We start from the raw sequence: 55,808 nt of genomic DNA on the forward strand, positions 1-55,808 counted from the left end.
TTCGCGCGCTTCCGCGCTTCGCGCGCTTCCGCGCTTCGCGCGCTTCCGCGCTTCGCGCGCTTCCGCGCTTCGCGCGCTTCCGCGCTTCGCGCGCTTCCGCGCTTCGCGCGCTTCCGCGCTTCGCGCGCTTCCGCGCTTCGCGCGCTTCCGCGCTTCGCGCGCTTCCGCGCTTCGCGCGCTTCCGCGCTTCGCGCGCTTCCGCGCTTCGCGCGCTTCCGCGCTTCGCGCGAGCCAGGGCAGGCACGACGGGCCAACTCGGCAGCGAGCGAGAAGCGCAGTTCAGCGTTCGACTGGGCGTCGCAGCGAATACGTGACCGCGTGGAGGCGGTGGGGCTGGCCGATGATCATCGCGGCGCGGTCGTACGCCTGCCAGCCCTCCGCGCCGGCGCGGTTGAGGTGGCGCAGGTCGTTGAACCGCTCGTCCGTGCCCCAGCGTTGGACCCCGCCGGGGTGGTGGAACACGGCGTCCCAGTCCTCGAACTTGTCCGTGCCCAGCGTGCCCGCCGCACGATACTCCAGTCGCGCATATTCCCATTGCGTCACGCGGTACATCATGCCCGACATCGAGCAACTCCACCGTCACGGATCCACGTGAAGTACCGTCGGAGGGTGGAGGCGGACAGGGATCGCGACGCGGCCGGAAAGGCCCGCAGCGCTCGGCCGCGCGACGAGCTCGGCCGGCCGCTGCCCCGCGGGGCGGCCGGTGTGCCGACGATGCCCGACGACCTCGTCGTGACGCCCGCCGAGGCGCTCGAGCGGGCGCAACGGCTGCTCGATGACGGGCGGCCGTTCCATGCGCACGAGGTGCTCGAAGCGGCCTGGAAGGCGGCGCCCGAAGCGGAGCGGGAGCTGTGGCGCGGGCTCGCGCAGCTCGCCGTCGGGCTCACGCATGCGCGGCGCGGGAACGCCGCCGGCGCCGCCCGGCTGCTCGATCGGGCGGCGCTGCGAATCGGGGCATACCGGGACGATCCGCCCCACGGGGTCGACGTGGCCGGGCTCGTCGCGTTCGTTGCGGCGGGCGGCGACGGCGTGCCCCGGCTCAAAAGAGGCTGAGCGCCGCGGGCGGCGACGGCGTGCCGCGGCTCAAAAGAGGCTGAGCGCCGCGGGCGGAGACGGCCTGCCGCGCCAAAAGAGGGTGGCGCCGAGGCTCAAAGGCGGCTGGACAGGGTGAGCGCGACCTTGCCCTTCGTCTGGCCCGCCCGCATGTACGCGATCGCCTCCGCCGCCTGCTCCAGCGGGAACGTGCGGTCCACCACCGGGCTGACCCGGCCGTCGTCGAGCATCGCGCGCAGGGTCTCGAGGGGCTCTGGCGCGACCCGGGACAGCAGGCCGGCCATGCGCCGGCGGCCGAACCGGCCGAGCAGGCCCGCCCGCAGCTGACGGTCGCTGCCCTGCAGCCACCGGCCGCCGCCCTCGGCGCCGACGATGACGAGCGTGCCGGTCGGGGTGAGCAGGCGGCGCAGGGCCGTCAGCGTGCGGGCGCCGCCGGTGTCGAGGACCAGGTCCCATTGGCCGGCCGGCTCGCCGCGGGTGTAGTCGAGCACCGAAGCGGCGCCGAGCGAGCGGACCAGGTCGGTCTTCGCCGTTGAGCACACGCCGGTGACCTCGGCGCCGAGCGCCACCGCGATCTGCACCGCGAACGTGCCGACGCCGCCGGCGGCGCCGAGGACCAGGACGCGCCGGCCGGGTTGCAGGCGGCCGGCGTCGCGCAGGCCCTGCAGGGCGGCCACGCCGGACGAGGCGACGACGGCGGCCTGCGCGAAGGAGAGCCGGGCCGGCTTGCGGGCCAGGCGGCGCTCGTCGGACGCTGCCAGCTGAGCGAACGAGCCGTCGGCGGCGCCGAACACCTCGTCGCCGACCGCCAGGCCGCGCACCTGCGGGCCGACCGCGGCGACCACGCCGGCGACGTCGAGGCCGGGGACCGGGCGCTTCGGCCGGCGCACCCCGAACCCAGCCAGGCGCACCGCGTACGGCAGGCCCTCGACCACGTGCCACACGCCCTGGTCGACGCCGGCCGCCCGCACCTCGACCAGCACGCCGGCCGGTCCGACGCCGGGGTCGGGCAGCTCGCGCGCCTGGAGCGGCGCGCCGTACCGCTCGCGCACCATCGCCTTCATGCCGCCACCGCCGCCCGCGTCGCGGCCGGAGTGACGGTGCGGATGCGGCCGGCGAGCAGCCACAGCACCAGCGAGATCTCGCCGATCGCCGCCAGGGCCAGCAGGACCGGCGACGCCGGGGTGCGCAGCAGGTCGCCGACGTAGCCGGCGCTGCCGATGATCGCCAGGACGCCGAGCGCCCTGGGCATCATCCCGGAGCGGTACACGACCAGGCCCAGCGGCAGCAGCCACAGGCCGAAGAAGATCTGGCCGATGAGGTACCCCTGCGCGAACACGTCCATGTAGAAGCCGGCGAGCCGGTCGTCGAACCCGCGCGTGGCGGCGACGAGCGCGGCGTAGTGGTTGAGCAGGTTGGCCGCCATCACCGCGACGGAGACGGCGTTGCACACCAGCGCCGACGTCGCGAGCCATCGCGAGACCGGGGACAACAGGGCGTACAACACCAGCGCCACGGCAAGGAAGCACGTGATGTTGACGAGGTCGCTGATCATCCCGAGGCGCCACAGCGCCGCCGATTCCCTGATGTGCGCCGCGGTGGCGGCGGCGTCGCCGTGCACCACGAGCTTCTCGCGCACGAACAACTGGCTGTGGCCGCCGCAGACGGCGACGATGAGATACAACACCCCGGCGGTCCGGGCCAGGCCCCGCTGCGTCATGCGTGCTCCTCCGGATATTGAAAGACTTCCTCGAGTGGTACGGCGAACACGCGCGCGATCAGGAAGGCCGTCTCGAGGGTGGGGGAGTACCGCCGCTGCTCGATCGCGATGACCGTCTGCCGCGTGACGCCGATGCGCTCCGCGAGCTCCTGCTGGGTCATCTCCCCGTGCGCGAAGCGCAGCGCCCGGATCGAGTTGGTGACTCGGGTCGGCTTGCCCACGGGCCTAGAACCCCCGCCGGTACGCGACGATCTTCACGACCGACGACACGAGCGCCGCCAGCGAGAACCCCAGGTAGAGCGAGTTGGCGATCCAGAAGTACGGCGCCTCGCGCATCGCCAGCACCAGTGGCACGATGGCGGCGATGCTGAAGACGTAGAAGGCGACGTACTCCCCGAGCCGATCGATCGCCCGGTCCCGCTCGTCGCGCGGCTCGGCCTTGCGCGGCCCCCACATCGCCGCCACGATCCCGGCCACGATGTTGAGAACGATCGCGCCCACGACGGCCGCGACCATCGGCCCGGCGTAGTGACTGGCGGCGATGCCGCCGGCGGGCGCCCGCACGAGCAGCGCCACCGCGTATGCGACGGGCACGACCAGGGCCACGACGGCGTAGATCCAGGCCCGCTTCTCAAGATTTGACATTCCAGCGCTCCATGTAAAGCATCTTTGACATGCTCGAAGGTAAAGCTGAGCAGACATCATGTCAAGAATGCCTTACATGTCAGGAGGATGCGCCGACCTTAACCGGATATGTCGGGCGCGCCAGCGCCCGACATATCCGACATATCGCATTTGCGCGTTTCTAGCGCTCGTCGAGCTTCGCCGGCCCGCTTCGCGCGAGCCAGGGGAGGCATCTAGCGCTCGTCGCGCACGCCGCCGGCCCGCTTCCGCGCTGCCAGCTCCCGCGCTTCGCGCGAGCCAGGGGAGGCGGTGCTCGGCGCGCGTTCCTAGCGCTCGTCGCGCTCACCACCGGCCCGCTTCCGCGCTTCGCGCGAGCCATGCACGCGGGCAGTGCTCGACGAGCGCTGCTAGCGCTCGTCGAGCACGCGCCGCATCTTGCCGGCCGAGCGTTCCACCGAGCCCGGGTCGAGGACCTCGACGCGGATGGTCACGCCGATCGAGCCCTTCGCCGCGCGCTCCAGGGACTCCGCGGCGGCCGCGGCGGACACCGGGCCGGCGTCGGGGCGGCGCTCGGCGCGCACCGTGAGCACGTCGAGGCGGTCGCTGCGGGTCAGCACGCACTGGAAATGCGGTGACAGGGCGGGCTCGCGCAGCAGCAGCTCCTCGAGCTGGGTCGGGAAGACGTTGACGCCGCGCACGATCATCATGTCGTCGCTGCGGCCGGTGATCTTCTCGAGGCGGCGCATGGTGCGGGCGGTGCCGGGCAGCAGGCGGGTCAGGTCGCGGGTGCGGTACCGCACCACCGGCATCGCCTCCTTGGTCAGCGACGTGATGACCAGCTCGCCGCGCTCGCCGTCGGGGAGCACGGCGCCGGTGGCCGGGTCGACGATCTCCGGGTAGAAGTGGTCCTCCCAGATCGTGAGGCCGTCCTTGGTCTCGGCGCACTCGTTGGCGACGCCGGGGCCCATGACCTCCGACAGGCCGTAGACGTCGACGGCGTGCATGTCGAGGCGCCGCTCGATCTCGGTGCGCATGTCCTCGGTCCACGGCTCGGCGCCGAGGATGCCGATCTGCAGCGACGTCTCGCGCGGGTCGAGGCCCTGGCGCTCCATCTCGTCGACGATCGCGAGCAGGTACGACGGGGTGACCATGATGACGTCCGGGCGGAAGTCGCGGATGAGGGTCACCTGGCGCTCGGTCATGCCGCCGGAGACGGGCACGACCGTGCAGCCGAGGCGCTCGGCGCCGTAGTGCGCGCCGAGGCCGCCGGTGAACAGCCCGTATCCGTAGGCGATGTGCACGATGTCGCCGGGGCGGCCGCCCGACGCGCGGATCGAGCGCGCCATCAGGCCCGCCCAGGTTTCGATGTCCCCCGAGGTGTACCCCACGACCGTGGGCCTGCCCGTGGTACCGGACGAGGCGTGAATGCGGGAAATGCGCTCCCGCGGCACCGCGAACATCCCGAACGGATAGTTGGCGCGCAGGTCGTCCTTCGTGGTCATCGGGAACCGCGCGATGTCGGCCAGGTCGGTCAGGTCGTCGGGGTGCGCGCTCGCCGCCTCGAACGCGGCGCGGTAGTGCGGCACGTTGTCGTAGGCGTGGCGCAGGGTCGCCCGCAGGCGGGCCAGCTGCAGGGCGGCCAGCTCGTCGCGGGAGGCGGTCTCGATCGGCTCCAGGATGCCCGGGGGCGGGGTGACGTCGCGCACATCCACATCCTGCACCCGCAGCTCAGGTCCCGCGTGGTCGCGATCACGGCGTATTTGCCAGAGATGATCTTTCTGAATCGATACAGTAATCCTAGAAGTCCTCCTGCGATTGGAGATCCCACGATGGAGACAGCCACCCGCCGGATGCGCGCCGCGGTCGAGGCCCGACGGGCTCGCCGGCGCCTGGCGAGGGAGATCGCGGCGTACCGGACACCGGCCGAACGCCTCGAGCTCGACCTGATCCTCGGCCGGCACACCGAGGACGAGATCGCCGAGATCGACGCGATCCTGCGCGAGCAGGCCGCCGCGTAATCTCGAGGTCTGTACCTACTAGTATGTACGGCATGGATGCCATGCAGTACGAGCTCACCCTGCCCACGGACTACGACATGGGGACCATCCGCGAGCGCGTGCGCCGCAATGGCCACGCGCTCGACGAGCGGGCCGGGCTGGGCCTCAAGGCGTACCTGATCCGCACCGCGGGCGTCGACGGCTCGCCGGTCAACCAGTACGCGCCCTTCTACCTGTGGAACTCCGCCGCCGCGATGACCGGGTTCCTCATCGGCGGCGGAGGATTCCAGAACATCGTGCGCGACTTCGGCCGCCCGCCGGTGCGGCACTGGACCGCGGTCGCCACGCTCGCCGGCCCGGCGCGCGACGAGGCGCCCGTCGCCGCGACCCGGCTCGTCGCGCCGCTCGCCTGGGGCGAGGAACTGCCGGAGCTCGCCGAGCGGCCCGGGCTGCACACGGCGGCGGTGGCCTTCGACATGTACCACTGGCAGCTCGTCCGCTTCGCGCTGTGGAGCACGCCGGACCCGCACGACCCCGGCGCCACCGAGCGCTACGAGGTGCTGCACGTCTCGGCGCCCGAGCCCCTGTCATAGCGCGGCGGCGGCCGCCTCCACGGTCTCGTACATCGCGAAGACCTTGTCCAGCCCGGTGATCCGGAAGACCCGGCGGACCCGCTCGTCCGTGCACACCACCGCGAGCGCTCCGCCGGTTTCACGGGCGCGGTTGTACGCCCCGATGAGCACGCCCAGCGTCACCGAGTCCAGGAACGTCACCGCGGAAAGGTCCACGACGAGCCGCTGATGCTGGTCGAGGGCGGCGCCGACCGCCTCGCGCAGCTGCGGCGCGTTGCCGACGTCGAGCTCGCCCTCGGCCCGCACGATCCCGTGCCCGCCGACCGTGTCGATCGTGAACGCCACGCCTAGACGGTAGCGGTCATCAGCGCCGCCGGCGGGGCGGGGTGGGGCGGGCGCGATACTGTGGGGCCAGCCTGTGTCGGGAGGGGCACGATGAGCAGCGAGCCGGCGGTACCGATAGAGATCCTTCTGGTCGAGGACGACCCCGGCGACGTGCTCATCACCCGCGAGGCCTTCGCCGAGCACAAGGTCCGCAACCGTCTCACCGTCTGCGCCGACGGCGCCGAGGCGCTGCGCCTGCTGCGCCGCGTGGGCCGCTACGCCGCCGCCCCGCGCCCGGACATCATCCTGCTGGACCTGAACCTGCCCGGCGTCGACGGCCGCACGGTCCTGGAGGCGGTGCACGCCGACCCGGACCTGAGCCGGATCCCGGTCGTGGTCCTGACGTCCTCGACGGCGGAGGAGGACTTCCTGCGCAGCAGCGAGCTCCAGGTCGACACGTACATCGCCAAGCCCGTCGACTTCGCCGGCCTGATGCACGTGGTGCGGCGCATCGAGGCCTTCCACATCAGCGTGGAGCGCTCGGTCCCTCGCCCCTGATCACACGTCGATCGCGTTGCCGGCGATCGCCTCGGAGTACCAGCGGCCGCTCGCCTTCACCGTGCGCTGCAGCGTCGCGTAGTCCACGTGGATCAGGCCGAAGCGGCGGCTGAAGCCGAACGCCCACTCGAAGTTGTCCAGCAGCGACCACACGAAGTACCCGCGCAGGTCCACGCCCGCCGCGATCGCCTCGTGCACCGCGGCCAGGTGCGCGCGCAGGTAGTCGATGCGCTCCGGGTCTTCGATGCCGCCGTCGGGGCCGACCCGGTCGTCGTAGGCGGCGCCGTTCTCGGTGACGTATACGGGCACGTCGCCGTAGTCGCGGCGGATGCGCACCAGGAGGTCGCGCAGGCCCGTCGGGTCGACGGACCAGCCCATGTGGGTGACCGGGCCCGGCGTGGGGTGGAAGCGGACGGCCTGCGCGGTCGGGTACGGCGTGTTGTGGTCCAGCTCGCCCGCCGGCGCCGCGCTGACCAGGTCGGGCTGGTAGTAGTTCACGCACACCGCGTCGATCGGCGCCGAGATCGTGGCCAGGTCGGACGGGCGCACGAAGTGCCAGTCGGTCAGGTCCTTCGTGTCCTCGATCGTGTCGGACGGGTACACCCCGCGCAAGATCGGGTCGAAGAAGATGCGGTTCAGCAGGCCGTCGATGCGGCGGGCCGCGTCGGCGTCGGCCGGTGCGGGCGTGAGCGGGCGCACGGCGCCGGCGTTCAGGGCCACCGAGACCTGGCCGGTCACGCCGGCGGCGCGCAGGGCCGCGACGCCCAGGCCGTGCGCGAGCAGCAGGTGGTGGGTGGCGGTGAGCGCGCCGACGTGCCCGCGCCGGCCGGGCGCGTGCCCGCCGGTGCCGTAGCCGAGGAAAGCCGAGCACCACGGCTCGTTGAGCGTGTTCCACATCGCCACCCGGTCGCCGAGGCGCGTCGCGACCGCGGCCGCGTACTCGCCGAAGCGCAGCGCCGTGTCGCGGCTCGTCCAGCCGCCGGTGTCCTCGAGCTCCTGCGGCAGGTCCCAGTGGTAGAGGGTGGCGACCGGTCGCACGCCCGCGGCCAGCAGCTCGTCGACGAGCCGGTCGTAGAAGTCCAGGCCGGCCTCGTTCCAGCCGGCGCCGCCGGCCCGGCGGACCCGCGGCCACGCGACCGAGAACCGGTATGCCGACAGGCCGAGCTCGGCCATCAGCTTCACGTCTTCGCGGTACCGCAGATAGTGCGCGGTCGACGTCGCGCCCGTGTCGCCGCCGTCGATGCGGCCCGGCTGCGAGGCGAAGGTGTCCCAGATCGACGGGGTGCGGCCGTCGGCGGACACCGAGCCCTCGATCTGGTACGCCGCCGTGGCGGCCCCCCACCAGAAGGTCGAGGGGAAGGTCAGCCGGCCCTGCGTGGCCTGCACCGCCGTCGTGCTCACACGTATCACCCCGTGTCGAAGTCGTCACCCTGTGGGAAGGGCTTGGAGAGCGCTCTCCAAGCCGTGTGACCAGACTGCGACGTGCCGTGGCCGGGTGTCAAGGTCGGCTGTGATGCCGATTCCGGCGTACCGCAGCAAATGGGGTTGCCCTGACATCGAAGACACTTGACACGGCCGAAACCGCGGGGCAACACTGCCAACCACTGGAGAGCGCTCTCCAAACCGCCACCGGCGCTCTCCCACACCCCTGTAGCAAGGAGCCTCTCGTGCATCCGGCGCACACGTCCGCCCCCGCATGGCGGAAACTGCTCAGCTCGCGATGGCGCATCGCCCTTGTGGTCGCTGTCGTCGCCGCCGTCGCCGTCGTGGTCGCGCCGTTCGCGCGCGCCGCCGACGGCCTGATCTCGCAAGGCAAACCGGTCACGGCCTCGTCGGTGCAGTCCGACGACCTGGCGCCCAGCTTCGTCAACGACGGCAACGACGGGACCCGCTGGGGCAGCCAGTGGAGCGACCCGCAGTGGATCCGCATCGACCTCGGCGCGACCGCCACGATCAGCCAGGTCACGCTGCAGTGGGAGGGCGCCTACGGCAAGGCCTTCCAGATCCAGACGTCGGCAGACGACCAGAACTGGACCGACATCTACTCGACCACGACCGGCACCGGCGGCAACCAGACGCTGGCCGTGAACGGCACCGGCCGGTACGTGCGCATGTACGGCACCGCGCGCCCGGGCGGCTACGGCTACTCGCTGTACGAGTTCAAGGTCTACGGCTCGTTCACCGGCACCAACCCGACCTCGGGCGCGTGCAACACGGCGAGCAATGTCGCGCAGGGCAAGACCGCCAGCGCCTCCTCGTCGGAGGGCGCCGGCAACGGCCCGCAGTACGCCTTCGACGGCGACGCCGGCACCCGCTGGAGCAGCCAGTTCAGCGACCCGCAGTGGATCCAGGTGGACCTGGGCTCGACCCAGTCGATCTGCCAGGTGGTCCTGCAGTGGGAGGCCGCCTACGGTAAGGCGTTCCAGATCCAGACGTCGGCCAACGGCACCGCGTGGACCGACGTGTACTCCACCAGCACCGGCACCGGCGGCACGCAGACCATCCCGGTGACCGGCAGCGGCCGCTACGTGCGCATGTACGGCACCGCGCGCCCGGGCGGGTACGGCTACTCGCTGTGGGAGTTCAAGGTGTACGCCGGCGGCAGCACCCCGCCGACCTCGCCGAGCTCGACGCCGAGCACCTCGACGTCGCCCACGCAGGACCCCGGCTGGACCACGGTCTGGCAGGACACCTTCGACGGCGCCGCCAACACCTCGCCCTCGGCGGCGAACTGGCTCATGCGCACCGGCACGCAGTTCCCCGGCGGCGCGGCCAACTGGGGCACCGGTGAGGTCGAGACCGCGAGCACCAGCACCGCCAACGTGTACCTCGACGGCGCCGGCAAGCTCAACATCAAGGCCATCCGCGACGGCGCCGGCAACTGGACCTCGGGCCGCCTGGAGACCCAGCGCACCGACTTCCAGGCCGCGCCGGGCGAGCAGGTGAAGTTCACCGCGCTGGTCAAGCAGCCCGACGTGGCCAACGCCGCCGGCTACTGGCCGGGCTTCCGCGCCACCGGCGCGGCGTACCGCGGCAACTTCAACAACTGGCCGGGCGTTGGCGAGACCGACATCATGACCGACGTCAACGGCCGCAGCCAGCTGTCGCAGACCCTGCACTGCGGCACCGCCCCCGACGGGCCCTGCGGCGAGTACAACGGCCGCACCTCGGGCCTGGCCACGTGCGCCGGCTGCCAGACCGGCTACCACGAGTACACCCAGGTCATCGACCGGACCAAGACGGACGAGGAGATCCGCTTCTACCTCGACGGCAAGCAGTCCTGGGTCGTGCGGGAGAGCCAGGTCGGCGTGACCGCGTGGAACGCCGCCGTGCACCACGGCTTCTACCTGCGCTTCGACCTGTCCGTCGGCGGATCGCTGCCCAACGCGGTCGCCGGCATCACCACCCCGACGCCGAACACGACCTCCGGCGGCGTGCTGTCCGTCGACTCGGTCACGGTCGCCAAGGCGACCGGCACCGTGCCCGCCGCGATGACCGACCCGGCGACGCCGGGCGGCCCGAGCGTGGTCAAGGTGACCGGCAGCCAGGGCAACTGGCAGCTGCAGGTCGGCGGCCAGCCGTGGGAGGTGCGCGGCCTGACCTACGGCCCGCCGCAGGGCGCGGCCGACGGGTACATGCGCGACCTGCACAACATGGGCGTCAACACGGTGCGCACCTGGGGCGTCGACGACGCGCAGACCCCGGAGCTGCTCAACCGCGCCGCCCAGCAGGGCATCAAGGTGATCGTCGGGCACTGGCTCAACCAGGGCGCCGACTACGTCAACGACACCACCTACAAGAACAACACCAAGACCGAGATCATCAACCGGGTCAACGCCCTCAAGAACTACCCGGGCGTGCTCATGTGGGACGTCGGCAACGAGGTCATCCTCACCATGCAGGACCACGGCCTGTCCGCCGCCGACGTGGAGGCGCGCCGCGTCGCCTACGCCAAGTACGTCGACGAGCTCGCCGTGGCCATCCACGCCGCCGACCCGAACCACCCGGTCACCTCGACCGACGCCTACACCGGCGCCTGGCCCTACTACAAGGCGAACTCGCCGCACCTGGACCTGCTGGCCGTGAACTCCTACGGCGCGATCGGCAACGTCAAGCAGGACTGGATCAACGGCGGGTACACCAAGCCGTACGTCGTCACCGAGGCCGGCCCGTCCGGCGAGTGGGAGGTCCCCAACGACGTCAACGGCGTGCCGAACGAGCCCACCGACCTGCAGAAGCGCGACGGGTACACCGCGAGCTGGAACGCCATCAAGTCCCACCCGGGCGTGGCCCTGGGCGCGACGGAGTTCCACTACGGCCTCGAGAACGACTTCGGCGGCGTGTGGCTCAACACGTACGGCGGCGGCTGGCGGCGCCTGGGCTACGGCGCGCTGAAGCAGGCCTACACCGGTACACCGCTGGCCAACACGGCGCCGCAGATCACCTCGATGACGGTCAGCAACCAGACCGCGGTCCCGGCGGGCAGCCAGTTCACGGTGAACGTCGCCGCGAGCGACCCCAACGGCGACACGATCCGCTACAACATGATGGCCAGCGACAAGTACATCACCGGCGGCACCGGCTTCCGCAACGTGAACTTCACGGAGAACGGCAGCACGTTCACGGTGACCGCGCCCGAGACGATGGGCGTGTGGAAGATCTACGTGTACGCGTTCGACGGCCAGGGCAACGTCGGCATCGAGACCCGCTCCTTCAAGGTCGTGGCGCCGTCGATCCCGGGCACGAACATCGCGCTGAACAAGACGGTGACGGCCTCCAGCTACCAGCCGACCGGCACCAACGGCCCGCAGCTGCCCTCCTACGCCACGGACGGCAACTACGGCACCCGCTGGGCCAGCGAGTGGGTCGACACCGCCTGGTGCACCGTCGACCTCGGCAGCAAGCAGGCCTTCAACAAGGTGTTCCTGGCCTGGGAGGCGGCGTACGCGAAGACCTACCAGATCCAGGTGTCCGACGACAACGCCAACTGGACGACGATCTACTCGACGGCGGCCGGTGACGGCGGCTTCGACGACATCAACGTCAGCGGCAACGCGCGGTACGTGCGCATGAACGGGCAGGTCCGCGCCACCACGTACGGATATTCCCTCTGGGAGTTCGGCGTCTACAGGTAACCATTTCGATGCGAAAGCGCTCTCCGGGGATTTGCCCCGGAGAGCGCTTTCCGTCGTCGTGCTATAAAAGCGCGTGATGAGCGAAAAACGGCGACCGACCCTGGAGGATGTCGCGGAGGCCGCGGGGGTTTCCCGGGCCACCGTCTCGCGGGTCATCAACGGCGTGCGCAACGTCGACCCGAAGCTGCACGAGATCGTGTGGCAGGCCGTCGACGCGACCGGCTACGTGCCGAACCGGGCCGCCAGGTCGCTCGTCACGCGGCGCAGCGGCACCGTCGCGCTGGTCGTCTCCGACGCCGTGTCGCACGACGACGACCCGTTCATGCGCCGCTTCTTCGCCGACCCGTTCTTCGGCCGCATCGTCGGCGGCGTGATGAGCGTGCTGCGCCCCAAAGGGATTCAGCTGGCGCTGCAGATCGTCGGCACGCAGGAGGCCCGCACGCGGCTCGTCGGCGACCTCGGCCAGGGCCAGGCCGACGGCGCCGTGGTCCTGTCCCTGCACCCCGACGACACCCTGCCGCAGCAGCTGTGCGACGCCGGCATCGCTGCCGCCCTCGTCGGCCGCCCCGCCCAGCCGGTCCCGATCTCCTACGTCGACCTCGCCAACGACGCCGGCGGCGCCCTGGCCGCCGAGCACCTGCTCGACCGCGGCTGCGGCCGCCTCGGCATGATCACCGGCCCCGCGCACGTGCCCGCCTCGCAGGACCGCCTCACCGGCTTCCGCCAGACCCTCGCCCGCCACGGCCACGCCTGGTTCCCCACCGTCGAGGGCGGCTTCACCTACGAGTCCGGCGAGGCCGCGATGCTCGAGCTGATCTCCCGCCACCCCACCGTCGACGGCGTGTTCGTGGCCAACGACCTCATGGCGCAGGGCGCCCTGATGGCCCTGCGCACGCGCGACGTGCGGGTGCCGGACGACGTCGCCGTGATCGGCTTCGACGACAGCAGCGCGGCCCTGGACGCCCGCCCGCAGCTGACCACGGTGCGCCATCCCCTCGAGGACATGGCGGCCGAGACGACCCGCCTGGTCCTGGCCCGCATCGACGAGCCGGACCTGCGCGTCGAGTCGGTCATCTTCGACCCGAAGCTCGTCGTGCGCCAGTCGGCGTGATCGCGTTGGACGCCGACGTTTTCATAGATGCCGATCTGGTACGCCATGTGCTTGACCAACAGCACCCGGACCTCGCCGGCGAGCTGACCCTCGTCGCCTCCGGCTGGGACAACGCCATCTACCGCCTCGGCGACGACCTCGCGGTGCGCCTGCCGCGCCGGCGCATCGCCGCCGACCTCGTGCGCAACGAGCAGCGCTGGCTGCCGCTGCTGGCCTCGACGCTGCCGGTGGCGGTGCCCGCGCCCGTGCGCGCGGGCGTGCCGTCAGACGGCTTCCCGTGGCCGTGGAGCGTCACGCCCTGGCTCACCGGCACCGTCGTCGCGGGCGTGCCGGTCGCCGCACGTCGTGGTCTGGCCGAGCCCCTGGCCGCCTTCCTCAACGCCCTGCACGTCCCCGCCCCCTCGGACGCGCCCGCCAACCCGGTCCGCGGTGTGCCGCTGTCCACCCGCTCGGCGGCGATGGCCGAGCGGTTCGCCACCGGTCGCGTGCCGCTGCACCTGCGCCCGTTGTGGGACGAGCTCGTCGCGGTGCCCGGCTGGTCCGGGCCGCCGCTGTGGGTGCACGGCGACCCGCACCCCGGCAACCTCCTCGCCGGTCCCGACGGTGGCCTCGCCGCGGTACTGGACTTCGGCGACCTCACCGCCGGCGACCCCGCCACCGACCTGGCCGCGGCGTGGCTCGTCTTCGACGCGCCGGCGCGGGCCGCGTTCCGGGCCGCCCTGGGCCCGCGCGTCGACGCGGACACCTGGCAGCGGGCCCGGGGCTGGGCCCTGAACATCGGCGCGGCCCTGGCCGCCGACGCCACCGGCACTCCCGAGATGACCGCGATCGCCGTGCACACACTCGACGCGGTGCGGGAGAGCGCTCTCCCATGATCTGTCAGTGGTTGACAGCGACACGGCCGGGCGGGAGACTTTCATGGTGTGGAGAGCGCTCTCCAATGGGTCGGGTGCCGGCGGAGCGCGCTGTCCAGGACGGCCGGTGCAGCGGGTCAGCAGGCTCGACGGGGGCTGACTGCGTCGCCGGGCCGGTTGCGTCTTAGCGGGTAACGGTCGTTCGTGTCAGTCATCCAGGCGGGGGCTGCCCGAAGCGACGCCGGTGTCTCCGGGCGGGGACATCGCCCACGCGCGCGCCGGCCGGGCGCGAGCCGTCCGCGACGGTGACCGGGTTGGGGTCTCCGCCGCCGGGCCGCGGCGGTCCGTCGAGGGCTCTGGGCGCCCTGGGGGACCGCCGCGACCGCACTCATCGGTTTCCTTGTCCTTTCGGAAGGGTTCTCACCGCCATGAGACCGCTACCGCTCCTGCTCGCTGCACTGCTGCTGGCCGGCGGCTGCTCCGCGCCGGCCGCGCCCGCCGCGCCTAGCCCGCCGCAGGCGCAGGCCGCTGCCGCCGCCGAGTTCGGCGGCACGGACCTGGCCTGGGTGGAGCTCATGATCCCGATGGACGAGCAGCTGCTGCCGCTGCTGGACCTCGTGCGCGACCGGGCCGCCGACCCGGCCCTGGTCTCCCTGGCCGGGGACCTGCGCGGGGTCTACGACGGCGAGCTGCCCCGGCTGCGTGCGCTCTCCGACCAGGCGGGCCTGCCCAAGGACAACCCGCACAAGGGCCACAAGATGCCGGGCCTGGTCGACGCCGACACGTTGTCCGCGCTGCGGTCGGACTCGGGTGCGGGGTTCGAGCAGCGGGCGGTCGCCTGCCTGCGTGAGCACCTCGCCCAGCTGGCGAACCTGGCCACGTCGGAGATCGCCAACGGCACCAGCCCGACGGTGAAGTCCCTGGCCGGCCAGGTGCAGCAGACCCGAACCGCCGCGACGTCCCGCCTGCCGGTTTTCACGGATATGTCCGCCACTCCGTGACGGACATATCCGACATTTCGGTTATGCGTGGGTTTTCGGTCGCAGGAGCGGGCGGCTGACGGCGATCGCCAGGGCCACGATCGCCGCGGCGAAGCCGAGCAACGCCACCGGGGCGCTGACCAGCTGCGTCAGCACGCCGAGGCCGAGGACGGGGACGGCCAGGCCGAGGTACCCGCCGAGGAACAGCCCGGACAGAGCCTCACCGCGCACCGCGGGCGGGGCCAGGTCCACCACCGTGGAGATCGCGCCCTTGAGCAGCGCACCCGCGCCCGCACCGGCCAGGACGCCGCCGGCGAGGAACGCCGGGAGCGACTCGGCCCACACCGCGGCGGTGAGCGTCACCAGGCCGAGCACGATCAGCGCCAGGCCGGCGGCGAGCTGGTCGCGGGTGGAGCGGCGGCGCAGGAGTACCTGCGCGACGGCCCCACTGCCGAAGACCATCGACGCCACCGCGCCGGCGAGGGCCCGCGACGGGTGGTGCAGCGTGCCGGCCACGAACGCCGGCGCCAGCGAGGTGAACAGCCCGAGCACCGACAGCGACGCGAACGCCCCGGTCGCCGCGGCGAAGTAGCGCGGCCGCGCCGCGACCGGCACGTTCACCTGCTGCGGGCGGTAGCGGCGCGTGCGCGTGGAGACGGTCTCCGGTACCGACGCGACGGCCAGCGCGGCGATCAGCAGCAGCCCGAGGAAGACGAGGTAGGGCGTGCGTAATGGCCCGGACACGTACTGTGCCAGCAGCCCCGACGTGACCGGCCCGATCGCGAACCCGCCGAGGTTGGCAACGGTGGCGACGAGGTCACCGCGGGCCCGCCCGGCGCCGGGCCGGGCGGCGGCGTGCAGCTCGGACAGGTGTGCGGTGGCCGTGGCCGTGATCATGCCGATCCCGAGCCCGGACAGCACCCGCGCGACAATGACGACGCCCAGCCCGGTGGAGGTGAGGAACAGCGTCGCGGAGAGCGCTTCGAGCAGCACCGCGGGGAGCAGCACCCGCCGCCGCCCGAGCCAGTCGGACACGTGCCCGGCCAGGAAGAGGCTGATGATGACGCCGAACGCGTACGCCGCGAACGCGATCGTCACGGCGATCGTCGAGTAGTTGTCGTGGCGCTGGTACAACGCCCAGAGCGGCGTCGGCACCACGGTGAACGCCAGCGACACGGCGAACGCGAACGCGATCGCCCAGAACCCCTGCTCGTGGCTGAGCCGGCGACCGCGAACGGCCCGGCGCACTTCCGGGCGGGACAGGACGGTGGTCATGCGGCCACTCTGCATCGCGCTAACCAGCACCGCCAACGAATGTTCGTGCTGACCACGATCACGGATAATGCTGGTTGTGGAGCTGCGTCATCTCGTGTACTTCGTGACCGTCGCCGAGGAACGAAACTTCACGAGGGCGGCCCAGCGCCTGCGCGTGGTCCAGTCGGGCGTCTCGGCCGCCGTCCGCGCCCTGGAGCGCGACCTGGGCGCAAGCTTGTTCGTGCGCAACTCCCAGCGCGTGACCTTGACGGACGCCGGCGCCGCCCTCCTCCCGGCCGCCCGCGCCACGATCGACGCCGCCCAGTCGGCCCGCGACGCCGTAGCCGAGGTCCACGGCGGCCTGCGCGGCACGCTGCGCATCGGCACCCTGATCTCGGTGGGCTTCGTCGACCTGCCCGGCCTGCTGGGCCGCTTCCGCGCCGAGCACCCCGCGGTCGACCTGCGCCTGCGCGCCGCCCCGACGGGTTCGGCCGGCCTGGCCGAGGACCTGCTGGACGGCGGCCTGGACGTCGCGTTCCTGTCCTTGTCGGGCCGGACTCCGGCGGGCCTGTCGGTCCGCACGCTGGCGGCCGAGCCGATCGTCGCCGTGCTCCCGTCGGCCCACCCGCTGGCCACCCGCGACCGCCTGTCGCTGTCCGACCTGGCCGACGAGCCGTTCGTGGACTCCCCACCGGGCTACGGCAACCGCACCGAGGTCGACCGCGGTTTCGCCGCCGCCGGCCTGCGCCGCCGCGTCGCCTTGGAGGTGGCCGACATCGCCACGGTCCGCGAGTACGTCCGCCAGGGCCTCGGCGTCGCCTTGATCCCACGCTTCTCGGTCCCGGACGAGCCCGGTTTGCGCATCCTCCCCGTCGAGGCCCGCCTGCGCTGGACGTTCGCCGTGGCGACGGCCGCCACCCGAACCCCGAGCGCCGCCCTGCGGGCCCTGCTCGCCCTGGTTGACGCCTTCCGCCGTTAGTGCCGTGACCACAAACGTGGCCTGGCATCCGGTCTGCTCAGCGGCCGGGGATGCGTTCGGTGACTTCCTGCAACAGGAAGCCGTTGCCGTCCGGATCGCTGAACGACGCGAACGAGCCGTACGAGCGCCGGCCCGGGTACAGCCCGGGCGCCCGCTTCTCGGTGCCCGCGTGGTGGAACACGCCGCCCTCGTCGTGGAAGATTTCGCTCACCTCGACGCCGTTGCCGACCAACTCGGCCCGCGCCTGCTCGATGTCGCTCACGATGAGGTGCAGGTTCTGCACCGAGCCCGGCTCCGCCGTGCTGATCCCGCTGCCGACGATGATCGAGCACTGCGAGCCCGGCGGGGTGAAGTGCACGACCCGGAAGTTCTCGCCGTCGACGTAGTCGAGGTCCTCCCGGAAGCCGATCCGCTTGTAGAAGTCCTTGGCCCGGTCGACGTCCGTCACCGGTAGCACGATGACCTCGAGCTTGTACTCCATGACTGCCACTCCTCTGCGGTTCGTGGATGCCGTCCGGCGTCCCGTATTCACGATCGCGCCGGCCGCGCCGTCGCCGCCCCAGGGAAGGACCCTGGCGACCACCCTGGCGGCCCCGGCGAACTCCGGGGCCGCCGCCTTGTGCGGATGGGGTCAGGCGTTGACGCAGTGGTAGTTCGCGGCCGAGGCCGGGTCGCCGTGGCCGGTGTAGCGGGCCACCATCGGGTACCGGCAGATGTCGCGGGTGACACTGCCGTCAGCGGTCGCAGCGGCGAGGGTGGCCGGGGCCTTGCCCTTCTCCACCCAGTTGACAAGCGCACCCAGGTCGTCCGTGGGCTGCGGGCCGGTACCGCCTCCGCAGTGGTTCACGCCCGGGAGCAGGAACAGGCGGTAGAAGTCGTCGACCTTCTTGTCGCCGCCGAGGGTACGGGCGACCCGCTCGCGATAGTCGACGGTGCCCTGGGTGGGTACCAGCTCGTCGGTCTGCCCGTGCCAGCTGAGCAGCTTGCCGCCGGCCTTGGCGAACGCGGACAGGTTCGGGTCGTCGGTACCGATGATGCCGTTGAACTCCCGCTGCGAGGCGCGGAAGAGCTGGTCGAATGACCGGTAGGTGAGCTTCGTGGTGTCGAACGACGGGTCCTGCGTCACGAAGTACTTCACCCAACTGTCTGCCACGAAGAACGGCGCGCCGGGAGTGGCCAGGGCGGCGAGGCTCGCGCCCTTGTTCGGCCCGTACCAGAGTTGCTTGCCGTCCGGCGAGACCGGCCCGGCCCAGACCTTGTTCACCGCGTCCGCGGTCGCCTGGGAGATCGCGATCTCCTTGCCCTCGCAGACGACCTTGGTACCGACCAGCCGCCGGGCGTCCCAGTGGCAGTCTTGCGGGTTGTCGATGATGCCGTCTTTGACCCCATCGAGGGTGTCACAGGCCTGGACCGCGGCCGTGGTGAACGCCTGCAGCTCGCACTGGGTGGGCGCGACCTGCTCCTCGTTGAAGACGGCCTGCGACCAGAGGGTCGCGACCGCGAACCGGTCCCAGTTGATCGCCGGCGCCTTGGCCAGGATCCCGTCGAAGTCCGTCGGGTAGTCCTGGGCCTCCTCGTAGCCCTGGCGGCCGCCGGTCGAGCAGCCGTTCCAGTACGAGTAGGTCACCGGGTTGCCGTAGTACCTCCGGGCCACGTCCTTGCCGACGACGGCCATGTCGTGCAGCGAGCGGGAGGCGAAGTCCTGCAGCAGCGGGGTGTTGATCGTGCCGGCCGAGGTGAGCGCCCAGCCACTGACGTCGAGCGGGTTCGCACCGACACCGGCGTCGGTGGCCGCGGCGACGTAGCCGGCCTTCATCGCGGCGACCAGCGGCGAACCGAAGTCGCCGGCGAGATAGGCGCTGCCGCCGGTGGCCTGGAACCGGCCGGTCCAGTTCTTCCGGTCCTGGGGCAGCGCGACCTTGATCGTGACGTGGTCGTTCGCTCCGGAGTGGGTCACCGTGACCGTGACGTCACACCAGGCCGGCACGTCGGTGAGCGTCTCCTCCTGGGGGTGCAGCGGGGGAGCGGCCGGGAACGTCACGGTCCCGCCGGCGTGGGCGACCGCCGTCACGGCTTCGACAGCGGTGCCGGCGGGCGCGGAGACGGCAACGGCGGCACAGCTCGTGGCGGCAACCGGCTTTCCGTCGCGGAAAGCGGCATTGGCGGCCATCGGCACCAATGCCGCTGCGACCGGTACCGCCGCCGCCATCAGGATGATCAGTGGTCGTTTCATGCCGACCAGACTCACCGGCGACACCCGGGCGGCACCCCAGGGCAGCACCCTGGGTCGTACCCGGGGCGCTCCCGCGGGTCACCGGTCGCGCAGGGCGGAGGCCAGCTCGCGGCGGGAGCTGATGCCCAGCTTGGTGAAGATCTTGCGCAGGTGCCATTCGACGGTACGCGGACTGAGGAACAGCACCGCGCCGATCTCCGGATTGGTACGCCCCGCCACCGCCAGCCGCGCGATCTGCGCCTCCTGCGAGGTGAGCTCCTCGCGTACCCCAAGGGTCCGCTTGCGTACTGTCTCGCCGGTGGCCGCGAGCTCCCGCCCGGCGCGCTCGGCGAATCCCTCGGCCCCCATGGTGGTGAACGCTTGGTGCGCGGCGCGCAACTGGTCCCGCGCGTCTGCGCGCCGGCCCTCGCGGCGCAGCCATTCGCCGTAGAGCAGGCGAGCACGCGCCGTTTGCAGGCTGAGCCGGGTCGCGCCGAACTGCTCGACCGCCGTGCGGTAGTGCTCCTCGACCGAGCCGGCCGGACCGGTCAGCGCGTCCGCGAGTGCCTGTGCGCCGCGCGCCCAGGCCGTGTCGACGACAGACGTACGGGCGGCGAGCCGGTCCCGCGCCCCGGCCGCGACGCTGTCCGCGCCGGCGCGTACCGCAGCCTCGACCAGCTCCCCGAGCGCCCACTGCACGACAGCGAGGTCTTCGTACCGGGCCGCCTCCAACGCCGCCTCCAGCGCCGCCGGGTACTGGCCGAGCCCGTTGAACAGCACCGCTCTGCTGTATCCGGCGACGGCGAGGTTCCACCCCAGGCCATCCGACTCGGCGTACCGCACAAGAGCCTCGATGAGTTCCAGCGCCGGCTCCTCGTGCCCGCGATGCGCGGCCAGAATGACCGTGCTGGCCGGATGGGGCGACGCGCCGGTGACGTTCCCGAGGGCCTCGGCCTCGGCGAGCAGCTCCGCCGCGTCAGCGAAGCGGCCGGTGTGGATCAGCGCGGTGGCACGGAAGGTCAGCGCGGCCTGCAGGAGGGACAGCGTGCCGCTCGTACGGGCGTAGCTGACGACCTGTTCGGTCCTGGTGAGAAATGCCGCGTCGTCCCATACCTCGTGCGCCACGGCCCCGCTCAGCCAGGCCAGATCCAGGTCGTTCTCGACCGCGACCGCTGCCAGGGCACGGGTGAACAGCGGCACTGCCGCCGCATGCCCCTGTAGGACCCACGCCGTCAGAGCCGCGAGCAGCAGACCAGACGGATCCCCGCCCGGCGTGACGTCGCGGGCGGCCGTCGCCGCCCGACGCAGGTCGTCGCCGCCGAGTCGCCCCGCGTTCACGGCCGCGCCGATCGCCGCCAGGTAGGTTTCCCGAGCCGAGACGGGATCCAGCGCCTCCAAGCGGCGTGCGGCCGCCAGCAGTGGCGGTCCCGCTGCCCGTCCGGCGTTGAGCGCGAACGCGGCCTTGGCGCGCAGCCGCTCCGCTCCGGCCTGCTGCACCGGGTCGAGCGGACCGAGTTCGGCGGCGGCCAGCAGATCCGACACGTCGGCGAGGGCCCCGGCGGCGAACCGGGCCTCGGCGGCGGACAGGATGCGCCCGGTGCGCTTGGCCTGATCCGGGGTGAGCTCGGCCGCGCGGGTGAGGAAGGCGGCGGCCGCGGCCCGGCCGCCACGGGCCATCGCCCGGTCGGCCGACTGCTCCAGCTCGGCGGCGACCTCTTCGTCCGGTCCCAGCGCGGCGTGCGCCCGGTGCCAGGCGCGCCGGTCGGGGTCCTGCTGGGGGTCGGTCACCTCGGCGAGCGCCCGGTGTACGGCGCGCAGCTCGGTGGGCTCGGCGGAGCGCCGGCTGGCCGAGCGGACCAGCGGGTGCCGGAACCGGACCCTGGTACCGATCTCGATCAGGCCCGCGGCCTCCGCCGGTGCGGCGGCGTCCAACCCGATGCCGAGCCGCTCGGCCGCGCGCCACAGCAGCGGCACATCGCCGACCGGCTCGACGGCGGCGGTGAGCAGCAGCGTGCGGGTATCCGCCGGCAGCGCGGCGATGCGTCGCTGGAAGCCCTCCTCCACCCGGCTCACCAGCGGCGTCGTGCTCCGTCCGCCGAACCCGAAGGCCAGCTCCGCCGGCGTGAGACCGCGTGGCAGCTCGAGCAGGGCGAGCGGGTTGCCGCGCGTCTCCGCGACAATCCGATCGCGTACCCGGGCATCCACCGGCCCGGGGAGCACCAAGTCCAGCAACTCCCGCGCGTCCGCGTCCGACAGCCCCTCGACGCGCAGCTCCGGCAGCCCGTCGAGGATTTCTTCGTCACCGGGGCTGCGCGCGCCGAAGACCAGGGCGACCGACTCGGCATCCAGCCGCCGGGCGACGAAGGTGAGGATCACTTCGGACATCCGGTCCAGCCACTGCACGTCGTCCACGACACAGACCAGCGGCTGCTCCGATGCGGCCTCGGCGAGCAGCCCCAGCACGGCCAGCCCGACGAGCAGCGCCTCCGGTGGCTCGCCGGCGCTCAGCCCGAAGGCGGTGGCAAGCGCGACACGCTGCGGCTCGGCGAGCCGGTCGAGGTGGCCGAGCAGCGGCGCGCAGAGCTGCTGCAGGGCGGCGTAGGCGATCTCGGACTCCGGCTCCACCCCGGCCGCTCGGATCACGCGTCCGGCCGTAGCCTGCTCGTGCAGGTAGTCGAGCAGGGCCGTCTTGCCCGCTCCGGCCTCGCCGCGCAGGACGAGCACCCGGCTCTGCCCGGCGCGGACGTCCCGCATCAGCCGGTCGAGCGCCTCCTGCTCGCGTCGACGCCCTCGCAGCGCAGAAGTCTCGGTGTTGACGGGCACGTCACCCAGCGCTCCTGATCCCGGCGAGTCGACAACTGGCCCGACCATGCCGCCCGGACCTCACGGCCGCCGGTCATTGTCGCTGCTCACACGGGCTGGCAGTAAGCCAGTATGACGGGGCACACAGAACCGGGTTTACCTCGCGGGACCGGCGCCTCGCCGGCGGCGCTGACGATGTAACCGTCGGACACGATTGACCTCGCAGCGTGAGGACCCGGCCGGCGCGGCGCGCTCGGCGGGAGGAAGAGGGGGATGAAGTGTGCCGGAGCGCAGCGGGTCAACGACTTGCGCGCAGCGACGCCTTGTTGCGGGCCTCGATGGCCTTGACCGTGCTGGCCAGCGCCTTCGCCAGGACCCCCTTGGCCACCGTGCGGAACAGGAACCCGAATACCCGTCCCTTGGCGTTCTTACCGTCTCGCACCACCACGGCGTCGATGCTGGTCGTCCCGTCGGCGTTGCGGGTGATGGTGTAGACGTGTCCTGACGCACCGCCCCACAGGTTCGAGTCGATCGTCTTCATGACCACTCGCCGGGGATCCGACCAGTCGTACCGCAGCCGCTCCCAGGCCTGGCTGGTGCCCTCGGTGACATCCGCGAATGTCGGTCCCTGCTCGTGCACCTTCAGGAATTCATCCGAGTCGGCACCGAACAGCTCGGATCGGCCGGGCCCGAAGTCGATCAACGCCGCCAGGACCTGCTCGGGAGTGGCGGTGGTGGTCTGGTGAAGGCGAATGGTTGCCATGTCTGCTCCTTGGCGTCAGGGGTCCTCGCTGGGGACGACCCCTCGGATGCCTCAAGCCTGCCGAGAAGCGCCGGCGCTCGCCCCCGGGTGGGCCACTGGCGTACCCCCGGGCCGGTGCCCTGGCCGCCCCGGGGGACCCCGCAAACCCGACCATGGTGTGACAGCGGAGCGTCACGAGGCGTTACCGTGCGCAGGATGCGCCGGTCAAGGCCAGGTGGCGAGGGCGTGGGTCGGGGCGGTGGCGGGCGTACACGGCGTTCACCGTGGCTATCGCCCAGCGCATGCGGGCCACCGCCACCTCCGGGTGGTCGCCGAACTCGCCGGCCACGCAGGCGGCGCAGCCGCGGCTGCCGAGGCGGGCGAAGGCGTCCGCGATCGCGCGGCGGACCACGCCGTCGGGCGGCGTCTCTGACGATTGGACACTCGATACGAATAGCGCCTCGGCGCGCGCCGCCGCCAACACGTCGGGCATTTCGCACCTCCCTGGAAACGTTCGACCTGAGCATCACCGTACGAACGCGGTGTGCTCAGGCACATCCGGGCCGTACCCGGGGCGGCCCCTGAGCCGGGACCCTGAGGGCAGCAAGGACTCACCAAAAGCCGCCGAGAATGGGATCCACACTCAGTAGAGCACCGTGGCCAGGGCGGAATACACCGGGGCCCGAAAGTTGCCGAGGGGATCTGGCCGTCCGTCGTCGGCGGTGCGGGTGACGTCGGGGGAGCAGGCGCGTGAAGCCGGCGTCGTTGCCAGATCGTCCACAGTGGACTGTTGGTGACGTCCAAGCGCGCTGGTGTGCGCGCAACCCGGAGCCGTCGCCGCGCCCGCGTGAGGGTGAGGCCGGACACAAAGCCGCGTCAGGAATAGCGGATGCGGTACCCAATGTTTTTAGACTGACTGGTCAGTTCAAACTTGGGAGGCTGCCATGGCCGATGAGGTGCTCGTCGCCGAGAACCTGGGCGCACGCACGCGGCGCGGGTGGGTGTTCCGCAACGTCGACCTCGCCGTGGCGGAGGGTGAGGTCGTGACCCTGTCGGGGGCGGCGGGCAGCGGGCGTACCTCGCTGCTGCTCGCCCTCGCCGGGCACTTCAAGACCAGCGAGGGCACGGTCCGCCGCTCCACGCGCGGGGCGCTCGCCTACGTCGCCGGGGTCAACGAGCCCGAGCCGGGCCTCACCGTCGCCGAGCACGTCGAGGAGCGCCTCATGCTGCTCGGGCGCGCATCCTGGTCGCCGCCGAAGCGACGACGGCAGGCCGTCGAGCTGCTTCAGGGGGTACCACTGAAGCCCGAAACCCTCGGCAGGGACCTGGATCCGCTCGGCGCGCACCTGCTGTGCCTCGCCCTCGCGCAGGTCAACGAGCCCGGCATCATCTTCGCCGACGACGTCGACAGTGGACTGTCCGAAGTGGAGCGGCAGACCCTGGTCGGCGCCCTCAAGGACAGCGGCGCCGCGGTCGTCGTCACCGCGCGCGAGGAGGTGGCGGCGTGAACCTGTTCGAGCTGCGGCGCTTCCTGCGCGCCCCGATCACCGTCGCCGCGCTGGTGGTGCTGGCGCTGATCCCGCTGCTGTACGGCGCGCTGTACCTCTGGGCGTTCTGGGACCCGTACGGCAACATGCGCCACATCCCGGTCGCCATCGTCAACGCCGACCGCCCCGCGCGCGCCGCCGACGGCAGCACCCTCAACGCCGGCAAGGACCTCGCCGACGAGCTGCAGCACCGCGACGTGTTCGGCTGGCAGCCCGCCACCGCCGAGCAGGCGCGCAAGGGCCTCGAGGACGGCCGGTACCAGCTGGTGTTCCAGATCCCGGCCGACTTCTCGGCCTCGCTGGTCACCCCGCCCGACCCCGCGAAGTCGCCCGAGCGCGGCCGCCTGCTCGTCGTCAACGACGACGCCACCAACTACCTGTCCGGCCAGCTCTCCCGCAGCGTGTTCACCGAGGTGCGGGCCGGCGCGTCGGGCACTGCGGCGCGGCGGTACTTCGACCGCATGCTCATCGGGTTCACCGACCTCAAGACGCAGACCCAGCAGGCCGCGGACGGCGCCGCTCAACTCGCCGGCGGCGCCGCCGACGCCCGCAACGGCGCCGGCGACCTGGCCTCGGGCGCCGACCGGGCCCAGTCCGGCGCCGCCCAGCTCGACCAGGGCCTGGCCCGTTCAACTGCGGGCTCGCAGCAGTTGTACGACGGCCTGGTCGCCCTCGACGCCGGCGCCGCACAGCTGGCCGACGGCACCGCACAGGCCGCGGCCGGCGGCCGCCTGCTCGCCGGCAAGGTCGACGCCGCCGCCGACAAGGCCGAGCCTGCCCTGCGCGACAACGCCGAGCTCATCGCCACCGCCGCGACCGCCATCGCCGACGGCGCCGACCTCATCGCCCAGCACCTGGACGCGCTGCCCGCCCTGGCCCGCACCGCGGCGCAGCAGACGGCGAAGACGAGGTCCGACCTGGAGGCTTTGGGTCAGCGGTACCCGCAGATCACCGACAGCACCGAGTACCGGACGGCGCTCTCGGCCGCCGACGCCGCGGCCAAGGCGGCGCAGCAGCTCCAGACCCGCCTCGACACCGGCGACCTCAACGCCCTGCGCGCCCAGATGGCCGAGGTGGCCGCGACCGCACGCAAGGTCGCGGCGGCCGCACCGCACCTGGCCGACGACGTCGCCGCCGCCCGCGCCCAGGTCGACGCCCTGGCCGACGGCCTGGAGGCCCTGGCCGGCGGCGCCGAGCGCCTCCACACCGGCACCGGCACCGCGGTAACGGGCGCCCGCGACCTCAACGGCGGCCTGTTCCGCCTGTCCACCGGCGCCCGCCAGCTCGACGACGGCCTCGGCACGTTGTCCGACGGCAGCCACCGCCTGGCGTCCGGCCTTGCCGGCCTGGGCGACGGCGCCACCCGCCTCGCCGACGGCCTGTCCGACGGCGCCGCGAAGATCCCCGGGTACGACCCCGACACCCGCGCCGACCGCGCCGGCGTCCTCGGCGACCCGGTGTCGTTGCAGCGCGACACCGAGCACCCCGCAGCCACGTACGGCGCCGGCTTCGCCCCGTACTTCCTGGCCCTGGCCCTGTGGGTCGGCGCGATGATCAGCTACATGGTGCTGCGTCCCCTGACCCGCCGCCACCTGGTCTCCGGCGCCCGCCCGTACCGCGCCGCGCTGGCCGGCTGGCTCCCCGCGTTGCTCATCGGCGTCGTCCAGGCCGGGGCGCTCTTCCTGGTCGTGCGGTTCGCCCTGGGCCTGCACCCCGCGCACCCGCTCGGCATGTTCGCCTTCCTGTGCCTGACCGCGGTCGCCTTCACAGCGCTCGTCCAGTGGTTCGGCGCCCGCCTGGGCCCCGCGGGCCGCCTGGTCGCCCTGGCCGTTCTGATGCTGCAGCTGACGTCGTCGGGCGGCACGTACCCGATCGAGACAACGCCGGCGTTCCTGCAGGCAGTCCACCCGTTCCTGCCGATGACGTACGTGGTCTCGGGCCTGCGCCACCTGGTCAACGGCGGCCCCGGCGGCACGGTCCTGACCGGCGCGATCGTCCTGTTCGGCTTCGCGGCGGCGGCATTCGCGCTGACGACCTTGGCCGCCTGGCGGGGCCGCAAGCTCACCCCGTCGAAGCTGCACCCGGACCTCGTGATGTAGCCCCGCCTTTGCGCGCACTTCTGGGGCACGCCGGCATTTTGTCTCCACGATCCTGCGTTTTCGACCCTCCGACGGGCCCGTTTTTCATGATCGTGGAGAGAAAGTGTCGGCCTGAGTACGTTATGTCTCCACGTTGATGCAAAACCGGCGTCCAGCAGCCCGAAAAACGCGTGATCGTGGAGAGAAAACGCCGGCCGACCGGCGGCTGCCGCCGGCCGCGGGCCGCGACTGCGGGGTCGGCCGCGCGCGAGGGGCCACGCCAGCCGGCTGATGCGGCCGCGGGCCGGGCGTGCGGGGTGACCGTGCGCGACAGGCCACGCCGAGCCGGCCGCCGGGCGGCGCGCGCTGGGTCGACCGTAAGCGAGGGCCACGTCGACGGTGCGCGACGGGCCACGTCGACCGTGCGCTACGGGCCACGTCGAGCCGGCTGAAGCGGCCGCGGCCATAGCGGCGGGCGGCGGGTGCGAGGATTCCAGTCATGCCGCCCCGCCGACGTGAGGAGACGCCCGCCGTGCCCGACGGCCGCACCCGCCGACGCGACGACACCAAGCAGCGGCTGTACGAAGCCGCGATGGAGCTCATCGCCGAGCACGGGTTCTCCGCCACCACCGTCGACGACATCGCGGTCGCGGCCGGGGTGGCCAAGGGGACCGTGTACTACAACTTTCCCTCGAAGAATGCGCTCTTCGAGGCGCTGCTGCGGCACGGGGTCGGGCTGCTCACCGCGGACTTCCGGGCCGCCGTCGCGGGGGCGGGGACGCCGCCGGAGCAGGCGGTGGGGTTGATCCGGGCCGAGCTTGCGTACATCCAGCGGCACCGGTCGTTTGCGCAGCTGCTGCTGTCGGAGATGTGGCGGACCAACCGGGAGTGGCATCAGACGTTGCAGCTGCTGCGGGGCGAGGCCATCGGGGTCATTGCCGAAGTGCTGCGGCGCGGGGTTGACGAAGCGTACTTCGACGCTCAGCTTGACGTGCGGATGGCCGCGGCCGCGCTGTTCGGCGTTTGTCTCGTGGTGGCGGTCGACTGGCTGGTGTTCGAGCCGGATCGGACGTTGGAGTCGGTGCAGGAGTCCCTGATCGCCGTCATCCGAGCCCGAGTGGGGATCTAGGAAAGGGCCGCGCGCCCGAGCCTTATCATGCTTGACCCTACACCACGCCGCCAAATTGGCCGGGTGCGTCGCTACCCAGCGTTGCGGGCTATCTGCTCCAAGTGTTCGCGGTGTGCTGCCAGGCGTTGTTCGTCCTGGGACGGGAGGTTGCTGGTCGTGGGGCGCCAGCCCGCGGCGCCGTCGATGAGCTCGCGCAGGATGTCGGCCTGGCCGGTGTGGCGGTCGGTTTCCGAGACGAGGCGGACCAGGACCAGGTGCAGCGTCACCTCGTTGCGGGCAGGGTTCCACCACGGGACGTGGCCCGTCGCGTCCAGGTCCAGGGCGTCGATCGTCGCGTCGGCGTGGGACCAGACCCGTTGGTAGAGGCCGACGATGTCGTCGCGGGACTCGGTGGCCGTCGCCCACATGTCGGCGTCGGGCTCGGCGTCCTCGGACAGCCAGGGCATCGGCTCGGGGAACGGGCGGCCGAACGTGGCGCCCAGGTAGCCGGCCTCCACGCCGGCCAGGTGCTTGATCAGGCCCAGCAGGTTGGTGCCGGTCGGGACCATGGGGCGGCGGATGTCGTACTCCGACAGGCCGTCCAGCTTCCAGACCATGTTCTCCCGGCCGGCCTGGAGGTACTCCTTGAGAACCGCCTTGAGCATGCGAGTCAGGCCACGCGGTAGCGGGCGACGAGGTCGTCCATGACCTTCTCCAGGCGCTCGTCCACGACCTGGCGGGCGGGGTCGGCGTCGAACCAGTCGACGATCTCACGGGCGCCCTGGTGGAAGGGGATCGTGGCGACGTAGTCGGGGACGAGGGCCTTGACCTTGGCGTTGTCGAAGACCATCGAGTGGGCCTTGTCGCCGAGCAGGCCGGCGCCCCACTCCGCGTCGGCGGCGGCGATCGCGTCGGACGGGACGTGGACGATCTTCGCGGTGACGCCCAGGGCGGCGGCCAGGTGCTCGGCGATCTGGTTCCACGTCAGGACGTCGTCGCTGGTGATCTGGAAGACGTCGCCGATCGCGCGGGGGTGGCCGAGCAGCGGCACGAAGGCGCGGGCGAAGTCCTCGTGGTGAGTCAGGGTCCACAGGGAGGTGCCGTCGCCGTGAACGACGATCTCCTTGCCGGCGCGCATACGGGCCGGGACCGTCCAGCCGCCGTCGAAGGGGACGAGGGTGCGGTCGTAGGTGTGCGACGGGCGCACGATCGTGGCGGGGAAGCCCTTGTCGCGGTACACCTTCACGAGGAGGTCCTCGCAGGCGATCTTGTCGCGGCTGTACTGCCAGAAGGGGTTGCGTAGCGGGGAGGACTCCACGACCGGCAGGCGGGCCGGCGGGGTCTGGTAGGCCGACGCGGAGCTGATGAAGACGTACTGGGCGGTGCGGCCGCGGAAGAGCTCGACGTCGGCGTGGACGTGCTCGGTGGTGAAGGCGACCCAGTCGACGACGGCGTCGAAGGTGTGGCCGGCGATCGCCTCGCGCACGGCGGCGGCGTCGCGGATGTCGGCGTGCAGCACCGTTGCGGCCTCGGGCAGCGGGCGCTGGCGGGACTCGCCGCGGTTGAGGACGTAGAGGTCGATGCCGCGCTCGACGGCCAGGCGGGAGCAGGCGGAGCTGATGATGCCGCTGCCGCCGATGAACAAAACCTTCATGCAGTCCTCAACTCAACTCTCGACCCAGCCGTGGCTGCGGGCGAAGCTCACCAGGTGCTGGCGAGCCTGGGCGATCTGGCTACCCGTCAACGAGGGGACGTGCTGGATGAGCAGCTCGGTCACCTCGGCCGTGAACTCGCGGCTGGACAATACGTCACAGAGGCCGTCGTCGTCGGAGCCGGCGGGCGTGGCGGCGGGGGCGAACGGGGAAGCGGTGGCGCGGGAGTGGCGGGACGGCACGTCGAGGATGCGCACGGAGGCGACCTTCAGGCCGCGCTCGCCCTCCTCGACCTCGTACTCCACCCGCATGCCGGGATGGACCAGATGCCGTTGCTCGCCGAAGTCGTTGGCGTGGACGAATACGTCCTCTCCGCCCGCGTTCGGCGCGATGAACCCGTAACCCCGGACCTCGTCGAACCGCAGAATCCTGCCCGTCTCCACCACGAACCACCACCCACAGAAAGTCTGGCCTACAGCATAGGGCCCGCCAGCCGCTTCTTCTGCACCTTGCCCATTGCGTTGCGTGGCAGGACGTCCAGGAAGTGTACGGCACGTGGCCGCTTGTGGACGGACAGGTGCGCGGCGACGAAGTCGATGAGCTCGCGCTCGGCGACGGCCGCTCCGGCGATCACGACGAAGGCGGTCACCGCCTCGCCGAGGTCGGCGTCCGGCACGCCGATGACGGCCGCCTCGCGCACCGCGGGATGCGCCAGGAGCGCGTCCTCGACCTCGCCGGCGCCGATGCGGTACCCGCCGCACTTGATGAGGTCGGTCGATGCGCGCCCGACGATGCGGTGCCAGCCGTCCGGCGCGATCCGGGCGAGGTCGCCGGTGCGGAACCAGCCGTCGGGCGTGCGCGGTTCGCCGGGGATTCCGCGGTACCGCCGCAGCAGCATCGGCCCGTCGACCCACAGCTCGCCGATGGCCTCGCCGTCGCGGGGCGCCTCGGTGCCGTCCTCGGCGACGATCCTCGTGCGCACGCCGGCGACCGGCACGCCGACCTGACCGGGGCGGCGCTCGCCGTCGGCGCGGCTGCTGACGGTGATGAGGGTTTCGGTCATGCCGTAGCGCTCGACGGGGCGGTGTCCGGTGAGGGCGTAGAGGCGCTCGAAGACCGGCGCGGGCAGCGGAGCGCTGCCGGAGACGAGCAGCCGGGCGGGGCGAAGGGCGCGGGCGGCGGCCGGCTCGGCGCAGACCCGCGACCACACGGTCGGCACGCCGAAGTAGAGGGTGCCGCGCGCGGCGGCGTAGGCGGCGGGGTGCGGGCGGCCGGTGTGCGTCAGGGAGCAGCCGTGCCGCAGCGCGCCGAGGACGCCGAGGATCAGCCCGTGGACGTGGAACATCGGCAGGCCGTGCACGAGGCGGTCCTCGGGGGTCCAGTCCCACGCCTCGGCGAGCGCGTCCAGGCCGGCCTCGACGGTGCCGTGCGTGAGCTCGACGCCCTTGGGTGCTCCGGTGGTACCGCTGGTGTACATCACGAGCGCCACCGCCTCGGGCGCCGCGGCGGCGAAGGTCGCGCCGGACGCCCGGGCCACGTCGACGGGCACGGGGGACGCGAACGCCTCGGGGCGGTTGCCGAGCGTGACCTCGGCGCCGCTGTCGCGCAGGATGTGCTCGCGCTCGGCCGTCCCGGCGTCGGCGGGCACCGGCACGACCGCCGCGCCGGACATCAGTGCGCCGGTCACGGCCACCACCGTCTCCAGCGTCGGGGTGGCGTCCACGGCGACGGTCGCGGCGCCGCCGACGTCGCCGGCGACCGCGGATGCGGCGCTGAGTAACCGTTCTGCCGACAGAGAGCGACCGGCGACGGATACTGACGGTGCATGGGCGAGCAGACCCTCCAGCAGGCGCATGGGCCTAATGGTCACACGCGTGTAGGGTGCGCAGAACGGCCAGATCACGATCGGTCTCGTCGTCTTGACACCCCTCTTTGTGAGCGTTAACACTGTGGCGGCAACGCCCCAGCAACAAAGTCAACGCCCCAGCAACAAATTCGAAATCGTGTCGGTGGCAGCGTTAACATCCCGGCTGGCCGCCGGCCGCTGCACGCTGCCCTGAGGGGAGAAGCATGAAGTTTGCACGCATCGCCGCGGCGACGGTCGGCCTCGCGGTCGCCTTCAGCGTGACCGCCTGCGGATCGAGCGAGAAGACCGCCGACAAGGACGCCAACGCGACATCTGCCGCGGGCGCGCTGATCGGCGTCACGATGCCGACCAAGTCGTCGGAGCGCTGGATCGCCGACGGCAACAACGTCAAGGCCGCCCTGGAGAAGCTCGGGTACAAGGTCGACCTGCAGTACGCGGAGAACGACATCCCGACGCAGGTCAACCAGATCGAGAACCAGATCACCAAGGGCGCCAAGGTCCTGATCATCGCCTCGATCGACGGCACCGCCATCACCACCCAGCTGCAGGAGGCGGCGGACAAGCACATCCCGGTCATCGCCTACGACCGGCTGATCCGCAACTCGCCGAACGTGGACTACTACGCCACCTTCGACAACTACAAGGTCGGCGTCCAGCAGGCGACCTCGCTGCTGGTGGGCCTGGGCCTGAAGAAGGAGGACGGCTCGGACGGCACCGCCACCGGACCGTTCAACATCGAGCTGTTCGCCGGTTCGCCGGACGACAACAACGCCACCTTCTTCTTCAACGGCGCGATGGACACCCTCAAGCCGTACATCGACAAGGGCACGCTCGTGGTCAAGAGCGGCCAGACCGACTTCAAGACGGTCGCGATCCTGCGCTGGGACCCGGCGACGGCCCAGAAGCGCATGGAGGACCTCATCACGAAGACGTACAACGGCGGCACCAAGGTCCAGGGCGTCCTCTCGCCGTACGACGGCCTGTCGATCGGCATCCTGTCGGCGCTGAAGAGCTCCGGTTACGGCACCGCCGGCCAGCCCTACCCGATCGTCACCGGGCAGGACGCCGAGGTCGCCTCGGTCAAGTCGATCATCGCCGGTGAGCAGTACGCGACGATCTACAAGGACACCCGCAAGCTGGCCGAGGTCACCGTCAAGATGACCGACGCTGTGCTCAAGGGCGGCAAGCCCGAGGTCAACAACACCAAGGACTACGACAACGGCAAGAAGGTCGTCCCGTCCTACCTGCTCGACCCGGTTGTGGTGTACAAGAGCAACTACAAGTCGATCCTCATCGACGGTGGCTACTACACCGAGGACAAGCTCAAGTAACGGCGCACCGCTGGGGGCTCCCGCGCGCGGGAGCCCCCAGCGGCAACCTTGAGGAAGAGAACGGCATGACCGAGGCGCTCCTGCAGATGCGGGGCATCACCAAGACGTTTCCCGGCGTGAAGGCCCTGGACGACGTCAACCTCACCGTGCGCCGCGGCGAGATCCACGCCATCTGCGGGGAGAACGGCGCCGGCAAGTCGACGCTCATGAAGGTCCTCTCCGGTGTGTACGGGCACGGGACGTACACCGGCGAAATCCTCTTCGAGGGCGAACCCTGCCACTTCGGCGGGATTCGCGACTCCGAGCGGCGCGGGATCGTCATCATCCACCAGGAGCTCGCGCTCATCCCCTACCTGTCGATCGCCGAGAACATCTTCCTCGGCAACGAGCGGGTCGGCCGCGGCCTGATCGACTGGAACCGCACGAACGCCGACGCGGCGGCGCTGCTGGACCGGGTCGGGCTGCACGAGAACCCGGTGACCCCGGCGATGGACATCGGCGTCGGCAAGCAGCAGCTCGTCGAGATCGCCAAGGCGCTGTCCAAGGAGGTGCGCCTGCTGATCCTCGACGAGCCGACCGCGGCGCTCAACGACGAGGACTCCGCGCACCTGCTCGACCTGCTGCGCGGCCTGCGCGACCAGGGCATCACCTGCGTGATCATCTCGCACAAGCTCAACGAGATCGAGGCGATCGCCGACTCGACCACCATCCTGCGCGACGGCCGCACGATCGAGACCCTCGACATGCACGTGCCGGGCGGCGTCAGCGAGGACCGCATCATCGCGGGCATGGTCGGGCGCGACCTCGAGCACCGCTTCCCGCCGCACACCCCGAGCATCGGCGAGGAGGTGCTGCGCATCGAGGACTGGACGGTGCACTCGCCGACCCAGCACGGCCGCCGGGTGGTGTCGGGCGCGTCGCTGACGCTGCGCGCCGGCGAGATCGTGGGCCTGGCCGGGCTGATGGGCGCCGGGCGCACCGAGCTCGCGATGAGCGTGTTCGGGCGCGCCTACGGGGTGGGCATCAGCGGGCAGGTGTACAAGAACGGCAAGCCGATCGCGCTGCGCACCGTCGAGGAGGCGATCGAGCACGGCATCGCCTACGCGACCGAGGACCGCAAGCGCTACGGGCTGAACCTCATCGAGGACATCCAGCGCAACGTCTCCGGCGCGGCGCTGTCGAAGCTGGCCAACCGCGGCTGGGTCGACGACAATCGTGAGTTCCAGGTCGCCGAGAACTTCCGCGGCAGCCTGAACATCAAGGCGCCCGGGGTCGCCACCACCACCGGGACGCTCAGCGGCGGCAACCAGCAGAAGGTCGTCCTGGCCAAGTGGATCTTCACCGACCCGGACGTGCTCATCCTCGACGAGCCGACGCGCGGCATCGACGTCGGCGCCAAGTACGAGATCTACACGATCATCAACCAGCTCGCCGACCAGGGTAAGGCGATCCTCGTCATCTCCTCCGAGCTGCCCGAGCTGCTCGGCATCTGCGACCGGATCTACGCCCTGTCCGCCGGTCGCATCACCGGCTCCGTCGAGCGCGCCGAGTTCTCCCCGGAGCGCCTGATGCACTTCATGACCAGGAACAAGGAGTAACGCCCCCCATGACCACAGTGGTAGAGCCCGCGGTCGAGCCGACCGTCACGCCACCGACGCGGTTCTCGGTGAACCTGCGCCAGAGCGGCATCTACATCGCCTTCGCCGCGATCGTGGTGCTGTTCGAGATCCTGACCGAGGGCTCGCTGCTCGAGCCGCAGAACATCTCGAACATCGTCGTGCAGAACTCGTACATCCTGATCCTCGCGATCGGGATGATCCTGATCATCATCGCCGGGCACATCGACCTGTCGGCCGGCTCGGTCGTCGCCGTCACCGGCGCGATCTCCGCCGTGCTCATGGTCAACCTCGACGTGCCGTGGCCCCTCGCCATCGCGGTGACCCTGGCCGCCGGCGCGGTGATCGGTGCGTGGCAGGGCTTCTGGATCGCGTACTTCGGCATCCCCGCCTTCATCGTGACCCTCGCGGGCATGCTCGTGTTCCGGGCGCTCACCATGACGGTCCTGGGCAACCAGGGCATCGGCCCGTTCCCCGACGACGTGCGCACCCTGGCCAACGGCTTCACGCCCGGCTTCCTCAACAACGTCGGCCTCGGCGCGCTGGGCGGCGCCGACCTGTTCACGCTGCTCGTCGGCCTGGCCGCGGTGGCCGGCATCGTCGTGGTGCAGTGGCGGGCCCGCCGCGGTCGCGTGGGCTACGGCCAGCAGGTCGACACGATGCCCGTCTTCGTCGCCAAGATCGCCGGCGCGGCGCTGGTGCTGATGTTCATCGTCGTGCAGCTCGCCCGGTTCAAGAACCTGCCGTGGGTGCTCGTGCTGCTGGCGGCGCTCGTGCTGACGTACACCCTCATCTCGCAGCGCACCGTCTTCGGCCGGCACATCTACGCCGTCGGCGGCAACCTGCAGGCGGCGAGCCTGTCCGGCGTGAAGGTCAAGCAGGTCACGTTCTGGATCTTCGTGAACATGGGCCTGCTCGCCTCGATCGCCGGCATCATCTTCGCCGGCCGGCTCAACCAGGCCGGCCCGACGGCGGGCAACCAGTTCGAGCTCGACGCGATCGCCGCGGCGTTCATCGGCGGCGCGGCCGTGCAGGGCGGCGTCGGCAAGGTCGTCGGCGCCATCACCGGCGGCCTCATCATGGCCGTCATCAACAACGGCATGTCCCTGATCGGCTCCCCGTCGGAGCGCGTGATGCTGGTCAAGGGCCTGGTCCTGCTGGCCGCCGTCGCGTTCGACGTGTGGGCCAAGCGCCGCGCGGGACGCAGCCGCTAAAGACCTTCCTCGGGTGTCAAGTGGAAAGTGAGGGGGTGGGCCGCCTTCGGGGCGTCGGCGACCCATCCCCTCACCACGTCCAGCAGCCCGTCCGGGTTCTCGATCTGCGGCAGGTGCCCGGTCCTCTCCAGCACCACGAACCGCGCACCCGGGATCGCCTCGGCAAAGGCCCGCCCATAGTCGCTGTCCGCGATCCCGTCGCTGTCTCCCCACACCACAAGAGCCGGATTCGGTACCCCCTGTAGCCGCGCCAGCAGCGTCGGGTCCACCATGGACGGCTCGCCCGCGTACACGGCGAGGGCCGTTCGATTCCCCGCCATCCTCGCCGGGTCGACGGCGAACTTCTGCGGCTCGTAGTAGCTGGCCGCCGCGATCTGCGCCGGCGTCAGGTTGAAGAAGTCGGCGACCGGATGCCCCGGCACCTCGACCCCGACCGCGTCGACGAGCACGATGCGCGCGACCCGGGGCGAGCCGAGCAGCGCGAGCTCCGCCGCGATCCACCCGCCGATCGAGTTCCCGATGACGGTCACGTCCCGGACGCCGAGCTCGTCGAGGTAGTCCCGGTAATGCGCGGCGAGCGCGCGAACGCTGTCGATGTGCGCGGGCCGCTCGGTCCCGTCGAACCCCGGGTGGGTCGGCGCGAGGACGCGCGCGCCCGCCTCGGCGGCGAGCCGCTCGGCGAACGCGGCAACGGACTGCGGCCCGGCGCCGCCGTGCAGGAGAAGATAGGTCTGCGTCATATCAGGAACCTTATATCAGCATAGTGATATCAGCAACCTGATACAGTTCCGTCATGACGAGGGCACTGTCCGAGATCGGCCTGTCGATCAAGCGCCTGCAGATGCGCCACCACCGGGAGGCCAACAGCGCCCTCGCCCCGCTGGGCGTGAGCCTCGTGCAGTGGGACGCCCTGCGCCACCTGCACCGCAACCCGGACGCGTCGCTGCACGACTTGGCCCAGTTGACGTTCCAGACCGACCAGTCCTTCGGCACCCTCGCCGCCCGCATGATCGACCGCGGCCTGATCGAGCGCGTCCCGGGCCCCGGCCGCGCGATCCGCCACCGCCTGACGGACAAGGGCGACGCCCTGCGCGAGGAGGGCCAGCGCGTCGTGGAACAGGTGCTGACGGACTCCTTCGCCGCCCTGAGCGAGGAGCAGCTCGCCGCCCTCGACGAGATCCTCCTGCGGCTGCTGCCCTAGCGGCCCGCGTTGCGTTCGAGGTAGGCGTTCACGGTCGCGTTCTGGGCCGGGGTGGTCTGGCTGCAGTTGACGATCCGCACCAGCCAGACGGTCATCCGCTCGGCCGGCAGCCGGTCTGCGTATGCGATGAGCAGCGCGAGGGCGAGGTCGATGGCCCGGGCCGCCTCGGGGTGCAGGCCCTCGCCCCAGCCGTAGCCGGTGACGGCGCGGACGAGCCGTTCGCACGCCGCCTCGAGGTCGCCGTCCGGGCCGGCCGTGGCCACCCACGCCCGCAACAGGCTGTGGGCCACCGACTCGGCGTCCTGCGGCCCGTGCACGACGAAGCTCGTCAGTGAGGGCTCGGACCAGGCGCGCAGCGGTTCGAGGGCGTGGCACAGCAGGTCCTCGTCGCCGTCGGAGCGCAGGGCGACCGCGACCACCGCACGGTCCGCCGAGGCCGCGCCGTTGAACCCACTGCCGGGGTCCATCGCCCACACGTCCGACCCCGGGCCATAGTGCTGGTTCCAGTAGGCGTCGAAGCCGGCCGGGTCCGGGCCGTCGTCGAGGCGCAGCCGCAGGTCGCGGCGGCCGCTGGCCCGGCCGCGCCCGGCCCGCAGGGCCTCGGCGTGGCGGCCGCCGGCCCAGCCGCGCCGGGCCCGCAGGGCCTCGATCACGCCCAGCCACTGCTCGCGGCCCAGGGCCGACTGCCATCCGTGCGCGGCCCGGCCGAGCCGCTCCGCCGGGTCGTCGTCGCCGGGGAAGAGGTCGGCCGCCGACACCTCGGGCCGGGCGCACGCGGCCAGCAGGACCAGGTTGAGGCCGTAGCGGACCAGCCGGTGACCGGCGGGCTGCGGCACCGGCCGGTACGGGTGGTCGGGCACGTCGAGGCGGGTCGCCGCCAGCCGGAACGCCCGGCACAGCCAGTCGTACGCGGCCGGGTCGAGCAGCGCCGCCGCGAAGCCCAGGATGGTCGCGCCCTGCCCGGTCAGCGGCGCGTGGCCGAGCAACGCGTAGAGCAGGTCGTCGTGCGGTGCCGCCGGGCGCAGCGCCGACGTCCCGGCCGCGTCGCGGGCCAGCGCGTCGGCGACGATCCGCGCGACGAGCCGGGCCGCGAGGAAGTCGCCGAACGTGGCGTGCAGGAACTCGTACGTGTGCCGCTCCCGCTCGTGCACCACGGCCTGGGCGCGGTGCACGAAGAAGAACCGCGCGAGGGCCCGCTCGCCGGCGGTCTGCGCTTCGGTGAACCCGGTGTCCGGCGCGGCCGGGCCGGCAAGGTCGAGCTGCCCGAGGTCGGCGTCGAGCTCGTCGGCCGTGGCCCACTGCCGGTCCCGGTTGAGCATCGCGAAGGCGACGACCGACAGCCGCAGCAGCTCCGCCTCGACGTCGCCGGGTCGCGGTGCGGGGCGCTCCTTGCGCACCTCGCGCTCGGCGAAGCTGCACAGCAGGCGCTCGTACAGCGCCGAGCGGGTCAGGCGGGCGTCGTCGCCGGCCTGCAGGGCGTTGTCCTGGCCGTCGTACAGCGCCAGCATGAACAGCAGCAGCGGCTGGGCGGCCAGCTCCGGCCAGCACAGCACCGTGGCCGGGCCGAGCGGCCGCACGCCGCGCCCGGCGAAGGTCTCGGCATTGGCTCGGTTCCACACGGCCAGCCAAGCCTCGATCTGGGCGTGGTCGAAGGGCTCCAGGCGCACGACCGTCGCGCCGTCGGGCAGCGGCGCCCGGTTGGCCACCGCGACCCGGCTGGTGACCAGCACGGCGAGCGGCCGGCCGAGGGCTGCCTGCTGGCGCTGGAACTGCGCCGCCCGCAGCAGGTAGTCCGAGCGTCCGACGCCGGTGGCCTGCAGCAGCTCGTCGAGGCCGTCGAGCACCACGACCGGCAGCGCGCCCGCGGCCGCGCGGGCCACCTCCGGCCACGCCACGCGCTCACCGGTGGCGAGGCGCACGGCGGCCTCGATCTGGTCCTGGACGTCGGCGTCGGCGGGCACCTCGCGCAGCGGCACCCGGATCGCCATGAAGTCGCCCTCGCCGAGCCGCGCGCCGAGCATCCGGGCCAGCGCCGACTTGCCGGACCCCGGATGCCCGAGCACGAGCATCGGCGCCGCGGCCGCGTCCGGCGTGAGCAGGTGGGCGGCGACGAACCGCAGCAGGTCCTCGCGCGCCGGCAGGCCCTGCCACCACTCCTCGTTCGCCGGGTTGTCGGTGCGGCCGCCCGCGCGGACGAGGAACCGCGGCGTCACGTAGCTGTCGCGCAGCGACGGCACCACGCAGCCGGTCGTGTCCTGCTCATCGCCCGCGACCGGCCGCTCGACGTCGGCGCGGTGCGCGGCCTCGATCAGCCCGCGCAGCGCCGCGCGCTCGCGTTCGGGATCGAGTGCCGACAGGATCTCGCCCAGCGCCGCGTCCTTGGCATCGGCGTCGGCCCGCCAGACCCACATCCCGAACTCGGCAACGTCGGCCGCCAGTCGCAGATAGGCGGCCTCGTAGCACTGCGCGGCCCGGCCGGGCACCACCTCGGTCAGGGCGCGGCGCACCCATCGCCGGCCGGTCTCGTCGAGGGCGTCGGCCAGGCTGAGGCCGAGGAGATGGCCGTGCAGGCGGGCGGCCACGCCGGCGTACCACCGGACGAGGTGTTCGAGGTGCTCGGCGAAGGGCCGGAGCGGCCCGGGTGCGGGGACGTCGGCCTCGAGCAGCGCCGCGAGCCAGCCCTCGCCGCGCGGGCCGCCGGCCAGGGCCGCCTGGTCCTCGCGCGTCAGCTCGATGTCCGCGGCCCGGATCGGCAGGCCCAGCTCGTCGAAGCCGTCGAAGAACGCGGTGACCACGAGGATGGCGTGCGCCGCCTCGAGCCGCCGCGAGCGGTCCAGCCGAGACACGCCGGCCGAGCGGTCCCGGATGCGCGCCGCCGCGGTCTTGGCGATCCGGGTGGCCAGCGACTTCACGTCGAACAGGCTCGGCACGCCGGCGGCGCCGGCGAGGCCGGACACGGCGGTGCCGATCGCGGAGGCGGCGGGGGAGTCGCCGGTGAGCAGTTCGACCGCGTCGGTGTAGCGCAGACCCTTCGCCATGGGTTCGATTGTGCTCGATCACGCCGGCCCGGCGACGACCGTGTGCGCGAAGGCCGCGGCCGCGGCGGTCACCGGACGACGCGGCGGGCGGCGCGGTGCGGGGGAGGTCCGTCCACGGGGGCGAACGGGTCCAGCTCGATCGCGATGCGGGCGCCGCGCAGCGGGCCGCGCTCGATGACCAGGCGGCCGCCGGAGGCCTCGGCGACCCGGCGCACGATGTCCAGGCCCAGGCCGGTGGAGCCGGCGCCGCTCGCGCCGCGGCGCAGCGCCCGGTCCGGGTCGGCGATGCCGGGCCCGGCGTCGTCGACGATGAGGCCCCGCGCGGAGACGTGCACCTCGAACGCCGTGCCCTCGGCGGTGTGCTGGAAGACGTTGCCGAGCAGGCAGTCGACGGCCGAGACGAGGTCGGACTCGGCGACCGGCACCCACACCGGCTCCCGCCCGCCCGTCACCCGCCACGGCCGGTTCTGGTCCTCGGCGAGCACCGACCAGAACGCGAGCCGGTCGGCGACCACCTCGACGAGGTCGTTGCTCTCGGGGCTGCGGTCGGCGGCCGAGCGGCGCGCCGCGGTGATGATCTGCTCGATCTCGTCGTCGAGGGCGTCGAACGCCTGGCGCATCCGCTCGCCGATCGGGCCGGGCGGCATGGCGTCGGCGTCGAGGCGCAGCGCGGTCAGCGGCGTGCGCAGCCGGTGCGAGAGGTCCGCGGCGAGCTCGCGCTCGGCGTCGGCGAAGGCGACCATCTGCTCGGCCATGCGGTTGAAGCTGCGGGCCGCGTCGCGCAGCTCCGGCGGGCCGTCGGGCTCGACCCGGGCGTGCAGGTCGCCGTCGCCGAACGCGCGGGCGCCCTCGGCGAGGCGGCGGGTGGCCCGCACGATCTGCGCGCCGAGCCGGTCGGCGACGAGCGTGGAGCCGGCGACGAGGACCACCGCGAGGCCGGCGAGGGCCAGCCAGGCTGCACCGACGCCGCGGCTGAGGTCGCCGTCGGAGACGTATACCTCCACGACCGCGGTCCGGTCGCCGTCGAGCACGACGGTCTGCAGGTAGGCCACGCCGCCGGGCGCGTTCGCGGTCAGCGAGCGGCGCTGCCGGACGGCCCGGTCGACGTCGGCGGGCACGGCGTGGCTGGTGCCGACGGTCGGCTCGCCGACCAGGTGCACGGCGAGGCGTCCGGACTGCCCGGCCGGCACGGTGGCGACGGCCCGGTCCAGCGAACCGGAGCCGTTGCCTGGCACCGAGGCGAGCGCGGCGACCATGGCGTCGGCCTGGTAGCGGGCCTCGGCCAGGGCGCGGTCGTGCGCGATCTGCTTGGTGACGTACGCCAGGGGCACGAGGAACGCCAGTGCGATCATCGACGTGATCGCGAACGACAGGCGCATCAGGGCGCTCCTCATGGCTGCGCCTGGTCCGGGTCGACGAGCATCACCCCGACGCCGCGGAACGTGCGCAGGTAGCGCGGGGCGGTGGCGCTCTCGCCGAGCTTGCGCCGCAGCCACGACACGTGCACGTCGATGGTCTGGTCCTCGCCGGAGCTGTCCGGGCGCTGCCACACCTCGGTGAGCAGCTCCCGGCGGCTCACCACGCGGCCGGCGCGCTGGGCGAGGTACGACAACAGGTCGAACTCCTTCTTCGTCAGCTGCAGCGGCCGGCCGTTGATCGACGCCGAGCGCTGCTGCGGGTTGACGTACAGGGCGCCGATGGTGACCCCGGCCGGCGGCGCGGCCGGGCCGGGCGTGCCCTGCCCGCGGCGCAGCACCGCGTTGATCCGCGCCGACATCTGGGCACTGGAGAACGGCTTGGTGACGTAGTCGTCGGCGCCGGCGTCGAGCAGACGGATGATGTCGCGCTCGGAGCGGCGGGCGGTCGCCACGATGACCGGCGCGTTGGAGATGCCGCGCAGCATGCGCAGCACGTCGAGGCCGTCCATGTCCGGCAGGCCCAGGTCGAGGATGACCAGGTCCGGCGGGTCGGTGGCGATGACGCGCAGGGCTGACCCGGCGTTGCCGACCGGGCGCACCACGTGCCCGGCGTCGGTCAGCGCCCGCGACAGCGCACCGGAGACGGCGACGTCGTCCTCGACGAGCAGGATGAGCGGCATGGCAACACGCTATCGCCACCGGTCCCGATCGGTGGTTCGGACCCGCACGAGCCGCGTGAGAGGATCGAGGCATGCGGGTTCGTCGAGGTGCGGTGCCGGTGCTGCTGTGGTGCCTGGCCACCGCGGCGAGCATCGGCGTGGCGTCCCTGGCGCTGCGGCCCGTGCTGCGCACCGCCGTGCCCGACGACTCCGTGCCGGCCGCGGTCGACGAGCAGGGCAACCGCGAGGCCGTCACGCAGACGCTGCCGCCGCAGCTGACCGGGCCGCCGCCGGCGCCGACGATCGTCGCCGATCCGTCCTCGGCGTTCTGGCCGCCCTCCAGCGCCGCGCCGACGCACGGCGCGGCCACGCCGAGCACGGCGGCGAAGCCGACCACCGGCACGCCGGCCCGCATGGTCGACGGCTGGACGGTGACGAGCGGCGCCGACGGCGTCGACGTGTACCTGCGCTCGTTTCGCTCCGACGGCGGCGACGCCGTGATCCGCATCCGGGCCGGCGTCGTCTCGCTCGTCACCGCCACGCCCCGCGACGGCTACTCCGTGTCGCAGGCGCAGACCGAGCCGAGCCGGTTCGTCGTGCAGTTCGTCGCGACGGGCGGCGGCGCGGCGTACCTCGTCGACTGCATGTGGTGGCAGGGCGCGCCGCACGGCGAGGTCACGCGGATCGGCACCTGAGCGTCACGACGCCGTCTGCCGCTGCAGCCGCCGCCGGGTCGCCACCCGTGACACCGCGCCGCCGACGCCGAGCACCAGCACGTAGACCACGAAGAGCGGCACCACGATGCGGGCCGCGGTCGCGACGCCGTCCTTCGGGTCGACGTACGCCGCCGGCCACCACCGGATCTCGTCCGCGCCGGCGCGGTACACCTCGACGGTCTCCCCGGCGGAGTGCACGTCGCCCTGCTGGTCGCGCTGCGACAGCCGGTAGGAGACCGGGCGGCCGTCGGGGTCGGTGAATGTGTAGGCGTGCGTGTCGCAGACCCGCCGCCCCGCGTCGAAGTCGTAGTGGTCGTGCGAGCAGTGCTGCTCGGCGACGGTGACGGTCAGGCGGGGCCGCTGCTCGAAGTGGTGGATGCCGGCGAGGTACACCGACGTCGTGAGCGCCCCGATCGCCAGCGGCAGCCCGGCGAGGATCGGCCACGGCCGGCCCGTGAACGCCCCGAGCGTCGCCGTGACGACCACGCCGCCGATGAACGCCGCCCCGAGCGCGATCGACAGCCGCTCGTCGAGCAGCACGAACCCGAGGGCGTAGGAGCCGAGCCCCCACAGCGCCGCGAAGACGAGCACGATCGGGACACGCAGGAGCCGGTTCACATGATCCATTCTCCCTTATATCGCGGTTAAAAGTGTTATTCGCAGATGTCGAAAATCATCGGAACAACTTAATGCGCAGCTAATAGATGTGGTCCCGCGCCGGGCCTTACGGTCGAGGGCGTGAGCAGCGCGACCCCGGGTGGCGAGGAGCACATCAACGGCTCGGCCGTGGCATTGTCGAGCGCACCGCCGGAAACCGAATCGTCACCGGCGGTCGCCGATCCGCCGGCGCCCGAGGAAGAGGAACAGCACAGTCACCTTTGGCGGCGCCTGTTCGCCGTCGCGGTCGTGCTCGTCGCCGCGTTCGCCGTCGTGGTGCTGTGGGCGCGCCCCGCGCACGAGCCCGTCGCGCCGCCGCCGCCCGGCACACCGGATGTCCTGAGCGCGCTCAACCCGACCGACCTCGCGTTCCTGCAGCTCATGATCTCGCTCGACAACAGCGCGCTGCCGCTGTTCGAGCTCGTCAGGGACGATCCCGCGTTGCGCGCCACGGTCGCCGCCGGCGCCGACGGGCACCGCAATGAGCTCGTCGCGCTGCGGGCCGCGCTCACCGCCGGCGGCGGGATCGAGAATCCGACCGAGCACGCCGGGCACGACCTGCCGGGCATGGTGCTGGACGCCGACCTCGCCGTGGTCCGCGACGCACCGGCCGACCAGCGGGCCGCGAAGGCGACCGCCGCGCTGCGCGAGCACCTGACCGGCACCGTGGCGCTGGCCACCTCCGAGGGCAAGGCCGGCTCCGACCCGGCCACGAAGGCCACCGCCGCGCAGATCCTCGAGGCGCACACGAAGCTGCTGGCGTCGCTGCCGACGGTGTGAGCGGGCTCAACAAAAGGGTGGCCCGGGGAGGGATACGACGCCCTACCCGGGCCATCCTTTGCTACCTGGCGTGCCGCAGCGCCCAGTCGAGGGCGTAGTCGGCGACCTGCTCCCAGCCCGGCTCGGCACAGGTCCAGTGCGAGCGGCCCGGGAACTCGTGGAAGTCGGTGACCGTCCCCGGCGCCTTGTAGTGGTTGGCGTTGGACTGGTTCACCGACGGCGGCATGATGTGGTCGGCGCCGCCGGCGATGAACAGCAGCGGCGCCCGCCGCTCGTTGTGGAAGTTCACCCACGTCTCCTGCTTGCCCGGGGTGAAGTTGGCCAGCAGCCCGTAGGCCCAGACCCAGCTGCCCGGCGCCGGGATCGCGTAGCGCTCGTAGGCCGCCCGGGCCTCCGCCTCCGGCAGCGTGTTGGTGAACGCGTAGTGGAACTGCTCCGCGGTGAACCCGGCCGCCTGGTGCCGCTTCGCCGGGTTGTTGAGAATCGGGAACAGCGACTTGATCTGCGACGGCGGCGTGACCCGGATGCCCTCCGGCGGCGCCGAGTCGATGACCACGCCGGCCGCGCCGTGCCCCGGTCCATGAGCAGCTGGGTCAGCGTGCCGCCGAACGAGTGGCCCATGAGGATCGGCGGCTCCGGCAGCGCGGCGATGACCTTCTCCAGGTGCGCGACCGTCTCGGGGACGGTGGCCGTCGCGATCGGCGTCGGGTCGGCCCGCAGCGCCTCGACCTCCACCTCGAAGCCCGGGTAGGCGGGCGTGACGACGGTGTGGCCCTTGGCCTCGAAGTACGGCACCCAGTGCTCCCAGCTGCGCGGGGTCACCCAGAGGCCGTGGATCAACACGATGGTGCTCATGCGTCGAACTCCTTCAGGAACGCGAGCGGGTCGTTGCCGAGCCGCTCTTTGTGGGTGTCGGTGATGCCATGCGGCGCGCCCGCGTACGCGATCAGGCGCGCGCCCTCGACGGGTTGGCCGGCGCCAGGACCTGGTAGCCGTCGCGCAGCAGCGCACAGGCGACGTCGTTCCAGCCGGAGGCGTCGGCGAACGCGCCGTGCATCAGCACGACGGTCGGCTTCGGGCCGCTCGGCCGCGTCTGCGCTGACGCGTCGCTCGCCCCGATGAGGGCCCCGGCGCCGACGGCCGCGGAGCCGGCGATCAGTGTTCGGCGGGTGGTAGGCATCGTCGGTGGTTCCAATCAGCGTGGCTCGTCGATGTGACGCCACCACCCTGCGGGAACCGGACCCGTCCGAGCATCGGTAGGTTGACGGTCGTTGCCGCCTGCGTACTGCCTATCTGGGGTTGCGCAGCGGCAGCCAGTGCAGGCGCTCGCCGAGGCCGTCGGGCGCGGCGGCGAACGCCCGCTCGACCGCCTCGCGGCCCTGCGTGAAGTGCGACCAGCCCTCGTAGTGCACGGGGATGATCGTGCGCGGGCGGACCAGGGCGCACAGCCGCACGGCCTCGGCCGCGGTGAGGCTGTAGTGCAGGCGCCCGGTGAGCGGGAAGCGGACGGCGCCGAGGTGCAGCAACACGGTGTCGACGGTCATCCGGGCCGGCACCTCGCGGACGCCGCCGAAGAGCACGGTATCGCCGGTCATCCAGAACACGCCGTGCTCCTGGGCGTCCCAGCGCAGCGCGAAGCCGACGACCGGGCCGGCGATCGGGCGGCTCAGCGGCGGCCCGTGCCGGCACGGCGTGGCGGTGACCGTGATGGGCCGGCGGTCGGGCGCCTCGAGCGTGGTCTCCTCCCACGGGCGCAGCCCGCGCGCGTTGCCGCCCAGGCGCCGGGCACCGGCCCGTGTCGTCACGACGACGAGCGCCCGGCCCAGCAGCGCCCGGCCGCGATCGTCGAGGTTGTCGGCGTGGTGGTCGTGGCTGAGCAGGACCGCGTCGACCGGCCCGATCTCGTCCGGGTCGAGCGCCGGCCCGGTCCGCTTGCGGGAGCTGGTGCCCCACCCGAACGAGTAGCGCCGCCCCGGCGGGTCGAACGTCGGGTCGGTGAGAATGCGCCACCCGGCCAGCTCGAGCAGCGCGGTGGGTCCGCCGATGTGCGTCACGCGTACGTCCTTCACGCGCCCAGGTTGCACGCCGGGGCCGCCCCGCGCATCAGTACGTTGACTGCGTGCGGCGAGCGCTCAGCCCTTGTACACCTCCAGCGCCGACAGCTGCCCCGCCCCTTGCACGCTGTTCGACGTGAACACCACCCGCACGTACCGCACCGGCCCCGGCGGCAGCGCGACCGTCACCCGTTGCCCCGAGTCGTAAGAAAAGGTGTACGTCGCCGCCGGCACCAACGGCCGGAACTGCTTGTCGTCGGTGCTGCCCTGCACCTCGATCCGCTGCGTGCGCGCCGGCCACGCCGCCGACGGCGGCAGCCGCAGCACGGCCCGCCGCACCTCCATCGCCGACCCGAGATCCACCTGCACCCACTGCGGGAAGTTGGTGCGGCTCTCCCAGTACGTCATCGCGTTGCCGTCGGCGACGTTCCCCGACCCGTACACGTCGGTGTGCCCGCTGTCCCGCGTGGGCCTGCCTTGCGCCAGGTCCACCCCGTCGCCGAGGTTCACCTGCGTCGGGCTCGGCGCACTGCTCGCCGCAGGCGCCCCGGCCGACGCCCCGGCGGCCGGGGCACTCGGCGACCCGGACGCCTGCTTCGCCGAGGCCGACCCCGAGGCCGCCGCGCGCGACGCCGGAGCGGAGCCGCCCGTCCCCGTCGCCGACGCGCCACCCAGCGCCCCCGGCAAGAGCCCAGGTTCGGCGCGCGTCTGCCCCGAGGCCGCGTTGTCGTCGTCGCCACCGCGCGCCCAGGCGACCGCAACCCCGACCCCGAGCAGCACCAGCACCACAACGCACGCCGCGGCCAGCAACAGCCGGACCCTCCGCCGTTGCCGCTTGGGCGCCAGGCTCGTCGCCGCGGGAGCGCCGGCCGTCGCCGGCAGCAGCTCGGCCGCCCGGTACGCCTTCGCCCGCCCCGCCGCCTCCGCCGCATCCCCGGGATGCCGCTCGGCGAGCTCACGCGCGGCCGCCAACCCCCACGGTGTGGCATCCCCGGCGACCCGAATGTCCACAATAGCCGGAATGTCCGTGAGCACGGCCGTGAACAGCGCCGACACGGGCGGCCACAGCAGGTCGTTGATCTCCAGCCCCGCCGTGCCGACGACGACCCGATAGCGCCCGTCAGCGTCGAACGCCGCACCCGATTCGCGCTCCGCAGGCGCCGCACTCGCGGCCGACGGCGCTTCCGCCCTCGTGGCCGACAGCGGTTGCCGGGCCGTGGCCGATAGCGGTTCCAGCGCCGCGGCCGGTGGCGGCTGCTGGGTCGTGGCAGGTGCCGGTTGCGAAGTCATGGCCGGTTGCGGGGCCGCGGCCGGTGGCGGTTGCAGGGTCGTGGCCGGCGGTGGCTGCAGGGTTGTGGCAGGTGGTGGCTGCAAGGTCCTGGCCGAGGGCGGCTCGGGGGTCGTGGCCGATAGCGGTTCCGGGGTCGCGGCGGCGGCCGCGCGGCGCGGCGAGAGGTCGATGGTCAGCTCGACGACCTGCGGCCCGGCGGCCTCGGGGGAGCGCGGCGCCGGCACCTCCGCACGGCCGCGAGCCGGCGGCAGCGGGCCGGACGGCTCCGCCGTGAGCCCGCCGCCGGACAGCCGGACGAGCCAGCCGAGTTCCATCGCGTAGGTCGCGGGGCCGACCGGGCGCAGGGCCGGCTGCGGCGGCGAGGAGGCCAGCACCTCTTCCCGGCCGCCCGGATGGCACAGCAGCAGCCAGGCCGGCTCGGCCCAGACGGGCAGGCCCGCCCCGTCGAGCGCATAAACGACGGCGTCGCCCGACGGTGAGTGCAGCGGCACGCCGTTGACGAGCCGCACGGCCTCGCCGAGCTCGCTCGCGGCGCCGAACGCGGCGGCCCGCCCGGCGCCCTGCCCCGGTGCGAGCGGCACCACCTCGACGGCGATGCGAGCGGCGGGCGGCAGGGCGCGCAGCGCCGCGGCGAGCGCCGTCGCGTTGACGGTTGCGTCGAGCAGCAACCGTGGGCGCTCCGGATCGACCGAAACGGCGTCCGCCAACCGGGGCGCCGACTCGGACTCCGCGCCACCGAGCGGCGAACCGTCCGTTGCCGAGTCGCCGGCCGACAGCAGCCAGCCTGCGGGGATCGGGCGGGCGTTGAGCGGCCACTGCGTGTGTTCCGGCAACAGTGACTGCCAGGCCGGTGCGGGCCAACGCGGGCCGGCCGCAACCCGCCGGCCGCCCGGCGTGTGACGCCACCAGCCGCCGGGAGCGAACAGCATCCCGCCGGGAGCGACCCAGACCGGCCCGTCCGGCGCGAACACGGGCAGACCCACCGCGCCGGCCAGCTCGGCCGCCGCATCGTCGCCGGCCCCGAGCAGCACCAGCCCCTCGAGCCCGTCGAGCCCTGCGTCGAGCCCCTCGCCGTGCCCCGCACGGCCATCGGCCGGGATCGAGTCCAGTTCGGCGCCGCCGGCCGGACGCGGCGGGGCCGGCGGTGCGAGGTCAGCCGGACGTGGCGAGGGCCGCGGCCCGAGGTCAGCCGGAACGGCTGAGGGCGGCGCGGCCAGGTCGGCCGGACGTGGTGAGGGCCGCGGCCCGAGGTCAGCCGGAACGGCTGAGGGCGGCGCGGCCAGGTCGGCCGGACGTGGTGAGGGCCGCGGCCCGAGGTCAGCGGGAACGGCTGAGGGCGGCGCGGCCAGGTCGGCCGGACGTGGTGAGGGCCGCGGCCCGAGGTCAGCCGGAACAGCTGAGGGCGGCGCGGCCAGGTCGGCCGAACGTGGTGAGGACGGCGCGGCCAGGTCAGCCGGACGTGGTGAGTGCGACGGTGCGAGGTCGTCCGGCGGCGACGCCGGGGCCGCGGCCGACGAGAGCGGGCGCGTGTGGGCGCCGATGCGGCGCCGGCCCGGCAGGTCCGGGGGCGGGCGCAGGCCGCGCAGCACGAGCGGCCCCAGCTCGGTGGGCGCCACCGCCGGCGACACCACCACCGCGAGCCAGCCCGCCGGCATCGGCACCGTCGTGGTCGTATCGCCGATCAGCAGACAGCGGTCCACCCGTCGCGGGGTCGGCGCATTCGGCTGCTCGGTCACCCCGGCACCCTACCGCGCACCGCCGACATTTCCGCCGACCCGCCGCCACCGCGTACACGCGCGGTGACGGCGAGTCCACCTACCGTCAACGCACGTAGATGACGGGCTGCTTCGGGGCAGCCATCCCGGAGCCGATGAAGTAGGACGGGTGCGGGGGCTGGTTGTACGCCGTGTTCTGCCACGCGATCGCCTCGCGGTACTGGCAGTCGTGCATCAGGGTGTACAACTTCGTCGTGGTCGGCGTCGTGGTGCTGTAGATGCGCAGCTCCGTGTTGTCGCTCGTCGGCCACACGACCTCCTCGCGCCAGTCGCCGAACAGGTCGGCCGACAGCGACGGCGTGGACTTCGTGCCGTTGTTGGAGTGCACGTTCGACGCGGTGAGCAGGCGCGTGTCGCCGCTCGTGCCGTACTTGTCGATGTGCGTGCCGTCGAGCAGCTCGCGGGTCGTGTCACCGTCCCACCAGACCACGAAGTTCGTCGAGCCGGGCTTGCGCGAGGACACCACCGTGCCGTGCGTGTCGCGCAGGCCGTCCGCCGCCGCCGACCAGCTCTCGGCGCCGGGGCTGCCGGACCAGATGTCGTCGGACACGCCGCGGCCGTTATCGCCGTTGGGGGAGGTGGTCCACAGCACCTGGCCGGTGCGCGCGTCGGCCATCCACGACGAGGGCTTCGAGCCGTCCTCGTCGACCTTGAACTCCTCCAGGCCGGGGCGCGCCGGGTCGAGGTCACCGACGTGCAGAGCGTCGCCGTGGCCGTTGCCGGTGTTCCACAGGCGGCCGCCGTTGTCGTCGACGGTCATCGCGCCGTAGACGATCTCGTCGCGCCCGTCGGCGTCGACGTCGGCGATCGCGAGCTGGTGGTTGCCCTGGCCCGCGTACGAGCTGTTGCCGGAGGCGTTGCTGTCGAACGTCCAGCGCTTCGTCAGCGAACCGCTGCGGAAGTCCCAGGCGGCGATGACGGTGCGGGTGTAGTACCCCCGCGCCATGATCAGGGACGGGCGCTTCCCGTCGAGGTAGGCCGTGCCAGCCAGGAACCGGTCGACGCGGTTGCCGTAGCTGTCGCCCCAGCTGGACACCGTGCCGCGGGGCGGGTCGTAGTTCACCGTCGACATGGCGGCGCCGGTCTGGCCGTTGAACATGGTGAGGTACTCCGGGCCGGACAGGACGTAGCCGGAGGAGTTGCGGTAGTCGGCGTTGGCGTCGCCGATGACCCGTCCGGTGCCGTCGGTGGTGCCGTCGGCGGTCTTCATCGCGATCTCGGCCTTGCCGTCGCCGTCGTAGTCGTACACCTGGAACTGCGTGTAGTGCGCACCGGCCCGGATGTTGCGCCCGAGGTTGATCCGCCACAGCCGCTGCCCGTTCAGGCGGTAGGCGTCGACGTACACGTTGCTGGTCACCCCGGACTGCGAGTTGTCCTTGGAGTCCGACGGGTCCCACTTGAGCACGACCTCGTACTGCCCGTCGCCGTCCAGGTCGCCCACCGACGCGTCGTTCGCGCTGTAGATCGAGCCGGGGGGACTGGATCGGCACGTCGAGGTACGCGCCGCCGGTGAAGCGCAGCGAGGCCGGCGACGCCGCCTGCTCGGCACCGCCGACGACCGCGCGCACCGTGTACGAGGCGTCGGCGGCGGCGCCGCTGTCCAGGTAGTTCGTCGAGTTCGTCACCGTGGCGACGCGGGTGCCCGCGCGGTACACGTTGAAGGACGTGTCGAGGGCCTCCGTGCCCAGCAGCCGCCAGGAGACGAGGTTGCCGCTGCCCGATCGCACCGAGATCAGCCCGCGGTCGAGGTCCTCCATCTGCCGGCCGTTCTCACCACTGGGCGGCGGTGAAGTCGTCGTCGGCGGCGCGGAGGTCGGCGTCGTGCCACCGTTGCACGCCACGCCGTTGAGGGCGAACGCGGTGGGCACGGGATTGGCGGACGTGAAGGATCCGTTGAAGCCGAAGGATACGGTACCGCCCGTCGCGATCGACGCGTTGTAGCCCGCGTCGGCCGCGCGCACCGACGTGCCGCTCTGCGTGACCGTGGCGTTCCACGCCTGCGTCACCGCCTGGCCGCTCGCGAACGTCCACGTCAGCGCCCAGCCCGCGATCGGGTCGCCGAGGTTGGTGACGTCGACGCTCGCGCCGAAGCCGCCCTGCCACTGGTTCGTCACCGTGTACGTCACGCGGCACCCGGCGGCCGCCGCCGAGGCCATGTGCACGGCGTACGTCGCGCCGACGCCCGTCGCCAGGATTGCCGCCGAGGCGGCCACTGCTCTTCGCACGATCCGCTCCTCATCCGCAGGTGCCCGTATCGGGCGGACCGTAGACCCGCGGCGAGGGTTTCGAAAGATGTCGATGCGGCGCGGATACCGGGACCGCTGGCCGCGGTCCCGGCGCCGTTTGAAACTTTCAGGAAAGCGCTTGCACCAGGCGGAACGACTGGGCGCCGGTGCCGTTACAGGTGTACTGCACGAGCTGCACACTGTCCGATGTGGACGCACCCGGGGTGTCGAGGCACTTGCCGCTGGCCCGGTTGACGAGGTGGTAGTAGCCGCCGCTCTCGGCGACCGGCTGCCACTGCTGGTTGGTGCCGCCGCCGTACGCCCACAGCTGGATCGGCGCGTTGTCGGCCGTCGACCGGTTGGTCACGTCGAGCGACTCGGCGGAGTTGCCGCGGTTGTCGACCCGCACGTAGCCGTCGCTGGTCGGCTGGAAGCGGTACTGCTGCGCGTTGGTGTTGTTGCAGGTGTACTGCTGGATGGCGGTGCCGTTCGCGGTGCCGGCCGCCCGCGCGTCGACGCACTTGGCGCTGTTCTTGTTGACCACCGAGTACCACGCCGTGGGCGAGATCGGGCCGCTGGACGTCGGCGGCGCCGAGGACGGCGGCGTCACTGGCGTGGTCGGCGTCGAGGTCTGCCCGGCGAGCCAGAGGATGCCCTGGATGATCCAGCGGTTCTGGTTCGCGCTCTCGAACGTCGAGGACGTGCGGGTGTTCGTGCTGTAGTTCATGCCGTTGTGGCCGAAGTTGGCGTACAGCATCTTGTAGTTGCGGTTGGTCCACAGGATCGGGTAGTACCCGCTGTACCAGGACTGGTTGGGGTCGGTGCCGACCGGGAAGCTGCTCGGGTCGACCGACGCCAGGATGTCGATGTTGGGGTTCTGGCGCAGGTCGTTGCTCCACGAGTACCACTCGGAGACCGCGGAGGTGAACGTCGCGGGCAGGCCGGCCATCGACGGGTGGTTACGGTCCTCGACCTTGTACGTGATCCGGGTCGGGCCCCAGGTGTTGGTCTGGAAGGCGCCGGAGCCCAGGAACGTGTTGTAGTACCAGCTCCACGACCCCGGGTCGGTCGTGAACGCGCTCACGTGGAAGCCCATGAAGGCCCCGCCGTTCTGCATGTACTGCTGGAACGCGGCCCGCTGGCCGGAGGGCGGCGCGTCGTCGAGGAACATGATCACCTTGTACTGCGACAGGCTCCCGGCGTTGAGCCGGCTCCAGTCGGTGGTCGCCTCCCACGTGAAGCCGTTGGCGGCCCCCTGCTGGGGGAACCAGTCCTTGGCCTCCTTGTCGAAGTCGATGTGGGCGGCGTCCCAGGTGCCGTTGTAGAAGGCGAGCACCTTGAACGGGGTGGCGGCGAGGGCGGGCCGGATCGCGAGGCCCACCCCCACCACCGTCAACAGGGCAAGCGCTGCCAGCGCCAGCTTTCTGCGCACGGTTGGGGGTTCCTTCGGGTGTAGGCGGGAGGGATGGGCGGATCCGCTCTGTCGCATCATCGGCCATCGATGGCGCCCGCACAAGGTAAAGAACCCTAATAGTTAAGTTAAGTCGCCAAATAAGTCCGCGCCGCAGCTCAGCGGCCCCCGGGCGCGGGAAAATCGGTGGTGGGGGATGCGACGTGACTGGGATGATCCGCCGGTGATGCGCGATGGGGAGACGCCGACCGACGCCGGGCTGGTCCGGGCGCTGGTGGCGGCGCAGTTCCCGCGGTGGGCCGGGCTCGAGGTCGTGCCGCTCGAGTCCACGGGGACCGACAACGTCGTGTATCGCCTCGGCGACGAGCTCAGCGTCCGCCTGCCCCGCATCCCGGGCGCGGCCGGGCAGATCGAGCTCGAGCGGCGGTGGCTGCCCCGGCTCGCCCCGCACCTGCCCGCCGCGGTCCCCGACCCGGTCGCCGTGGGCACGCCCGCGTTCGGGTATCCGCACGTTTGGGCGGTGTACCGCTGGCTGGAGGGCGTCAACCCGGTCGGACCCGGCGGGCTGGCCACGGCCCTGGCCGACTTCATCGCCGCCCTGCGGCGCATCGACGCCGCCGGCGGTCCGGCCGCGTCCCCGCGCGGGCGCGGCGGGAGCCTGCGCGGCCGCGAAATGGGCAAGTGGATCGACGCGCTCGCCGGCGACTACGACCCGGCGCTGCTCACCGATGTCTGGGAGGCCGATCGCGACGCGCCCGAGTGGGCCGGCCCGCCGGTGTGGGTGCACGGCGACCTGCACGCCGGGAACCTCCTCGTGCGCGCCGGCGACGGCGCCCTGTCCGCCGTGCTCGACTGGAGCTGCCTCGCCGTCGGTGACCCCGCGGTGGACCTGATCCCGGCCTGGATGCTGCTCGACGCCGCCGGCCGCGCGGAGTTCCGGGCCCGCCTCGAGCCCGACGAGGACAGCTGGCGGCGCGGGCGGGCGTGGGCGTTCAGCATGGGGCTCGGCGCGTTCGCGTATTACCGCACCACCAACCCGTTCCTGGCCCGACTCGGGCACTACGCCATCGAGGAGGTCCTGGCCGAGGTCCGGTAGGGGCCGGGGATCTCGCCGGAGCCGCGCGGGATCAGGCGCGTGGCGACCACGTGCGCGGCCGGCTCCCACACCTCGCCGTCCAGGCGGCGGAGGCCCACCGGCGGCCGGTCCACGAACACCACGGGCGTTCCCGGCGCCAGTTCCCGCATGAGGTACGCCTGGTTGTCCCCGGTCGGCACCATGACCAGCCCGTCGGCCTGCCGGCGTGCGAACTCGTGCACCAGCGCGAGCTCGCGCTGCGGGTCCTCCTCGACGCCGCCGGCGAAGATGAGCACCCCGCGCTCGCGGGCCACGTCCTCCAGCGCGCGGTGCAGCGCCGAGGAGAACGGGTCCGGCAGGCCGCCGCGGCGGAGGGCGTCAAGCTCACCGTCGCCGCAGGCAAGGCCGACGGCGACGAGGCCGGCCAGGTGCAGGCCATCGAGGACGCCATCGCCCGCGGCGACGCCGGCATCCTCATCACGCCCAACGGCCTGGGCGTCAACCCGGCCACGCGGTCCCCATCATGACCGGCGCGACAACGCTGTCCGAGACTCCGGGCCGCTCAGCGACGGCCGGCCGGGCCCGGCTTTCCAGCGTCGGGCAAGTCGGCCGGGTGCCGGCCGGAGGTAGCTTGGTTGCCGTGCTGGACTGGGCGGAGCGCGACACCGGCGACGTCGACCGCGACGGGCTCGAGGCCGCCGCGCGGCTGGCCCGCGAGCGCGGCGGCGCCGCACAGCTGTGCGTGGTGCGCGACGGCGTGGTGGTGCTCGACCGGGCGTACGGGTGCGAGCCGTCGTCGCTGTTCTGGATCTTCTCGACGAGCAAGCCCTTCGCCGCCCTGCTCGTGCACCGCCTCGCCGAGCGCGGCGCGGTGGGGCTGGACGACCCCGTCGCGAAGCACTGGCCGGGGTTCGCCGCCAACGGCAAGGAGGCGATCACCGTCCGGCACGTGCTGCAGCACCGCTCCGGGCTGCCCGTCGCCCGCTCGTCGCTGCGCGACGCCCTGGCCATGACCGACTGGGACGCCTCCGTGCGGGCGATCGAGCGGGCGCGGCCGCGGTTCCCGGCCGGCGCCGGGCCCGCGTACCAGTACGTCAGCTACGGCTTCCTGCTCGGCGAGCTGCTGCGCCGGGTCACCGGCGAGCCGATCCGCGAGCTGCTCGCCGCCGAGATCCTCGCGCCGCTCGGGCTGCGCGACACCCACCTCGGGCTGCCCGACGCGCTCTGGCCGCGGCACGTGCCGGTCGCCGGGCGCGGCGCCGGGCCGGCCACCGCGGCCGCGTTCGTGAACCGCCGCGCGACCCGCCGGGCGGTCATCCCGGCGGCCGGGATCTCCACGACCGCCCGCGACCTCGCGGTGCTCTACACCGCACTGGTCGCCGGCGGCCTCGGCGGCGTGCGCGTGCTCGGCGCCGAGGCGCTCGCGGTGGCCACGACGCCGACCAGCGACGGCACGATCGACGGGCTGATCGGGCTGCCGATCCGCTGGTCGCACGGCTTCCAGCTGGGCGGGCCCGGCCTGCAGCCGCACCGGCCCCGGCCGATGGGGCGCACGAGCAGCCCGCGGGCCTTCGGCCACAACGGCAGCAACGTGTGCGTGGCGTGGGCCGACCCCACCCGGCGGCTGGCCGTGGCGTACCTGACGAACCGCCTCGAGCCCCGTCACGACGGCGCGGCCGCGCAGAACGCGGTGAGCGAGGCACTGCTGGCCGCGTGCCCGCCGATCGGCGAATAGCCGCGGCCCTGACGGCGCGGCCGCGCCCGCCGGTCAGCGAATGACGGCGCCGCGCCGCGCGCCGTAAAGGTCGCGCAGCAGGCAGATCTCCCCGCCGTGGTGCATCGTTTCGCGGTTGATGTGCACGATCAGCGCGGCCATCGGGTCGGCGGAAAAATAGGCGCCCTTCGGACCCAGCGGCCTGCGCATCCCCTCGTCGTCGAGCGCGGCGATGTGATCGTGCCATTGCTGGTAACTGTCGTGCAGCAACGCCAACCCGTCGGCGGCGGTGTGCGGTAGATCGGCCGGCACGTGGGCGGGGTCGAACATGTCGGCGTCACCCGGGGCGAAGAACGTGCTCGTGCGGGTGGCGAAACAGCCGACGGCGATGTGCATCATGCGCCAGGCGATCGTGGTGACCGGCTGCGGTGTGCGCCGGGTGGCCGGGCCGTCGGCGCGGAATC

The 55,808-nt window shown here is 72.5% G+C and carries 53 protein-coding genes and 1 pseudogene (1 of these 54 running past the window's edge); 22 read left to right on the forward strand and 32 right to left on the reverse strand.

Translation table 11 applies throughout. From position 1 onward, the window contains the following. Nucleotides 1-314, forward strand: a 314-nt coding sequence (locus ABD901_RS48160; protein WP_345139177.1) for a hypothetical protein, incomplete at its 5' end; no start/stop codon positions are given. Here the strand turns inward: ABD901_RS48160 and ABD901_RS48165 are convergent. Continuing rightward, nucleotides 280-543 (reverse strand): hypothetical protein, encoded by a 264-nt coding sequence (locus ABD901_RS48165; protein WP_345139180.1) that lies wholly within the window; start codon nucleotides 541-543, stop codon nucleotides 280-282. The genes ABD901_RS48160 and ABD901_RS48165 overlap by 35 nt on opposite strands. A gap of 66 nt (nucleotides 544-609) precedes the next feature. Here ABD901_RS48165 and ABD901_RS48170 point away from each other — a divergent pair, with 66 nt between their 5' ends. Further along, nucleotides 610-1,053: a DUF309 domain-containing protein gene (locus ABD901_RS48170; protein WP_345139183.1), complete on the forward strand. Its 444-nt coding sequence runs from the start codon at nucleotides 610-612 to the stop codon at nucleotides 1,051-1,053. Between the two features lie 95 nt (nucleotides 1,054-1,148). Here the strand turns inward: ABD901_RS48170 and ABD901_RS48175 are convergent, their stop codons facing one another. From ABD901_RS48175 to paaK, 5 genes are all read right to left on the reverse strand, one after another. After that, nucleotides 1,149-2,117, reverse strand: coding sequence for an NAD(P)-dependent alcohol dehydrogenase (locus tag ABD901_RS48175; RefSeq protein ID WP_345139186.1), 969 nt, complete (start codon nucleotides 2,115-2,117; stop codon nucleotides 1,149-1,151). Beyond that, nucleotides 2,114-2,773, reverse strand: coding sequence for a DUF4386 domain-containing protein (locus ABD901_RS48180; RefSeq protein ID WP_345139189.1), 660 nt, complete (start codon nucleotides 2,771-2,773; stop codon nucleotides 2,114-2,116). The genes ABD901_RS48175 and ABD901_RS48180 overlap by 4 nt, the downstream gene beginning before the upstream one ends. Then, nucleotides 2,770-2,994, reverse strand: a complete 225-nt coding sequence (locus tag ABD901_RS48185) for a helix-turn-helix transcriptional regulator (protein ID WP_345139192.1) — start codon at nucleotides 2,992-2,994, stop codon at nucleotides 2,770-2,772. The genes ABD901_RS48180 and ABD901_RS48185 overlap by 4 nt, the downstream gene beginning before the upstream one ends. Before the next feature lie 4 nt (nucleotides 2,995-2,998). After that, nucleotides 2,999-3,418, reverse strand: coding sequence for a hypothetical protein (locus ABD901_RS48190; protein WP_345139195.1), 420 nt, complete (start codon nucleotides 3,416-3,418; stop codon nucleotides 2,999-3,001). A gap of 386 nt (nucleotides 3,419-3,804) precedes the next feature. After that, nucleotides 3,805-5,103, reverse strand: a complete 1,299-nt coding sequence (gene paaK, locus ABD901_RS48195) for a phenylacetate--CoA ligase PaaK (protein ID WP_345139198.1) — start codon at nucleotides 5,101-5,103, stop codon at nucleotides 3,805-3,807. 123 nt (nucleotides 5,104-5,226) lie between these two features. On the opposite strand from paaK, the gene ABD901_RS48200 reads away from it, so the two are divergent. Beyond that, on the forward strand, nucleotides 5,227-5,415 hold the full coding sequence (locus ABD901_RS48200) for a hypothetical protein (RefSeq protein ID WP_345139201.1): 189 nt from the start codon (nucleotides 5,227-5,229) through the stop codon (nucleotides 5,413-5,415). A gap of 32 nt (nucleotides 5,416-5,447) precedes the next feature. Continuing rightward, nucleotides 5,448-5,987, forward strand: a complete 540-nt coding sequence (locus ABD901_RS48205) for a DUF4865 family protein (RefSeq protein ID WP_345139204.1) — start codon at nucleotides 5,448-5,450, stop codon at nucleotides 5,985-5,987. Here ABD901_RS48205 and ABD901_RS48210 read toward each other — a convergent pair. Beyond that, entirely contained in the window at nucleotides 5,982-6,311 is a 330-nt protein-coding gene (locus ABD901_RS48210; RefSeq protein WP_345139207.1) for an STAS domain-containing protein, read from the reverse strand. The two genes, ABD901_RS48205 and ABD901_RS48210, sit on opposite strands and share 6 nt — an antisense overlap. A gap of 90 nt (nucleotides 6,312-6,401) precedes the next feature. On the opposite strand from ABD901_RS48210, the gene ABD901_RS48215 reads away from it, so the two are divergent. Then, complete coding sequence (locus tag ABD901_RS48215) at nucleotides 6,402-6,848, forward strand: response regulator (protein ID WP_345139210.1); 447 nt, start codon at nucleotides 6,402-6,404, stop codon at nucleotides 6,846-6,848. On the opposite strand, the gene ABD901_RS48220 is transcribed toward ABD901_RS48215, so the two are convergent. Continuing rightward, complete coding sequence (locus ABD901_RS48220) at nucleotides 6,849-8,249, reverse strand: GH1 family beta-glucosidase (RefSeq protein ID WP_345139213.1); 1,401 nt, start codon at nucleotides 8,247-8,249, stop codon at nucleotides 6,849-6,851. A 266-nt stretch (nucleotides 8,250-8,515) separates the two neighbouring features. Here ABD901_RS48220 and ABD901_RS48225 point away from each other — a divergent pair, with 266 nt between their 5' ends. The 4 genes from ABD901_RS48225 to ABD901_RS48240 all read left to right on the forward strand — a co-directional run bounded on the left by ABD901_RS48225 (nucleotide 8,516) and on the right by ABD901_RS48240 (nucleotide 14,949). Next, nucleotides 8,516-11,983, forward strand: coding sequence for a galactose-binding domain-containing protein (locus ABD901_RS48225; RefSeq protein ID WP_345139215.1), 3,468 nt, complete (start codon nucleotides 8,516-8,518; stop codon nucleotides 11,981-11,983). Nucleotides 11,984-12,059: 76 nt separating this feature from the next. Further along, nucleotides 12,060-13,094 carry a LacI family DNA-binding transcriptional regulator gene (locus ABD901_RS48230; protein WP_345139218.1) on the forward strand — a complete coding sequence of 345 codons (1,035 nt, stop codon included), beginning with the start codon at nucleotides 12,060-12,062 and terminating at the stop codon, nucleotides 13,092-13,094. Nucleotides 13,095-13,141: 47 nt separating this feature from the next. Next, complete coding sequence (locus tag ABD901_RS48235; protein ID WP_345139220.1) at nucleotides 13,142-13,969, forward strand: aminoglycoside phosphotransferase family protein; 828 nt, start codon at nucleotides 13,142-13,144, stop codon at nucleotides 13,967-13,969. A gap of 407 nt (nucleotides 13,970-14,376) precedes the next feature. Further along, entirely contained in the window at nucleotides 14,377-14,949 is a 573-nt protein-coding gene (locus tag ABD901_RS48240) for a DUF305 domain-containing protein (RefSeq protein ID WP_345139224.1), read from the forward strand. A gap of 21 nt (nucleotides 14,950-14,970) precedes the next feature. Here the strand turns inward: ABD901_RS48240 and ABD901_RS48245 are convergent, their stop codons facing one another. Beyond that, nucleotides 14,971-16,203 carry an MFS transporter gene (locus tag ABD901_RS48245; RefSeq protein WP_345139227.1) on the reverse strand — a complete coding sequence of 411 codons (1,233 nt, stop codon included), beginning with the start codon at nucleotides 16,201-16,203 and terminating at the stop codon, nucleotides 14,971-14,973. A gap of 76 nt (nucleotides 16,204-16,279) precedes the next feature. Here ABD901_RS48245 and ABD901_RS48250 point away from each other — a divergent pair, with 76 nt between their 5' ends. Next, nucleotides 16,280-17,161, forward strand: coding sequence for a LysR family transcriptional regulator (locus ABD901_RS48250; protein WP_345139230.1), 882 nt, complete (start codon nucleotides 16,280-16,282; stop codon nucleotides 17,159-17,161). A 37-nt stretch (nucleotides 17,162-17,198) separates the two neighbouring features. On the opposite strand, the gene ABD901_RS48255 is transcribed toward ABD901_RS48250, so the two are convergent. From ABD901_RS48255 to ABD901_RS48275, 5 genes are all read right to left on the reverse strand, one after another. Beyond that, a complete protein-coding gene (locus ABD901_RS48255) occupies nucleotides 17,199-17,642 on the reverse strand; it encodes a VOC family protein (protein WP_345139232.1) in 444 nt (147 codons plus the stop codon). Nucleotides 17,643-17,792: 150 nt separating this feature from the next. Further along, nucleotides 17,793-19,394: a tannase/feruloyl esterase family alpha/beta hydrolase gene (locus ABD901_RS48260; RefSeq protein WP_345139235.1), complete on the reverse strand. Its 1,602-nt coding sequence runs from the start codon at nucleotides 19,392-19,394 to the stop codon at nucleotides 17,793-17,795. Nucleotides 19,395-19,472: 78 nt separating this feature from the next. Next, nucleotides 19,473-22,244 carry a helix-turn-helix transcriptional regulator gene (locus tag ABD901_RS48265; protein WP_345139238.1) on the reverse strand — a complete coding sequence of 924 codons (2,772 nt, stop codon included), beginning with the start codon at nucleotides 22,242-22,244 and terminating at the stop codon, nucleotides 19,473-19,475. Nucleotides 22,245-22,473: 229 nt separating this feature from the next. Further along, nucleotides 22,474-22,938, reverse strand: coding sequence for a hypothetical protein (locus ABD901_RS48270; RefSeq protein ID WP_345139241.1), 465 nt, complete (start codon nucleotides 22,936-22,938; stop codon nucleotides 22,474-22,476). A 181-nt stretch (nucleotides 22,939-23,119) separates the two neighbouring features. Next, nucleotides 23,120-23,410: a hypothetical protein gene (locus ABD901_RS48275; protein ID WP_345139244.1), complete on the reverse strand. Its 291-nt coding sequence runs from the start codon at nucleotides 23,408-23,410 to the stop codon at nucleotides 23,120-23,122. A gap of 451 nt (nucleotides 23,411-23,861) precedes the next feature. On the opposite strand from ABD901_RS48275, the gene ABD901_RS48280 reads away from it, so the two are divergent. The 3 genes from ABD901_RS48280 (at nucleotide 23,862) to ABD901_RS48290 (ending at nucleotide 27,671) form a co-directional block, all read left to right on the forward strand. After that, entirely contained in the window at nucleotides 23,862-24,425 is a 564-nt protein-coding gene (locus ABD901_RS48280; protein ID WP_345139247.1) for an ATP-binding cassette domain-containing protein, read from the forward strand. Beyond that, nucleotides 24,422-26,563 carry a YhgE/Pip family protein gene (locus ABD901_RS48285; RefSeq protein WP_345139250.1) on the forward strand — a complete coding sequence of 714 codons (2,142 nt, stop codon included), beginning with the start codon at nucleotides 24,422-24,424 and terminating at the stop codon, nucleotides 26,561-26,563. Before ABD901_RS48280 ends, ABD901_RS48285 begins: the two co-directional genes overlap by 4 nt. A 478-nt stretch (nucleotides 26,564-27,041) precedes the next feature. Continuing rightward, nucleotides 27,042-27,671, forward strand: a complete 630-nt coding sequence (locus ABD901_RS48290) for a TetR/AcrR family transcriptional regulator (RefSeq protein ID WP_345139253.1) — start codon at nucleotides 27,042-27,044, stop codon at nucleotides 27,669-27,671. A gap of 71 nt (nucleotides 27,672-27,742) precedes the next feature. On the opposite strand, the gene ABD901_RS48295 is transcribed toward ABD901_RS48290, so the two are convergent. Genes ABD901_RS48295 through ABD901_RS48310 form a run of 4 tightly spaced genes read right to left on the reverse strand, consistent with a single transcriptional unit; the run spans nucleotide 27,743 to nucleotide 31,157 of the window. Beyond that, on the reverse strand, nucleotides 27,743-28,315 hold the full coding sequence (locus ABD901_RS48295; protein WP_345139256.1) for a DinB family protein: 573 nt from the start codon (nucleotides 28,313-28,315) through the stop codon (nucleotides 27,743-27,745). A gap of 5 nt (nucleotides 28,316-28,320) precedes the next feature. Then, entirely contained in the window at nucleotides 28,321-29,304 is a 984-nt protein-coding gene (locus tag ABD901_RS48300; protein ID WP_345139259.1) for an NAD-dependent epimerase/dehydratase family protein, read from the reverse strand. 12 nt (nucleotides 29,305-29,316) lie between these two features. Next, the gene (locus tag ABD901_RS48305) at nucleotides 29,317-29,748 is read right to left on the reverse strand and encodes a cold shock domain-containing protein (protein ID WP_345139262.1); all 432 of its coding nucleotides are present in this window, start codon (nucleotides 29,746-29,748) and stop codon (nucleotides 29,317-29,319) included. A 26-nt stretch (nucleotides 29,749-29,774) separates the two neighbouring features. Continuing rightward, on the reverse strand, nucleotides 29,775-31,157 hold the full coding sequence (locus ABD901_RS48310; RefSeq protein WP_345139266.1) for an AMP-binding protein: 1,383 nt from the start codon (nucleotides 31,155-31,157) through the stop codon (nucleotides 29,775-29,777). A gap of 215 nt (nucleotides 31,158-31,372) precedes the next feature. Here ABD901_RS48310 and chvE point away from each other — a divergent pair, with 215 nt between their 5' ends. From chvE to mmsB, 3 genes are all read left to right on the forward strand, one after another. Then, entirely contained in the window at nucleotides 31,373-32,500 is a 1,128-nt protein-coding gene (gene chvE, locus ABD901_RS48315; protein ID WP_345139268.1) for a multiple monosaccharide ABC transporter substrate-binding protein, read from the forward strand. A 65-nt stretch (nucleotides 32,501-32,565) separates the two neighbouring features. Further along, nucleotides 32,566-34,098 carry a multiple monosaccharide ABC transporter ATP-binding protein gene (gene mmsA / locus ABD901_RS48320; RefSeq protein WP_345139271.1) on the forward strand — a complete coding sequence of 511 codons (1,533 nt, stop codon included), beginning with the start codon at nucleotides 32,566-32,568 and terminating at the stop codon, nucleotides 34,096-34,098. 8 nt (nucleotides 34,099-34,106) lie between these two features. After that, nucleotides 34,107-35,330: a multiple monosaccharide ABC transporter permease gene (gene mmsB, locus ABD901_RS48325; protein ID WP_345139274.1), complete on the forward strand. Its 1,224-nt coding sequence runs from the start codon at nucleotides 34,107-34,109 to the stop codon at nucleotides 35,328-35,330. Here mmsB and ABD901_RS48330 read toward each other — a convergent pair. Beyond that, nucleotides 35,327-36,070, reverse strand: a complete 744-nt coding sequence (locus ABD901_RS48330) for an alpha/beta fold hydrolase (RefSeq protein ID WP_345139276.1) — start codon at nucleotides 36,068-36,070, stop codon at nucleotides 35,327-35,329. The two genes, mmsB and ABD901_RS48330, sit on opposite strands and share 4 nt — an antisense overlap. Before the next feature lie 53 nt (nucleotides 36,071-36,123). Between ABD901_RS48330 and ABD901_RS48335 the strand changes: the two genes are divergently transcribed. Then, nucleotides 36,124-36,531, forward strand: coding sequence for a MarR family winged helix-turn-helix transcriptional regulator (locus ABD901_RS48335; protein ID WP_345139278.1), 408 nt, complete (start codon nucleotides 36,124-36,126; stop codon nucleotides 36,529-36,531). Here the strand turns inward: ABD901_RS48335 and ABD901_RS48340 are convergent. From ABD901_RS48340 to ABD901_RS48350, 3 genes are all read right to left on the reverse strand, one after another. Beyond that, the gene (locus ABD901_RS48340; RefSeq protein ID WP_345139281.1) at nucleotides 36,528-39,569 is read right to left on the reverse strand and encodes an NACHT domain-containing protein; all 3,042 of its coding nucleotides are present in this window, start codon (nucleotides 39,567-39,569) and stop codon (nucleotides 36,528-36,530) included. The two genes, ABD901_RS48335 and ABD901_RS48340, sit on opposite strands and share 4 nt — an antisense overlap. A gap of 68 nt (nucleotides 39,570-39,637) precedes the next feature. Continuing rightward, the gene (locus ABD901_RS48345) at nucleotides 39,638-40,963 is read right to left on the reverse strand and encodes a sensor histidine kinase (protein WP_345139284.1); all 1,326 of its coding nucleotides are present in this window, start codon (nucleotides 40,961-40,963) and stop codon (nucleotides 39,638-39,640) included. Continuing rightward, nucleotides 40,960-41,667 (reverse strand): response regulator transcription factor, encoded by a 708-nt coding sequence (locus ABD901_RS48350; protein ID WP_345139287.1) that lies wholly within the window; start codon nucleotides 41,665-41,667, stop codon nucleotides 40,960-40,962. Before ABD901_RS48350 ends, ABD901_RS48345 begins: the two co-directional genes overlap by 4 nt. Nucleotides 41,668-41,738: 71 nt before the next feature. Between ABD901_RS48350 and ABD901_RS48355 the strand changes: the two genes are divergently transcribed. Then, the gene (locus tag ABD901_RS48355) at nucleotides 41,739-42,341 is read left to right on the forward strand and encodes a DNA mismatch repair protein MutL (protein WP_345139291.1); all 603 of its coding nucleotides are present in this window, start codon (nucleotides 41,739-41,741) and stop codon (nucleotides 42,339-42,341) included. Nucleotides 42,342-42,344: 3 nt separating this feature from the next. Here the strand turns inward: ABD901_RS48355 and ABD901_RS48360 are convergent, their stop codons facing one another. Further along, entirely contained in the window at nucleotides 42,345-42,980 is a 636-nt protein-coding gene (locus tag ABD901_RS48360) for a hypothetical protein (RefSeq protein WP_345139295.1), read from the reverse strand. Nucleotides 42,981-43,100: 120 nt separating this feature from the next. Between ABD901_RS48360 and ABD901_RS48365 the strand changes: the two genes are divergently transcribed. Continuing rightward, nucleotides 43,101-43,799 carry a DUF305 domain-containing protein gene (locus tag ABD901_RS48365; protein WP_345139298.1) on the forward strand — a complete coding sequence of 233 codons (699 nt, stop codon included), beginning with the start codon at nucleotides 43,101-43,103 and terminating at the stop codon, nucleotides 43,797-43,799. A 61-nt stretch (nucleotides 43,800-43,860) separates the two neighbouring features. Here the strand turns inward: ABD901_RS48365 and ABD901_RS59305 are convergent, their stop codons facing one another. From ABD901_RS59305 to ABD901_RS48400, 7 genes and pseudogenes are all read right to left on the reverse strand, one after another. Beyond that, complete coding sequence (locus tag ABD901_RS59305) at nucleotides 43,861-44,088, reverse strand: alpha/beta fold hydrolase (RefSeq protein WP_380132848.1); 228 nt, start codon at nucleotides 44,086-44,088, stop codon at nucleotides 43,861-43,863. After that, complete coding sequence (locus ABD901_RS59310; protein ID WP_380132850.1) at nucleotides 44,085-44,654, reverse strand: alpha/beta hydrolase; 570 nt, start codon at nucleotides 44,652-44,654, stop codon at nucleotides 44,085-44,087. The genes ABD901_RS59305 and ABD901_RS59310 overlap by 4 nt, the downstream gene beginning before the upstream one ends. Before the next feature lie 91 nt (nucleotides 44,655-44,745). After that, nucleotides 44,746-44,979, reverse strand: a complete 234-nt coding sequence (locus ABD901_RS48380; RefSeq protein WP_345139301.1) for a hypothetical protein — start codon at nucleotides 44,977-44,979, stop codon at nucleotides 44,746-44,748. A 109-nt stretch (nucleotides 44,980-45,088) separates the two neighbouring features. After that, nucleotides 45,089-45,868 carry an MBL fold metallo-hydrolase gene (locus tag ABD901_RS48385; protein WP_345139304.1) on the reverse strand — a complete coding sequence of 260 codons (780 nt, stop codon included), beginning with the start codon at nucleotides 45,866-45,868 and terminating at the stop codon, nucleotides 45,089-45,091. Between the two features lie 63 nt (nucleotides 45,869-45,931). Then, nucleotides 45,932-48,880, reverse strand: coding sequence for a galactose-binding domain-containing protein (locus tag ABD901_RS48390; RefSeq protein ID WP_345139307.1), 2,949 nt, complete (start codon nucleotides 48,878-48,880; stop codon nucleotides 45,932-45,934). A gap of 85 nt (nucleotides 48,881-48,965) precedes the next feature. Next, nucleotides 48,966-51,075, reverse strand: a pseudogene (locus ABD901_RS48395) (rhamnogalacturonan lyase family protein). Between the two features lie 196 nt (nucleotides 51,076-51,271). Next, nucleotides 51,272-52,576: a ThuA domain-containing protein gene (locus tag ABD901_RS48400; RefSeq protein WP_345139310.1), complete on the reverse strand. Its 1,305-nt coding sequence runs from the start codon at nucleotides 52,574-52,576 to the stop codon at nucleotides 51,272-51,274. Nucleotides 52,577-52,781: 205 nt separating this feature from the next. On the opposite strand from ABD901_RS48400, the gene ABD901_RS48405 reads away from it, so the two are divergent. Next, nucleotides 52,782-53,651 carry an aminoglycoside phosphotransferase family protein gene (locus ABD901_RS48405; RefSeq protein ID WP_345139404.1) on the forward strand — a complete coding sequence of 290 codons (870 nt, stop codon included), beginning with the start codon at nucleotides 52,782-52,784 and terminating at the stop codon, nucleotides 53,649-53,651. Here the strand turns inward: ABD901_RS48405 and ABD901_RS48410 are convergent. After that, entirely contained in the window at nucleotides 53,615-53,944 is a 330-nt protein-coding gene (locus tag ABD901_RS48410; RefSeq protein ID WP_345139313.1) for a type 1 periplasmic-binding domain-containing protein, read from the reverse strand. The genes ABD901_RS48405 and ABD901_RS48410 overlap by 37 nt on opposite strands. Nucleotides 53,945-53,959: 15 nt before the next feature. Here ABD901_RS48410 and ABD901_RS48415 point away from each other — a divergent pair, with 15 nt between their 5' ends. Next, a complete protein-coding gene (locus ABD901_RS48415) occupies nucleotides 53,960-54,157 on the forward strand; it encodes a hypothetical protein (RefSeq protein WP_345139315.1) in 198 nt (65 codons plus the stop codon). A 113-nt stretch (nucleotides 54,158-54,270) separates the two neighbouring features. Then, entirely contained in the window at nucleotides 54,271-55,365 is a 1,095-nt protein-coding gene (locus tag ABD901_RS48420) for a serine hydrolase domain-containing protein (RefSeq protein WP_345139318.1), read from the forward strand. Nucleotides 55,366-55,398: 33 nt separating this feature from the next. On the opposite strand, the gene ABD901_RS48425 is transcribed toward ABD901_RS48420, so the two are convergent. After that, a protein-coding gene (locus tag ABD901_RS48425; protein ID WP_345139322.1) for a DinB family protein crosses the window boundary here: on the reverse strand, nucleotides 55,399-55,808 show its 3' portion. 160 nt of this gene lie beyond the right edge of the window; 410 of the gene's 570 nt are visible here — the last part of the coding sequence; the start codon falls outside the window, past its right edge; the stop codon is at nucleotides 55,399-55,401.

Source organism: Dactylosporangium darangshiense (assembly GCF_039537565.1).
GTDB classification, from domain to species: Bacteria; Actinomycetota; Actinomycetes; order Mycobacteriales; family Micromonosporaceae; genus Dactylosporangium; species Dactylosporangium darangshiense.

Bases quoted from the DNA above. Each gene is read 5' to 3' on its own strand.
- ABD901_RS48175 (WP_345139186.1), bottom strand. From the start codon at position 2,117: ATGAAGGCGATGGTGCGCGAGCGGTACGGCGCGCCGCTCCAGGCGCGC.
- ABD901_RS48180 (WP_345139189.1), bottom strand. From the start codon at position 2,773: ATGACGCAGCGGGGCCTGGCCCGGACCGCCGGGGTGTTGTATCTCATC.
- ABD901_RS48190 (WP_345139195.1), bottom strand. From the start codon at position 3,418: ATGTCAAATCTTGAGAAGCGGGCCTGGATCTACGCCGTCGTGGCCCTG.
- ABD901_RS48200 (WP_345139201.1), top strand. From the start codon at position 5,227: ATGGAGACAGCCACCCGCCGGATGCGCGCCGCGGTCGAGGCCCGACGG.
- ABD901_RS48205 (WP_345139204.1), top strand. From the start codon at position 5,448: ATGGATGCCATGCAGTACGAGCTCACCCTGCCCACGGACTACGACATG.
- ABD901_RS48215 (WP_345139210.1), top strand. From the start codon at position 6,402: ATGAGCAGCGAGCCGGCGGTACCGATAGAGATCCTTCTGGTCGAGGAC.
- ABD901_RS48230 (WP_345139218.1), top strand. From the start codon at position 12,060: ATGAGCGAAAAACGGCGACCGACCCTGGAGGATGTCGCGGAGGCCGCG.
- ABD901_RS48240 (WP_345139224.1), top strand. From the start codon at position 14,377: ATGAGACCGCTACCGCTCCTGCTCGCTGCACTGCTGCTGGCCGGCGGC.
- ABD901_RS48245 (WP_345139227.1), bottom strand. From the start codon at position 16,203: ATGACCACCGTCCTGTCCCGCCCGGAAGTGCGCCGGGCCGTTCGCGGT.
- ABD901_RS48255 (WP_345139232.1), bottom strand. From the start codon at position 17,642: ATGGAGTACAAGCTCGAGGTCATCGTGCTACCGGTGACGGACGTCGAC.
- ABD901_RS48260 (WP_345139235.1), bottom strand. From the start codon at position 19,394: ATGAAACGACCACTGATCATCCTGATGGCGGCGGCGGTACCGGTCGCA.
- ABD901_RS48265 (WP_345139238.1), bottom strand. From the start codon at position 22,244: ATGGTCGGGCCAGTTGTCGACTCGCCGGGATCAGGAGCGCTGGGTGAC.
- ABD901_RS48270 (WP_345139241.1), bottom strand. From the start codon at position 22,938: ATGGCAACCATTCGCCTTCACCAGACCACCACCGCCACTCCCGAGCAG.
- ABD901_RS48275 (WP_345139244.1), bottom strand. From the start codon at position 23,410: ATGCCCGACGTGTTGGCGGCGGCGCGCGCCGAGGCGCTATTCGTATCG.
- ABD901_RS48280 (WP_345139247.1), top strand. From the start codon at position 23,862: ATGGCCGATGAGGTGCTCGTCGCCGAGAACCTGGGCGCACGCACGCGG.
- ABD901_RS48290 (WP_345139253.1), top strand. From the start codon at position 27,042: ATGCCGCCCCGCCGACGTGAGGAGACGCCCGCCGTGCCCGACGGCCGC.
- ABD901_RS48295 (WP_345139256.1), bottom strand. From the start codon at position 28,315: ATGCTCAAGGCGGTTCTCAAGGAGTACCTCCAGGCCGGCCGGGAGAAC.
- ABD901_RS48300 (WP_345139259.1), bottom strand. From the start codon at position 29,304: ATGAAGGTTTTGTTCATCGGCGGCAGCGGCATCATCAGCTCCGCCTGC.
- ABD901_RS48310 (WP_345139266.1), bottom strand. From the start codon at position 31,157: ATGCGCCTGCTGGAGGGTCTGCTCGCCCATGCACCGTCAGTATCCGTC.
- chvE (WP_345139268.1), top strand. From the start codon at position 31,373: ATGAAGTTTGCACGCATCGCCGCGGCGACGGTCGGCCTCGCGGTCGCC.
- mmsA (WP_345139271.1), top strand. From the start codon at position 32,566: ATGACCGAGGCGCTCCTGCAGATGCGGGGCATCACCAAGACGTTTCCC.
- mmsB (WP_345139274.1), top strand. From the start codon at position 34,107: ATGACCACAGTGGTAGAGCCCGCGGTCGAGCCGACCGTCACGCCACCG.
- ABD901_RS48330 (WP_345139276.1), bottom strand. From the start codon at position 36,070: ATGACGCAGACCTATCTTCTCCTGCACGGCGGCGCCGGGCCGCAGTCC.
- ABD901_RS48335 (WP_345139278.1), top strand. From the start codon at position 36,124: ATGACGAGGGCACTGTCCGAGATCGGCCTGTCGATCAAGCGCCTGCAG.
- ABD901_RS48340 (WP_345139281.1), bottom strand. From the start codon at position 39,569: ATGGCGAAGGGTCTGCGCTACACCGACGCGGTCGAACTGCTCACCGGC.
- ABD901_RS48345 (WP_345139284.1), bottom strand. From the start codon at position 40,963: ATGAGGAGCGCCCTGATGCGCCTGTCGTTCGCGATCACGTCGATGATC.
- ABD901_RS48350 (WP_345139287.1), bottom strand. From the start codon at position 41,667: ATGCCGCTCATCCTGCTCGTCGAGGACGACGTCGCCGTCTCCGGTGCG.
- ABD901_RS48355 (WP_345139291.1), top strand. From the start codon at position 41,739: ATGCGGGTTCGTCGAGGTGCGGTGCCGGTGCTGCTGTGGTGCCTGGCC.
- ABD901_RS59310 (WP_380132850.1), bottom strand. From the start codon at position 44,654: ATGAGCACCATCGTGTTGATCCACGGCCTCTGGGTGACCCCGCGCAGC.
- ABD901_RS48380 (WP_345139301.1), bottom strand. From the start codon at position 44,979: ATGCCTACCACCCGCCGAACACTGATCGCCGGCTCCGCGGCCGTCGGC.
- ABD901_RS48405 (WP_345139404.1), top strand. From the start codon at position 52,782: ATGCGCGATGGGGAGACGCCGACCGACGCCGGGCTGGTCCGGGCGCTG.